The organism is Sporosarcina highlanderae, from assembly GCF_030433715.1.
GTDB lineage: Bacteria > Bacillota > Bacilli > Bacillales_A > Planococcaceae > Sporosarcina > Sporosarcina highlanderae.
Window position 1 is genome coordinate 1 of the sequence record NZ_JAROCC010000017.1, and the last position, 54,049, is coordinate 54,049.

Here is a 54,049-nt window from a genome sequence, read left to right on the forward strand (position 1 = left end):
ATAGTATTCTTTGTTTTTGCCCGTAAGGAGATCATTGACATTACCATGAAATAGAGAATTTTCCTTAACCTTCGGTTCTCCCGTTTATTAATCCGGTCCTGGTACTGGAGTTTCCCAGATTGGTGCCTTTGAATATCAATCCCCGCGTATGCATTGATCTGTTTTGGATTCTTAAAGCGTCGAATGTCACCTAACTCACCGATTATTCTTACGGCTGTTGTTTCTCCGATTCCTGGAAATGACACGAGCACTTTAAAGTCTACTCTTTCCTTTGATAATTCCACCATCTGTCTGATGATGTCCTTTTTCTGTTTCATCAGTTCCAAAATGCGCTTTGCATAGTGCTTTAAATGGTGGCAACGGACGTCTCCCGGTCTGATAGCCGAATAGGAATTCTCTGCTGCGGTGAATAATAATGCTGCTTCTTCCTCCGCTTTCTGATCAGATATATTCTTACGGGTTGCCTGTTTGATTTGGTTGTGTAAATCCTTTTTTGAAAGGTTTTGTAAACAAGCAGGATGTGGATAGAGCTGGACGATATTCAAAAACATGGCTGAGCTCTTTGAAAACACTTTTTCCAATAGTGGAAAGCTTAACTGTAAGAACGCATGTAACCGATTGTAGTGATGTCTAATTTCCTTTTCAATCTCTTCGTAGTAGCGTCCCAGCGCTCGCATCTGTTCAAAATAGTCCTCTTGTACGTATGTTTCCTGCCGGTCAGATTTGAAATGGGATTTGGCCAGTTCATGGGCATCACTGATATCCGTCTTATGACGGCGCATGGCAGCCATCTGAAGCTTAGCTTCCAATGGGTTTAGGCGCATATAAGGATAGTGTTGTGCCTGCAAAAAGCACTCAAGCCCTTTTGAATAGACGCCTGTAGCCTCGAAGACAATCTCAGGCATTTGGCCGTCTTGTTTCCTCAGTGATTCTATTCGCTCTTTTAATGATTGGAAGCCCGTTACTGTATGTTCCAATTCACCTTCAAATTGACAGCGTTGATTGTGATCATAGACAACCATTGTACTTTTTCCCATACTTACATCAAAAGCCATTACATGTTTCATCTTTCTTCCTCCTGGTGACAACTCATAGAAGTCCTTCACAGTGCCTCATCGATTCCATTTTCTTATACACGACCTCAAGGGCCCAACATACTAAACTGATTCTAATAAGGGTGTGAAGTTAGTCGGTTTCCTTATACGGATTCAAAGATCCCAGCGTCCGCACGACTTTCCTTCACTTCTACTATAAAAAAATAGTAGCACAAACCATGGCCATGGTCTGCACTACTAATGTTAGTATGTTTCCGCGGGGCGGGCGGTGAGCCTCCTCGTCCGCGACGCTACGCTTTCGCTACCTGCGGGGTCTCACCTGACCCGCTGATCCCGCAGGAAAAGCCGTAATGAAGGACGGCTTTTGCGAACAAAAGCGAAGCGTTGAGAGCATATCTTTGCACTTCGCCGCCTTCCGCTCCAATCAACGGAAATCATAAATATTTTTGTGTGGTTTTATAAATGTTTTGGGGGTGAAAGGTTAATGGAAATGATCCCTTTGATCATCGGTTTCTATTTTTCACCTATATTGGCTATTATTTTTTGTTTGAATCTTGTTGAAGTGATAAAAAAAGTAAAGAATGACCAGCCAACTTCCAGTAATTCGTTTTGGATGACAGTATCTTTTGCTCTGATTGTATGGACCATTTGTGCTTCAGTTATTATGACTGCAGCTTAAAAGAGTCGTCGTAACTATAACAAAGTGAAAAGTTGTTAAGGGGGAAGAAGTTTATAAATATTAGATTTTACTTGAATTTATATCCCGATATTTCTGTGGAGGAATGGACTTTCAAGAGCCCAAAGGAGATTTTTGAAGAAGGAAACTATATAGAGAACTATAAGTGGATTTTTGCGCACACTAAGTTGATTGAAGTGGAAGGCGGCGACTCCTTGGGGATTAGCGTGACAGGTGAGACCCCGCAGAAGCGTAGCGACGAGGAGGCTCACCGCGCGCCCCCAGGAAAGCGTCCGCCTGGAACGGAAATCAACTGTTTACTCTATACTCTAGGCAATCTTGGAAAGTTGTGTTATAATTTTGAATGAATACTCATTCATTACAAAGGGGGATTGTTATGTTTACTGACAAGGTGTTTATTGTAACTGGTGGATCGAATGGTATGGGGAAGTTCATGGCAAAGAAATTTGCTGATGAAGGTGCCGATGTCATTATTACAGGGCGCGATCTTGATCGATTGGAAGCTGCAAAACAGGAAATTGGAGAGAAAGCGCATATTTATCAAATGGATGTGCGCAATCTTGAAAATGTACAAGGTTTAGTTGAATTTGCAGATGATAAATTCGGTAAAATTGATGGTTTGGTAAATAATGCTGCTGGTAATTTCATTGTTAAAGCTGAGGATCTTTCTCCGAATGGCTGGAAATCCGTTATTGATATTGTATTGAATGGGACATTCTATTGTACAAGTGCGGTTGGAAACTATTGGATTAAGAAGGGACAGAAAGGTTCCATTCTTAATATGCTGGCGACTTATGCATGGGATGCTGGTCCAGGTATTGTCCATTCAGCCGCTGCAAAGGCTGGTGTTATGTCATTGACGCGCACACTTGCTGTTGAATGGGGAAGAAGCTATGGATTCAGAGTGAATGGCATTGCACCAGGTCCAATTGAGCGAACTGGTGGTGCAGAGCGTCTGTTTCAGTCAGAAAAAGCAGTTCAACGTACGATCAATTCAGTACCGCTTGGAAGAGTTGGGCAGCCTGAAGAAATCGCTGAATTGGCGGCATTCATCATGTCTGATAAAGCGGCATATATGAATGGTGAAATCGTAACGTTAGACGGCGGACAGTGGTTGAACCAGTATCCGTTTTAATAATTCAACATATGCTTATTATGCGCAATTGAAGGCGGATATGCGTATTTTGGAGGATTTATGAGCTTTTCAAAGGATTTATAATTATTTAGATTTATTTATGAGTGTTTACAGGGATTTATGCGTTTTTGAGATGAAATATGCATGTTTCAATTGATTTATGCGTATTGCGAAGGAACATTTATAGATGTAGCCAGTATTGTTTTCATGAATAAACACATTCTAACTTCGACACTTATAGTGGAAGGGAGAATTGGATTCAATATGGCTATTTGGATTGTTCCGTTGGCAATTGTATTTATTATCATTGGTATTATAGGATGGAGAGCTGTGAGGGTCTGGGATACTGCTGTAGTGCTTAACGAAAAGGATCAACGTGTTGCAGATGCAGTAGAAGATCATCCCTTTACGCTCAATCCTATTATATGGGTGATCGGTGTCGCGGCGTTATTTATCCTCTTTGTGATTTTCTTTTACTGGGCCTCTTCCATATAGGAAGGGGTTTCCTTTTTGTTTGCGAAACCTGTCCAGCTCCGGGCGCTTTTCTTTTGATTTCGGTGGGATGTTCACTGTCGCTTATGGTATGATAGATTTGTAGAATTGTTTTGTAGCTTGTGAACAGAAGGAGCGATATTTCTATGATTTCTCTAAATAACAGGGATTTTCTTTATGTGCCGATTGCCGATTATCTTATTCCTGCCGAAAAAGTGGCCCATGTGCAAATCGGCAATAATGCGGAACACGCCCTTCTCGTCCTTACGAAAACCGGTTATTCTGCAATACCTGTCATTGATTCAAAAAACCAACTAAAAGGACTTCTTGGAATTGGTATGATCACGGATTCCATTTTGGGGATGGAAAGAATCGAATATGAAAAGCTTGCAGACTTGAAGGTGGACCAAATCATGCAAACGGATATTCCGAACATAAAAACTACTGACAAGTTCCAAAAGGGCTTGGACCTGCTAATTAATCATACTTTTCTCTGTGTAACTGAAGAGGACGGTACTTTTGCGGGTATACTGACGAGAAGAGTCATGCTGAAGGAATTCAAGAAATACATCTACAAGAATTAATCATGTTCAATGTGTGATCATTGAAGAGAAAGGCTCCAATTGGGGCCTTTTACTGTTTTTATTTATTGTTGAAAGGAGAATTGTCGTGGATGTACATAAAAAAACAAAGCGCCCACTTGTTCTGATTTCGGTCATGCTTGCCATGTTCGTCGGTGCAGTGGAGGCAACGATCGTTTCTACTGCAATGCCTGCAATTGCAGCAGAGCTTGGTGGTTTTTCTAGATATAGTTGGATATTTTCATCATATTTGTTGATGAGTACTGTCACTGTCCTTATTTATGGAAAGTTGGCTGACATATTTGGTCGTAAACCGATCTTGTTTCTTGGAATGGCAATTTTTCTTATTGGCTCGATACTTTGTGGCTTTGCAGGATCGATGGAACAACTTATCATTTACCGATTGATCCAAGGGTTAGGAGCAGGGGCGGTCATGCCGATTGCAACGACTATTGTGGGAGATATCTACTCGACAAAGGAACGTGCTAAAATCCAAGGTTATTTATCAAGTGTTTGGGGTGTTTCTGCTGTTTCGGGTCCTGTCATTGGTGGATTGATCGTCCAGTATATGGATTGGAAGTATGTTTTCTGGGTTAATGTACCACTTGGGTTGCTTGCGGTAGCTGGCGTGTTTTTCTTTCTCCATGAACCTGTAGTTGAACGGAAAGTTGCAATTGACTTCAAAGGGGCAGCACTCCTTGCAACTTCATTGTCAGTTATCCTGTTTTGGCTTGTTGAGGGTGGGCAATCATTCGACAGGGCATCTTTATTAAGTCTTTTGCTTATAGTCTTTGGGGTTGGGTTGTTTTCATTTTTCATATGGATCGAACGGAAGGCTGCGGATCCGATGATGCCGTTCGCCATTTGGAAAAATCCAGTCATTCTTTACGCGAATCTTGTTTCATTGACTACCGGAGTCATAATGATAGGCGTTTCCTCATATTTACCAACATTTGTGACAGGGGTAATGGAACAGCCCGCCATTATTGCTGGGTTTACACTGACAGCCATGTCGATAGGATGGCCTATCGCCTCTTCGGTTGCAGGGCATCTTTTAATTAAATTCGGTACTTTTAAAGTTTCATTCGCCGGTGGGTTATCACTAATTTTGGGTGGGATTTTATTCGTATTGATGACTAGTGGATCAGGACCTTTATGGGCTGCGTTTTCAAGCTTTTTCATCGGTGTAGGAATGGGGTTGACGAGCACAGCATTCATTGTAACTATTCAGGGGACTGTTAGCCGGGAACAACGCGGTTCCGCGACTGCGGCGAATATGTTCATGCGTAATTTTGGAAACACGGTAGGAGCCGCAATTTTTGGCGCAGTGCTAAATGGTTCGTTGCTGGCGATTTTCAAACAGAAAGAACTAGATTTTGAAGTAAATGATATTAATCTTCTTTTAACTGAAGAAGCAAGGTCAACATTGTCTGTTTTCAAAATGGAAGAATTGCAATACGCACTGGATGGTTCATTACAATGGGTGTATATCGCAGTGTTAGTTTTTGCTGTAATAAGCCTGTTACTTATTTTACGGATTCCTCGAGGAGTGGTTCAATATGACGACAACTGAACTTGAAATTATCAAGGCACTATCGGAGGAGGGTAATATGCGGAAGGCGGCGGAACGGTTATTCCTTTCGCAGCCTGCGCTCTCCCAACGACTTCAGAATATTGAGAAGGAATGGGGGACATTGCTTTTCATCCGCTCCCAAAAAGGATTGGAACCTACACCAGCTGGGGAGCTTGTCATCGCATATGCAAAGGAAACAATAATTAAAAAAGAGGAAACGGCAGAAATGATTGCGTCATTAGCGGATAAAGTGCACGGAACGCTAAAAATTGCGTGTGCGTCAATAGTTGGTCAAACTTGGTTGCCTCAAGTATTGAAGGAATTTGTAGGTGCATATCCGGATGCGAAAATTTCACTGATGACAGGTTGGAGCTCAGAAATTGTGAAAGCGCTTTATGAAGGAGAAGCCCATATTGGAATTGTACGTGGACAAGTGGATTGGAAGAGTAAAAAAGAATATTTATTCAGGGATCGACTGTACCTCGTGGACCAAGAAATTACAACGATAGATGAGTTGAAAAATACAAGCAGGCCGTTCATCCAGTTTAAAAGTGATTCGAATTACTACATGGAAATTCAAAGGTGGTGGCAACGACATTTCACACAAAATCCTGGGCGTCAAATAACCGTTGACCAGATTGAGACATGTAAACAACTTGCACTGAATGGTATCGGTTATGCAATCTTACCGTCAATAACTCTATCAGGTGATGAGGATGTCAACAGGATACCCTTGCTGAATAGTGAGGAGGAATTTGAGTTGACGAGGGATACATGGCTAATCGGCTATGATTCAACGTTTGCGTTGAAACAAGTGGATGCATTCACTCAAGTTGTAAACAAATATGCTGAAAGATTAAGAAAGGAATCAGAATAGAAGGGAACTTTCCTCTATTCTCTACGTACTAATTAGGAAAGGTCGTAGAAAAATGGCGTTAGATGAGAGGGGGATTTACATATGTGGAGGAAACACCTAAGTACTATTGTTATACTAATAGTAATTTGCCTATTTTTTCCTGCTGTCCATGCAATGGCTGCGCCTGAACTTAAAGTTAAGGTGTCTGCAGGGTTTGATGGGAAAGCGAAGTATGGAAAAGGAGCACCCATTACGATTGAAATCGAAAATAGTGGAACATCGCCGTTTAATGGTGACTTAGTCGTCGATACGCAGCAATCATACGAATCTGGCGTAGGGGAAGTTTTTCCTGTGAACGTAGGGGCCGGTGAAACGAAAACGGTCACTTTCATTAATTCCAAGATGTATGATTTCAATATGTATGGTATGAATACGAAATCTATTTTCTTTTATGAAGGCGGTTGGAAAAAGGGGAAAGAGATTGCTCATAAAGGGTCTCAACAAATAACAGTCGCAATGTACCATGAGGATACAAAAATCTTAACTGCATTTACGGATAATATTGATCGGTTGTCCGCATTAAAAGGGATGCGCTTGACCAATTATCCTAATGTGCAGATGATTGATGCATCCAAGATCACATCCGTTAAACTACCGGATGTGTCCGCTGGCTGGGGACCAACTGATGTGATTATCGTAGATGAATATCCGATTGCGGATATGTCGGCAGTTGAACAAGATGCGCTTATCAACTATGTTCGTTCGGGCGGAGTCATCATTTTCGGAAATTCAGATCATCTTGCTGTGGAATCTGGTGCATTTGCTGAGTTTTTACCTCTTACACTGACAGACAAAACGACTATTGGTCCTGAAGCATTCAAAAATTGGACTGAAATTGACGGATTTGATAATGACGTTACCATCTCACAGTCAACCTTGAACACCGATGCGAAAGTAATCTATTCACATGGGCCTAATATTTTGGCAGCATCAAAGTCACTTGGAAAAGGAATGGTCGTCCAAACTGCTTTTTCATTAGGTGACGAACCTCTATCAAAAATGCATGGAACACATACTCTATGGAAAAAATTGCTTGACGCTGTCGATCAATCAATGATGGCAGGCGGTATAATGCCTTATTATAACGACCCAATGGAATCAATGCGATGGTCCATTGGAAATTCAAACGAACTTTTTCCATCTTTTAAAGTGTCCGCTCCTCTTCTTTTCGGAGTTATTCTGCTTTATATCATCATCATCATTCCGGTTTTATATCTTGTATTGAAGCGGAAAGACAAGAGAGAGCATGCTTGGTGGATTATTCCTGCGATTTCAATTGCGGTTTCCGTATTCATCTTTGCCTATGGTGCACGTGATCGTATCGGCCAGGCTCAATTACAGCAGACATCTGTTTTAGATGTAGGTACGGATGGAACATTGTCGGGTTATTTTGTGGAGTCAATATTGACAAATAAGGCAGGGGATTTTGTTTTCACTGCACCGCGCGAGACGACATTATCGACATATACTCCTTTTTCAATGGGTTCTATTTTCGGCCCTTCGCAAATGAGTACCAATGCACATAAACGCGCAATTCTTGAAAGAGATGCATCAGGGTCTAAAATGAATCTTAGGGACATTGGATACTGGGATGTTGCTACTGTATATGGCCAAACGACATTGGATATCAAAGGAAATTATGATGTGAATCTAACTGTAAAAGATAAACAGTTAACAGGAGAAATTACCAATAATTTTCCATTCCCGCTAAAAGATGTTGCAATTTGGTCGGGAAATAAGCAAATAGCCATTGGAGATTTAGGCCCCGGTGAAACAGTAAAAGTTAATGAAACATTGACAACTTCCTCGTTATTGCCTAAACGCTCAGTGAGCCAAGTGTATTCGAGCCAAATGCCTTTAAATACAGATGAATTAATGGAGTGGAGAAAACGAGGTCTAATGGTGTTTTCAGGCGATTTCATCAACAGTCAATCCAAGCCTGCAATTATTGGTTATGCGGACACACAATTAATACCTGTAAACCTTGAGGAAGTAAAGGCTTCTACGGATGCTCTAACGATGATTACACAGGCTTTTACAGCAAATATCGAATTCAGCGATAAATTTACAATCGACTCCGAAATGATGGAGATGAAGCTTACTTCGGAGAAATATAATGCGGAGCCTTATCTAACCGGTTATCCGGCGAATATGTATTATTTCGATGAAGAAAGTTATATTCAAACATGGAAAATACCGGATGAGTGGATGGAGAAAGGATTTAATTGGCAGTCAATGGATATATCGAAAATCCAACGACAATTATACAATGTCAGTATTTTAAATCAAACCACTCAAGAGTTTGAGCAATTAGAGTCTGTACGCAAGCTAACGATCGATTCGATTGTTCCTTATTTATCCAAAGACGGTGAATTAAAACTACGTATTGAATTTACAAATGGGCAACGAGGGATTGAAGCGCAAGCCCCTGAAATCAAGTTGCATGGTGAGGTGAAGAAATGATAGAGATTAAAGGTCTGACAAAGAAATATGGTCAATTCACCGCGCTTGATAATTTGAATCTTACACTCGATGAGGGAACGGTATTTGGATTTGTCGGTGCGAATGGCGCGGGTAAGTCTACGACATTTTTAATATTATCCACATTGCTTCAACCAACTTCGGGGGAAGTTCTCATTAATGGCATCAGTGTTCGGGAAAAACCATCAGAGATCCGAAAACTGATCGGTTATATGCCAGATTTCTTCGGTGTCTACGATCAGCTGAAGGCTGATGAATACTTGGACTTTTACGGGGCGAGCTATGGTATTCCAGAAGAGGAAAGGAAGAAACTTATACCACAGTTGTTAGAATTAGTGAACCTAACCCATAAAAGATATTCTTACGTAGATTTGCTGTCAAGGGGAATGAAGCAAAGATTATGCTTGGCACGAAGCTTGATACACGATCCGAAAGTACTTATTTTGGATGAACCCGCATCTGGCCTTGATCCAAGGGCACGTGTTGAAATGCGTGATATTTTAAAAACGTTAAAAGGTATGGGGAAGACAATATTAATATCTTCCCACATTCTGCCTGAACTTGCGGAAATGTGTGATGAAATTGGTGTTATTGACAATGGAAAACTGATTGCGCATGGATCAGTTGCTGATATTCAGAAAAAATTACAGGGTGAAAAAGTGATTACAGTTCGACTTGGTGACAAAACGGATGAAGCGATTTCTTTCTTTGAAGAGCAGCCGTACGTGACTACAATTGAAAGGCTCGATAGCGAGGATGGCATTTCCTTCACGTATAAGGGAAGCGAAGAGGAGCAGATAGGTATGTTGAAAAAGGCGATGTTAGAGGATTTGCCGATTGTTTCGTTCATGGAGCATGTAACAAACCTTGAAGATGTCTTCATGGAAATAACGAAGGAGGCCGCTGACTAATATGAATTTTAATAATCCGGTTCTCTTTAAGGAATTAAAACTTAGATTCCGATCATTCAAAGGTTTTAATGGCATATTATTCTTTCTGCTTGCTATGTGCGTGTTTGTGTTCGGTTATATATTCCTGACTGTCAATATGACAGGCTCTTCGTATTTCAGACCAAGTCAGAGCTTTGTGCTTTTCGCTTTTCTTTCATACATCCAGTTAGGGCTTGTGTTATTCACGGCCCCCGGATTAACAGCGGGATCGATTAGTTCTGAAAGGGAAAAACAGACGCTGCCGATCCTATTGACGACATCTCAGAGCTCGTTTCAAATAATTTCGGGTAAAATGCTTTCTTCCGTAGCTTTCCTTTTACTATTAATAGTTGCAGGGCTACCCGTTTATAGTTTGGTATTCCTGTTTGGCGGAATTTCTCCTGTGGATTTCGCCAAAGTATTCTTCTTCCTGTTCGTAACCTTGCTTGCGATAGGAAGTCTCGGTGTAATGTTCTCAACGTTAATTCGCAGAACAATTGTATCGATGATCGCAACTTATGGGTCCATGCTTTTCCTTTCGGTAGTGACTGGTTTCCTTTTAATTATTGTCATGCAGATGAAAGCATTTAACACAATGGGGACCGTTGCAACACCTTCTTATTTAGGTCAGTTTTTGGCATCGATTAATCCTGCGGTGCTTTTCGCATCATTTTTATCACCTGAGTTGAATAGAACCATTAGTGAATTGACGAAAATCGAGTTCCCGATTTGGGCTGGATATTTGATATTTTATAGCTTGATTACAGCGGCAGCTTTATTCATATCAGTGAAGAAATTACGTGTTAATATGAAGAGATTAAAATGATGAGGTGTGACAGATGGAAGGGAAAATAGCGTTACAGCGATATGTCAAGAGGGCATTAAGGTCATTACGTCTGGAACGATTGGTCTATAAGCTGCAAACTGGATTGTTTTTGTCTGCTTTGTTGTTCACACTAATCCTTTCCGCTTCCAGACTGTTCATACTGCCTCATTACTTGTTACTTGCGACTTATATTTCTTGCTCTACAATCGGAATAACAATAGTTATTTTGTTGATCAAAAATGTTCGACAAGACGAAGCAATCTGGAAGTTAGATAAGTATCTGCCTGACAACTTATTAGTGACCGCATTGGATGAGCGTGTTCAACAATCCAGCTACGCGGAGACAATCACACAAAATGCGAAAAAAAATATGAATAACGCATTTACACAATTTAAAAGACGTGAAAAAAAATATGTAAATGGCAAGATGTTAATTGGTTTTCTCTTTCTTTTTACAGCCTCAATACTGTTGGTTATGTTTCCTTCTAATGCACAACAGGAGGCAAAAGCAATTGCTCAGGAAAAAGAGATTATTGAGGAACTTAAGAAAGAAATCCAAGAGTTGGCTAAGAAAGAAAAGCTCCCCGAAGTCAAAAAGGAACTTGAGGACCTTGCTGAGAAATTAAAAGACACTGAAACAACTGAAGAAACATTAAGGGAATTAGTGAAAAAGCAGAAAGAATTCAAGTTGAAGGAACAGAGATTAGCCGAAAAGAAAACTAGTGATGGAGATGGATTAAGCGAGTCCGAAGAAGAAGAACTCGAAAAACTTAGACCGTTAGTCGACCAACTTGCTCAGCAAGCTGGAAAGACACAATCTGCATTAAATAAAATTGGTAAGGCTCCATCTTTACCAGCATTAGCTAATGCAGGGAACCAGCCGCCTACTAACAATGGTCAATCAGGATCTACCGGAAAACCTAACTCAGGCCAGCCGCAAGTAAATAGCGGAGGTCAGGGCCAACAAGGCCAAGGCCAAAGTGAAGGCCAGGGCCAAGGTGAAGGTCAGGGTCAAGGCGAAGGGCAGGGCGAAGGCGAAGGCCAAGGAGAAGGCCAGGGCGAAGGCCAAGGAGAAGGCCAGGGCCAAGGTCAAGGCCAAGGTCAAGGCCAAGGCCAAGGCCAAGGTCAAGGTCAAGGCCAAGGTCAAGGCCAAGGTCAAGGCCAAGGCCAAGGTAAAGGTCAAGGTCAAGGCCAAGGTTCGGGACAAGGAACAGGTAAGGGCGGGCGTGATATGCTCTCGATTCCTTCTGACAGAATCGGTGGCTACAATGATCCATCGGTTGTCGGGGGGGAACTTGGAGAAGGCGAGTTCATCGAAGAGAACGAACGTGAAGGTCTTGTTGAGAGAGGGACGCTTAAGCCATACCGCGAAGCAATCGGCAGCTATAAAGACGCTTACTTGAAAGGTTCGGATAAGTTGAAGCTACCCGCAGATTTACAAAGGGTTCTTTCCGATTACTTTTCGTCAATTGAATGAGATATGGATGGGAGATGTACACATGTCGTTTTCGCCAGAGCAATTTGAAGAAATGAGTAAAAAACTTACTGAAGTACGGGAGGAAATCGGTAAATTCATAGTTGGGCAACAGGAAGCAGTTGAATTTTCCTTGTACTCAATATTGGCTGATGGGCATGCTTTATTAGAAGGGTTGCCCGGACTTGGAAAGACCATGCTTATCCGAACAATTTCTGAAGTCTTGGATCTTTCCTTCTCCCGAATCCAATTCACACCTGACCTAATGCCGGCAGATATAACGGGAACCAGCATTCTTGAACGAAATGAAGAAGGAATGCAACGGTTTGTATTTAAGGAGGGCCCTATCTTCAGCCAGATGGTCCTTGCGGATGAAATCAACCGAGCAACTCCTAAAACCCAAAGTGCACTTCTTGAGGCGATGGGGGAAAAGACTGTTACCGTACTTGGAGAAACAAGAAAGATGGCCAAACCGTTTTTTGTATTGGCTACTCAGAACCCGATTGAAATGGAAGGTACTTATCCATTGCCAGAAGCCCAGATGGACCGCTTCTTATGTAAAGTTTTATTGCCTTATCCTTCAAAGGAAGAACTGAAGGAAATCATGCTAAGAACAACTGGCCCTGGTTCCATTACGATTCGAAAAGTGATGAATTCCGAAACAATCGTAGAAGCGCAGGAGATGGTAAAAGCAGTCGTTATCGCGGATGATATGATTGACTACGCAGTCGAACTCGTTTCAGCAACCCATCATAAATCAGGGGCAGGAGATGAATGGAGCCAGTATGTACAATATGGCAGCGGTCCACGAGGCTTGCAGTCCATCATACGTCTTGCAAAAGCAAGGGCGCTTATGGCAGGACGGGTACATGTGTCAATTGCCGATATTAAAACTGTCGCGAAACCAGCATTACGGCACCGTGTCCTTATCAATTATGAAGGGGAAGCGGAAGGGATCGATGTTGATAAACTGATCGATAAATTGGTGGAAGAAGTACGTCAAGGGGCATCTGTGCGATGAAGGGGGAGCTATTTCCCGATAGATTGGCCAAACGATTGGGTGCCTTGTCCATTTCAACAAAATCGAGGCGCCTTGGTCATCATAAAGGTGCTCATCGATCGAGTAAGACGGGCTCTTCCCTTGACTTTTCAGACTTTCGCGAATATCATCCTGGCGATGATTTACGGCATATCGACTGGAATGTATTTGCACGTACTGATAAGCCATTCATTAAACAGTTTTTGGATGAACAGGAAATGCGGGTACATATATTGCTTGATTCCACAAAGTCGATGAGTACGGATGGAAAATGGAATTTTGCACGTCAGATTGCGATAGGATTTGGACATATTGCTTTAAAAAGCGGTGATACGGTTTCATTTTCCACCTATAACACGAGAGAAAGTTATTTCTTTCGAAAAAAAGGTGCGTTGCATCGGGCATCCTTATCAAAATTCATATCCAAACTGGATAACCCTTCATCGACTATGGATTTTGCAGATCATGCCCTAAAACATATACCGAAAGCGGTCACTGTTCTATTAATTATTACGGATGGTCTTGAACAGCTTGATAAGTGGGAGAAGTTATTCAGGAGATTACCGGGTATTTGTAAAGATATTCGAATAGTGACTGTCCACTCCGCACAAGAAGAGATTCCCACATACGAAGGGGACGTTCGGTTAGTGGATATCGAGAATGAATCGGTCATCGAAGTTTCGATGACCAAAAGAATTGTAGAAGATTATACAGAAAAAAAACGAAAACATGAAACCCAACTAACTGCATTGGCGAATAAATACGGAATCCGACTATTACGTACTGAGACTTCTGAAGGTGTCATGGATTTATTTACGAAAAAAATGCGCCAAGTAGGTTGGTTACAATGATGGGAGGCGGCTAAGTGGGGTTCGATCAGTTAAGTAATATGTGGACTGCAGTTTTTCCGTTGGCCGTCCTTCTCTATTATTTCTTTAGGAAAAAGTATGTGACTACAACAATTTCATCCACTTTATTCTGGGAGAAGTCAATGCGGGAGACAAAGGTGTCTCCTTATTTGAAAAATTTACAGCGTAATGCATTATTCTATTTACAAATGGCGGCATTTTTGCTTTTTCTGTTCATTTTGCTTGGACCATTTTTACCGAAGGAATCCGTTCCTACTAGTCATACTGTATTCATCGTTGATACGTCAGCAAGCATGGGTGCAACAGTTGGTGAACTTTCATTATTTGAAAGCAATAAAGAAAAAATACAAGAGCTTGCTGAACAACGGGCGGGAAGCGCAATATCAATCATTACGACTGGCAAGGAACCTTCATTGTTAGTGCGTAAAGAGACAGATGAACGCGCCGTTTTGGCTGCTATCAATCAATTAGACATGCAATATGAACATGAACATATGGCACGCTCAATCGATTTCGCGAAGTCAATCGCTTTGCAAGATGGCGCGGATGTCCATATTTTTACCGACTTTTTGGATAGATCCGTATTTATGGAAAGCGAAAATGGAATCACTTGGACAGTACATACCAATGAAAAACCGTTAGCAAATATTGCAATAGAGAAGTTCGGGGCTGTAGCTACTATGAATGGAACCGAAGCGATTGTTAAACTGTCTAATCAATCTACATCCAAGCAACCTGGAAAGATGATCATAAAGAATGGAGTGACGGGTGAAACGTTGTCCGAACAGGATTTCTTTATTGATGCTGGAGCTGATTTGCTTCTTTCATTTAAGGAGTTACCAACAGTATCCGCCATTAGGGCTGTTCTACAAGTTCAAGATGATTACCCAACGGATAACGAGGCACTGATTTTGATTGGAAACGCATCATCAGAGGTTATCGTTGATAGTCAATTACATGAGCTTGTTAAGAAAGCATTTGAAGCGATAGGATTGACTGTAACAACGGGTTCCGTAAGTGAGATGGAGATGGCAAGAGATCAGGCTATTCTTGTGACAAATGATCCTTCATTTCTCCGGGAAGGGACCGAACCAATTCTATTGATGGGCAGGAATGATTCATCAACAGAACCGGTTTCTGGAATGGTGCAAACCGTAAACGACTCTTTGTTTACGATTGCATCGATTAAAGATATTTACGTGAGTGCCTTATACCCTCCGTTTGAGGGATATGCGACATTGGCGACGGTAGATGGAAAGCCTTTTATACAACGCTCTCAGCGGGGAGATATTGTTGTATTATCTGATATTGCCTTAACCGATTGGCCGTTACACCCATCTTTCCCATTATTTATTTGGAGTTCCGCTGAAATGTTAAGGTCGGGAAGCGACAATGTAGGGGCATTTATACCGAATGAACGGAAAGCGGTCTTAACAAGCGGATCAGAAGGAATCGAAATTTTTACGACTGAAGACAAATATGTTGCAAGCTATCCGGATGGCGGAAGTTTTGTTGCACCTTCGAAACCCGGGATTTATAAAATGATAGACGGCGGAACAGAGAAGTATTTTTCTGTTCAACTAGAGTTAGGTGAAAAAATCGTATCCCATGGATCGGGTTATAAACAAGGATTCGTGGAAACCGATGATGCAGGGAAAGAAGAAGGCAAAAATATGATTGGATGGCTATTCTTATTGCCTGTCCTCCTTCTTTTATTGATCGAGTGGGAGGTGCAAAGACGTCGTGGATATCCGAATTGATGAGCCATTGTGGCTTTTATTGCTTATACCTGTGGCCCTTTATATGGCATACACGTGGAAGACTTCAAAAATGCGGTTTATCGGAAAAGGGACAATTCTTTATGCCTTAAGGAGTTTATCAATACTTTGCATCGTTTTCGCACTTACTTTTCCCTATGTTTTGTTGCCGGATAATGAGGAACAGATTTTATTTGTTGTAGATAGATCGGTATCGGTAGAGGATGCCGGAGCGTCAGCCGGAAAATGGATTGCGGATAGTTTAAAGTCCCGTAACGCGAATCAATCGGTTGGAATTTATTCCTTTGCCGGGACGTTCCGAACCGATTTTCAATTAACCAATGGGGAAGCAAAGTTACCGAAATTGGAACCGATGGAATCGAGTAATGCCACCAATATCGCGAATGCGATTGATTTATCTGCGGCAGTCGCAAAATCTAATTTGGCAACGAGGATTGTTTTGTTGTCCGATGGGCTTGAAACAGAAGGTTCTATGGATGAACTATTGCCGAAATATGAGAATAGCCGTGTTCAAATTGATACGGTCGTCCTTAACAGGGTGAATAAAGCAGATGCATCCATCTTGCTATTCGAAACACCTAAAACTGCTTATGAAGGGGAAAAACAGTTATTGCGTGTAGAGGTGGAGTCATCTTCACGGAAAACGGGTCAGTTGTTGATCTATCGAAATGACGAAGAAATAATTAACGAATCTGTTTCGCTTGATGAAGGTGGTAACGTTTTTTCATTCCACATTGAGGCAAGGGGAACTGGACTTCTGAAGTATGAGGCAAAACTGATTGTACCCGATGACGGTATACTGGAAAACAATAGAATGCTTTCCATTACGATGTTAAAACAGTCCCCAAGAGTTTTAGTCGTTCAAACAGAACGTAATCAATCAGTCATACCGGCGTTGTTAGATCAAAATGCAATGGATGTTGATGTAGTGGAGGCAATGCAGTTACCAGAGAATTTATCCGGCTATTTAGGATATGGAGCTATTATATTTGATAATGTACCAGGTCATCTAATAGGCGAGCATAAAATGACAGTGATCGAACAGGCGGTCAAGAGTTTCGGAACAGGATTCATGATGGTGGGCGGCGACGAGAGCTTTGGATTAGGCGGATATTTCAAATCTCCTATTGAGCGATTATTGCCTGTGGAGATGGAAGTGAAAGGAAAAGAACAGCTTCCTTCCCTCGGATTAGTCATCGCAATGGACCGCTCTGGAAGTATGTCCGGTTCGAAAATTGTAATCGCAAGGGAAGCTGCCGCAAGAGCGGTGGAATTGCTGCGAGACGATGATACATTTGGTTTCACTGCATTTGACCATGAAATATGGGAAGTCATTCCTGTTGGACCTTTAGGGAACAAGCAAGAGAAAATTGATGAGATTTTATCTATTCCCGCTGCTGGTGGTACGGATATATTCCCATCTGTCGCAAAAGGATACGAAGATTTGGCTGATTTGAAGCTACAACGAAAACATATTATTCTATTGACGGATGGACAGTCTGGTATGCCACCTGATTATGAGGATATCATTTCAGAAGGTAAAAATAACAATGTTACATTATCGACCGTAGCAATCGGAACCGATGCAGATGGTGTTTTATTGGAAGAATTAGCTGAAATAGGCGGCGGTAGATTTTATGATGCGGTGGATGAATCGACGGTCCCGGCAATACTGACAAGGGAGACCTCAATGCTAACTCGGACGTATATTGAAGATGATCCGTTCTACGCAACATTCAGCAATGTTCCGGAGTGGACGTCTATTTTCCGAGATGGAGTTCCTCAGATGAATGCTTATATTGCAACAACTCCGAAGGGATCCTCTACAATTGTTGCTGAAAGTCAAAAAGAGGACCCAGTCATTGCGGAGTGGATGTACGGTTTAGGTCGTACAATTGCGTTTACTTCGGATTCGACAGGGAAGTGGTCAGGGGATCTGGCCAGATGGGAAGGTTATTCGGACTTTTGGAACACAGCAGTTGCAAGACTTCTGCCAACGTACGAAGAGGTCCCTTATCTGATAAACCATGAGCGCGGTGGCGCGTATACGGTAACGGACAGCTCGCGAAAAGCCGCATTCTTAGATATTGTTATTGTGGATGAAAAGGGGAATGAGCTTCCTTTCCAGTCTGAACCATTGGCCCCGGGAAAAGTGAGAGTAACATTGAAAGCAGATCCAGGGTTAGTGTTCTTCGGTGTTTCGGATGATAAAGGCGGTCTGTTTGAAGCGGGAGTATCAGTACCTTATAGTGAGGAATACAAGCCATCCGAGCCGAATGTCGCTTTACTTGAAAAAATCGCAGAGCGGACGGGCGGAGAAATTCTTGAAGATCCTGCAAAAGTATTCAGACCCCATCCGTTTAAAAGTGGGAATCAGAAGCCTATTGCAAATTGGTTGATCATGCTGTCGATGATCCTGTTTTTCATAGATATTACATTACGCCGCTTCGGTATGTTCTCCGGATTGATGGCTCGAATCGAGAAAAAACCGGTAACTGAATCGACTTCCGTTGTAGCGGAAGACCATGTATCCGAACTATTGAAAGCGAAAAGGAAAAGATAAAAAAACCTCATCTTCGGAGAATCTTTCGAAGATGAGGTTTTTTAAGTTGTCCGTGTGGATGCAAGAAGTGTTTTGTTTTTATTTGCCCAGAAGCCCGTAATTCCGAAGCAAATCAGTAAAATAAATGTGCCGACCAAAAAAGGCAAGGATATATTGAAGTCAAAAATGGAACCGGCAAGTGCTGGGCCGACCATATTGCCTAAACTCATGTAGGCATTCATCATTCCTGCAGCAAATCCTTGTTCTTCTCCCGCAAGCTTAGATACAAGTGTGTTCACCGCTGGCCGTAATAGTGATGTTGCGGTTGAGAAAATTGTAGCGACTAATAGGATTGTCCAAAAAAGATCGACTAGAAGAACTGCTGACATTGAAAAACCTGCGATAATCAGGTTTACTAAAATAACACGCATTTCCCCGTATCTTTTAAAGAGTGGGTTGATCACAAAGGTTTGTACAATAACGCCAACAAATCCGCCGACTGTAATAAGGATGGCGATTTGAGGAGGGGTATATCCGTATTTCTGGTCTACATACAATGAAATTGTTGCCTGGTAATTTGCAAGTCCGAAAGAAAAAACAAACATGATGATCAACATTACGAAATAAGGTGTTTTCGTTGACCGATACAATTGTTCGAACAGATTTTCTTTCCTGTTCTGAAGTTTATCATCTGAGATGGATGGGGCAGGGTTTGGCAAGATGAAAATGGATAAAAGTGCTGCAAATATAGCAGCTCCTGCTGCAAAGTAAAAAGGGAAAAAAAGACTAATGTTTGAAAGGAAACCGCCAATACCCGGTCCAATCATAAAGCCCAATGACATCGAAGCCCCTAAGAGGCCCATTCCTCTCCCACGTCGTTCCAATGTCGTAATATCAGCAACGAATGCCATCATTGGCGGAACGATAAACGCCGCACCAAGGCCGGAGAAAAATCTTGCCACAAACAGCATCCATAGATGTGTCGACATGCTGAACGCAAGTTGCGCTAACCCGTATATGATAAGTCCGAAGATAATGATTTTCTTTCTTCCATGCCGGTCTGACAAGCTGCCTGAGATAGGTGAAAAAATAAATTGTGCAAAGGAAAAAATTGCGATAAGGAATCCAAGTACTTGCCCGGCAGCCCCGAATGTTCCGAGAAACTTCGGCATGATAGGGATAATTAGACCGATTCCGGCCATGGCGATGAACATATTGAACATCAGTACATATAATGCCAAGTTATTAGATTGTTGTTTCTCAACCAAAAGCACACCGCCTCTCTTAACTATTTCGTGTACTTGAAATAGTTTACCACAGTCGGACTGTAAAAACACTTTGATGCTCATTGACATAAAAATGCCTCCCTCATACATAATGGGGGAGGTAATAATCTTTTATCTTAGATTCATCTTGAACTCCAAAAAGAGTTCATTGTAGACGCCTAATAATTCCAGACCTAAGTTTTTATACACTTCCAAATGACTTCTTGTCTCTTCGTCAGGATAGAAGCGTTCATCTTCGACCACTTCAGGATCCATCAACTCAAGTGCTGATAGATTTGGTGTTGAATAACCGACATAATCAGCGTTTTGAGCCGCCACTTCAGGATCAAGCATGAAATTGAGGAAGGCATGTGCACCTTCAATATTTTTAGCTGTCCGAGGAATTACAAAATTATCAAACCATAAATTAGAGCCTTCTTCAGGAACTACATAGTTGATATCATCATTTTCATACATCATATCTGCAGCCTGACCCGACCATGTCAGTGAAATGGCCGCTTCGTTATTGACCATCAGCTGTGTCACTTCATCACCGATGACTGCCTTGACATTTGGAGTTAACGCCTTCAACTTATCCGTTGCTTCACGCAGTTCATCAAGATTCGTTGAGTTCAAGGAGTATCCAAGGGAGTTTAAACTCATTCCTACTGTCTCCCTCGCACTGTCGACAAGGATAACCCTCTGCTTTAACGTTGGGTCCCATAAACTATCCCAACTCTCAAACGTCTGGCCCTCTAACAGAGTTGGGTTATAAGCAATCCCCACAGTTCCCCAGAAATAAGGGACAGAGTACTTATTCTTTGGATCGAAAGGCAAATCAAGGAAATAGGGATCGATATGTTTGATATTCGGAATTTTACTATAGTCAAGTGGTAGTAAAAGGTTCTTTTCAGCCATCATTTCTACCATATATTCAGAAGGTGCCGTAATATCATACGAAGTACCGCCTTGCTCGATTTTGCCCATCATCCCTTCATTCGAATCGAACGTTTCATAGATCACTTTGATGCCCGTCTCTTCTTCAAATTGCTTTAACAGGTCAGGATCAATATATTCTCCCCAGTTATAGACAGTAATCGTGTTTTTACCGGATGATCCACCTTCGTTTAGTTCATGATTGATGAAAATCAGAATACCCGAAACCAATAGTATTAAAATGGCTGCTTGAAAAATTGATTTCATTTCTTCACCCCCGCAAGAGGTGCTTTCATCTTCCGGTTAAGTGCGTAGTAGCCAATTACAAGAGCAACCGTCACTATAAATATGATGCCGGATAAAGCATTGATTGTCAGGCTGATTCCAGTTCTCGCCATAGAATAGATTTCAACGGACAGGGTTGAGAATCCATTTCCTGTTACAAAGAATGTAACTGCGAAATCATCCAGGGAATAAGTTAGTGCAAGGAAAAATCCAGCGAAAATCCCTGGTTGAATGAAAGGTAGGATGACCCTTGTCATAACATCCTTACGTGTTGCCCCTAAATCGCGTGCAGCATCTATTAATGTAGGATTCATCTCCGATAGTTTTGGCAAAACCATAATAACGACAATTGGAATGCTGAATGCTATATGTGATATCAAAACGGATGCAAAGCCTAATTTAACCCCAATCATTGTAAAGAGGATGAGGAATGACGCACCGATAATAACATCCGGACTTACGATAAGTATATTATTCAGCGAAAGCACTGCATTTCTCATTTTTTTATTTCTCATAAAGTTAATCGCTAACGCGCCAATAACACCGATAGTTGTTGACAGAAGAGCGGAAAGTAAAGCGATTATGATTGTATTTAATACAATAACGATCAAACGCTTATCTTCAAAAACCGCGGCATAATGCTCCCATGTGAATGATTCGAAATCCGACATTCCGCCACCTGAATTAAAGGAGTAAAATATCAAATAAAAAATAGGCGCATACAGGATGATGAAAACAATTGCCAAGTATAGTTTCGGAAGCTTACCGATTCTTTCCATTGCCTGTAGCCCCCCTTTCTTTACCCGTAGTGAATAGCATGATGATGAACATGAATAGAATCAAGAACACTGCGATCGTTGAACCCATTCCCCAGTTTTGTGTTACTAAAAATTGCTGTTCAATCGCTGTTCCTAAGGTAATAACTTTGTTTCCGGCAATTAGTCTTGTAATCATGAACAATGATAGGGCAGGGATGAAGACGACTTGTATACCAGATTTCACTCCATTTATCGTCAACGGCCAGACTACACGTTTAAACGTCGTCCAACTATTTGCACCTAAATCACGTGACGCATCTATCAATGCAGGATTCAATTTATCTAATGCGTTGAAAATCGGCAAAATCATGAACGGTATGAAAATATAGACCGAAACGAAAACGAAACTGAAATCGGTGAATAGGATTTGCTGTTTGCCGATACCTACAACTTCCAATAGTGCATTAAGCGGCCCGTACAATCCCATCAATCCAATGAACGCATATGTTTTCAATAATAGATTGATCCATGAAGGGATGATGATTAACAAAAGCCATAGCTGTTTATGCTTTGTTTTTGTTATGAAATAAGCTGTTGGATATGCTATTAACAATGAGAACAACGTAATAAGAAATGCATACCAAAACGAGCTTGTTGTCAGCTGAAGATACACGGATGTAAAGAAATTCCGATAATTAGAAAGCGTGAAGTTTCCTGTCAGATCGAAAAACGAATAGTAGACGATCAATGCAATCGGTGCAAGGACAAACAACAGGATCCACGCTGCATAAGGGACCGAGTAAATTGACCGCAGGCGATTATTCTTCATCGGCAGACGCTCCATAAGATTCAAGTCTCGCGTCATATTCCTCTTCCGATTCATTCAATCTCATGACATGTATGTCCTCCGGATTGAAATCGAGACCGATTACTGCACCCACTTCAGCCTTTTTTGTAGAATGGACAAGCCATTCATTGCCATCTTGGTCATACGTAGACAGTTCATAATGAACCCCGCGGAATAATTGTGTATCCACTGTTACATTCAATTTTCCTGTGTCGACAGTTGAAATTTCCAAATCCTCAGGACGGATGACAATATCGACTTTTTCATTCGGCTGAAGTCCCGCATCCGCGCAATCAAAACGTTTGCCTGTAAATTCCACGATATAATCCTCAATCATTCTGCCCGCGACAATATTCGATTCGCCGATGAAATCAGCGACAAAACGGTTAATCGGTTCATCATAAATATCAAGAGGCGTTCCGGATTGTTGGATGACTCCATCGTTCATAACAAAGATTTCATCAGACATGGCAAGTGCTTCTTCCTGATCATGAGTAACAAAGATGAATGTTTTGCCCAAACGCTGTTGTAATTCACGTAACTCATACTGCATTTCGGAACGAAGCTTCAAGTCAAGCGCAGATAAAGGCTCGTCTAAAAGTATAATCTCAGGGTCATTAACAATTGCTCTCGCAATCGCAACACGTTGCCGTTGGCCACCGGACATCTCAGTTATTTCACGGCTTTCATAGCCCGCTAAGTTAACGAATTTCAATGCTTCTTTGACTTTACGATCTATTTCGTCCTTCTTCACTTTTTTGATGCGTAAGCCGAATGCGATATTCTCATACACATTCAGGTGGGGGAAGAGGGCATAATCTTGGAAGACAGTATTTACTTGTCGTTCATTTGCAGGGACGTTATTGATGTTTTTTCCATTAAAGTAAATCGTTCCTTCAGTAGGTTCAATAAAGCCCGCAATTAATCGAAGAATGGTCGTCTTACCACACCCCGAAGGTCCTAATAAAGTATAAAACTTACCGCGTTCCAACTCGAATGAGACATTATCCAATACGGTTGTTTCATCACTATATTTCTTAGTGACATTTTCAAAACGGATAATAGGCTGATTTGCCATTTTTAAAATTTCCCCCTTTATAAATATGATTCTGTTGCAACAAGGAGCAACTCCGTTGGACCTTCATTTGCATTCGATACACGATGATTCTCGGATGCCTCATAATAAGCTGAATCCCCCATTGAAGCCGTGTAGGTACGTTTCCCCAGTTCAATTTCAACCTTACCGGATAATACATATATGAATGTCTCAGCGAGGGAAGGTTCGAACTGTTTAAATTCACCGTGTTTGGAAAATGTAATAAGAACTGGCTCCATTTCATTTTCATTCGAGCGGGGAACTAACCAACGGATGCTATATTTCAGCTCATCATTCACATAGGTTGTTTGATCTTCAGGTGAGTAAACAACTTTCATGTTCTTCTTTGGTTCTTCAAAAAAATCTTTCGGCGTTGTTCCTAACACCTCCAATAAGGAAAAGAGCGTTTCGATTGATGGAGAAGTAAGTTCTCGTTCTAGTTGAGATATATAGCCTTTGGTTAGGTCAGTTCTTTCTCCTAACTCTTCTTGAGTCAGTCCTTTTTTCAATCGAAGGCTTTTGATTTTACTCCCGATCTGCATGGTGGATCATCTTCCCTTCATCTCGGAGTTTAGTATTACTGTACTTTAAGTTTACTATAAACCTTTTTAATTATACAAAATACTGGTTGAAAATCAAGACGTTATTTAAATTTAATACAATCTTTCATATGCACGCATAGAATAAGCAATGGAAATCTTTTTAGCGGAGGGAAAATCCTATGAAATTACATGAACAAATGCCTGAATTGACAGGGGCAACAACTTGGTTAAATGGTAAAGTCGAAAAGTTCGATCTTGTTGGTAGAAAACCGACACTTATTCATTTTTGGTCAGTCAGCTGCAAACTATGTAAACTAACTATGCCGGACGTAAATAATTTTCGTGATCGATATAGGGGTAAACTGAATGTCATTGCCGTGCATATGCCAAGGTCGAAAGACGATATTGATGTAGACAATATTCGAGCGATTGCTGCATTACATGATATTTCTCACCCGATTTTTGTCGATAGTAAATTGAAATTGTCAGATGCATTCGATAACCAATTCGTTCCTGCATATTATGTTTTCGATAAGGGCGGTCAATTACGTCATTACCAAGCAGGGGATAGTGGTATGAAATTGCTTGAAAATCGTTTAAATCGTGTATTGGATGAGATGAGAAATTAAACGGGACTAAACAAGGCGACCTACATATGGGTCGTCTTTTATATTTAGTATCGAATTGTGATACACTTATTTCATCCATCATTCGAATTGGAGCGGGATAAAGTGAAAAAGGAATTTGTTGTTATTGGATTAGGGAGATTTGGTGGAAGTATCGTTAGGGAATTAGTGGAGCTTGGAGCGGACGTTATGGCGATAGACGTGTCGCACGAACGAGTGGAGGAGTTCGCCCAAATTGCGACTACAGCTGTTACTGCTGATACGACAGATGAATCTGCATTACGGGCACTTGGGATCCGTAATTTCGAACATGTCGTTGTTGCGATTGGGGAGAATATCCAAGCTAGTATTTTAACGACATTAATATTAAAAGAAGTCGGTATTAAAAGAATTACTGTAAAAGCGCAAAATGATTACCATGAAAAAGTATTAAGGAAAATTGGGGCGGATCAGGTTGTGCACCCAGAACGTGATATGGCTAAAAGGCTTGCAAATAATATGGTTTCCAATAATATCCTTGATTACCTTGAATTGTCGGATGAATACTCAATTGTTGAAATACGGGCAAATGAAAAAATTGCAGGTTTCACTCTAATCGACTTGGATATTCGTGCGAAATTCGGGGTGAATATCGTGGCAATTAAGCGCCAAACGCAAATATTAGTATCACCGGCAGCGATTGAGGAGATAGAACTGAATGACATTTTGATCGTCATTGGATCTGATATCGATATTCATAGGTTTGAAAAAAAAGCGCTTCATTAAATTTGTATGATAAAAAAATCCTCATGTCATTTAATGACAGAGGATTTTTTGTTTTAGACTTCCATAACGACAGGAAGGACCATTGGTCTCCGTTTCGTCTGGTCGTATAAATAAGGGGAAAGAATATCGATAATGTCGCTTTTTAAAGCTCCTGCCTCAGCAGAGGAATTGGAAAGCTTTTTATTCAATTCCTTGGACAGCAATTGCTGGGCTTCGCTGATCATAGTGCCAGACTCTCTCATATAAACAAAACCACGTGAAATGATGTCCGGCCCTGAAACGACCTTGTTGCGTTTCTTGTCCACTGTTGCAACGACAATGACCAAACCGTCTTCTGAAAGGATTTTACGATCGCGTAATACAACACTTCCAATATCACCGATTCCGCTTCCATCGATATAAATATCTCCCGATGGGATTTTACCAGCGATTCTTGCCGTGTTCTCGGTTAACGCCAAAACATCACCATTACTCATGATGAACGTGTTTTCCGGTTCAACATCACAATCAATCGCAAGATCTTTATGCATCTTCAACATGCGGTATTCCCCATGGATCGGCATGAAGAACTTCGGTTGAATTAAACGAAGCATCAATTTTTGCTCTTCTTGCGACCCGTGACCGGATGTGTGGATATTATTCAATGCACCATGAATAACTTCAGCACCAGCACGGAACAAAGCATTAATTGTTTTGTTAACGCTAAGTGTGTTTCCTGGAATTGGAGAAGACGAAAAGATTACTGTGTCACCAGGTTGAATTTGAACTTGGCGATGTGTTCCATTCGCAATCCTTGACAGGGCAGCCATAGCTTCACCTTGGCTTCCTGTACAAAGAATCATCACTTCATTGGCTGGAAGTCTGTTTAGAGATTGAGTATCAACGAACAATTCCTTAGGAGCGTTGATATATCCTAACTCACGTCCAATCGTAATTGCATTATCCATACTACGACCGAATACAGCTATCTTTCTACCATAGGTTTCGGCAGCTTCAATGACCTGTTGTAATCGATGTATATTGGATGCAAAAGTAGCGAAAATAATCCTTCCATCAACTTTCCGGAAAATTTCGTTCAAGCTGTCGCCAACTTTTCGTTCCGACATTGTAAAGTTCGGGACTTCTGCATTTGTGCTATCGGATAGAAGGCAAAGGACGCCGTCACTTCCGACTTTTGCCATCTTTGCAAGATTAGCAGGCTCGCCAACTGGTGTGAAATCGAATTTGAAATCGCCAGTGTGTACGATATTACCGGAAGGTGTTTTAACGACTACTCCGAAAGCATCGGGAATACTATGAGTTGTCCGGAAAAAAGAGCAAGATGTCTTTCTGAATTTAATGACATCCTCTTCTTTGATTTCAATCATTTTAGTTGTCCTTAGGAGGCCGTGTTCCTCAAGTTTATTGCGGAGAAGACCAAGAGCCAATTTCCCGCCATAGACCGGAACATTAACTTTCTTAAGTAAATACGGGATTCCACCGATATGATCTTCGTGACCATGTGTGATAAATAGTCCTTTGATTTTATCGATATTCCTTTCCAAATACGTATAATCAGGAATCACATAGTCAATTCCCAATAAGTCGTCTTCTGGAAATTTAATGCCTGCGTCGATTAGGATGATTTCATCTTGAAATTGTACGCAGTACGTGTTTTTGCCGATTTCACCAAGTCCGCCTAAAGCGAAAACGGCAGTTTCATTATTTTTTATCAATTTCATAATGCTTAGACCTGCTCTAACTCAAAATGAGGGGATTCTTGCTCATATTCGAGATGTGCGCCTTCAAGTAGCTGAATCAGTTCAATATTGTACTTTCGATCTTTCAATTTTTCGCGGACGGATTTTTCTGAATCGGCTTCGATGTACAATTGTTTTGTGTTTTCGCGAATAGGTACTTGTGTTGCATTTTCTTGGTAATAAACTTTGTAAATCATGGTAAGCTCTCCTTTTTTCGTTCGATTGGAATCATTCTCTTCATATTAGCATGTCAGTTGTCTAAAATAAAGAAAAGCCCACCAATTGCCTTGGCGGGCGTGAAATTATGCAATTGTCTTTTTGCCGAGTATGCCATTGAGCCGTTTCAACAGTTTGCGTTTTAGGCGCTTGTACATGGGCATATCACTCCTTGAAGACATTATACATCTATTTGAACTTTCTGTCAAGTTGTGATATGTGCCATGTTGATTAAGGGGAGCTTTACCTTAACGAAAGGATGAAAAATAGTGAGTGAATTTAAATTTAAAGGTTATGATTGGTCAGAATTGGCTGAGTGTTGGGGATTAGAGGTAAAAGAACAACCATTTTTCGCAAGTGGGACAGATGGAGAAGTGGTGAATTTGGGAACTATTCCTGAGAAGATTGAGAAAGAATATCGAATTAATAGTACCACCATGAAAGTATTGCTAACCGACGAGGAAGAAGTGCAAGCAGAGAAAATAAAACAGTTCATCTTGTCCAATCTTGATGCAGGTGGGTTTAAACACCCTCACATACGTACAGATATTCATGACTTTTTAAAAGCGCTAATAAATGAGTCGGAAAAATTGGATTATAGTACACCGGTTTACGAAGGGTTGTTGAAAATCGAAGACGACCACACATTAGCTACTTGGATTACTTATAATTTAGAGATGTTATGGACATAAAACGCAATGTATAAGAAAAAAACGAATTTTTAACGCTAAGTGGTGATAAACCTTTCCTAAGTGGTGATAAGCATGCTTTAAGTGGTGATAAACCTAATTTAAACGGTGATAAAGTGCGATTAAGCGGTGATAACCATTTTTTATGAATGGGAATGCAGTTGATTTGCGCTGCAAGTGGGCAATTTCGTTTAAAGGGAAATAGTTTTTGAAGAAATATGGAAAAGAAAAATGCTCAGAGACTTCTAAGCATTTTTTGATGGAGTATTCTATTGATTGATTTAATCTCAAGCGCTTTTATAATATTTTGGCAGACAACTTGAACATTCCCCTCGTTTAACCGATTCAATGTGTTGAATGCGTTTCTGTTGATTGGAGCGCAAGATGCCCTCCGGAAAGCGTGCCCTCCGGAGCGCAAATCAACATGGTCGATTATTCTCTTTCAAAAGGAACTGCACCAGGGATTTCCTTGAATGGTTCTTTTGGGTCGATATGATCATAAAACATAACACCGTTCAGATGATCCAATTCATGTTGAAACGCAATAGCAGGAAGGCCTTTTAATCTTAACTTGAATTCCTTTCCGTCTACATCGAAAGCCTTAATCGTAATTCTTGAATAACGAGGTACAAACCCTTCGACATCTCGATCCACCGATAAACAGCCTTCTCCGGATGTTAAATAAGTCTTTTCAACTGAATGACTAATAATCTTTGGATTGATGGCGACTATACTCAACGGTTCTTTATCTTCTTCTTCAATATGCAAAGCGAATATTCGTTTTGAAACATTAACTTGTGGTGCAGCAAGCCCTATGCCTGGGCGTAAATCGTATAATTCACACAGTACATCGTCTTGGCTATTTATAATATATTGAAGAATCTCTTCACAAAGTTTTTTTTCGTCGTCGGTCAGAGGGAAGCTTACTTCTTCCGCGACTTTTCTGAGTACGGGATGACCCTCGCGTACAATATCATTCATCAGTATCATTGGATGTTCTTCCTTTCAATTACCATGCTTTCCTCTATTATATGCTAATAGGAAAAAGTGATAAAGTAATATGTATATCCTTGAAAAGGATGAATGATAACGCTATAGTGAAACAAAGATTGGAGGAAATCGTATGAAGAATAAACTGATAGGATTTTTAGTGATCGGTGCATTGACATTATCAGGTTGTAGCATAGGTGCATCAACCGAGAAACAATTATCCGACACGCTATCTAAAATGAATGATTCAGAAACTGAATATCGAAATACGCAAAGTAAAATGACTGAGATGGAATTGACTGAGCAAAAGACTTTTGAAGAGACAATGGAATTAACGAAAGAAGATATTGATAAGCTACGATCCAACGTGACTGAGTTGGAAAAACTTATTGACGAGAGGCTTAGTCAATTAGAAAAAGAAGAAGCATCCATGAAGGAAGCGCAAGGATTCATTAAAGAACTGGATACGATTAGCGAAAAAGCCTCAGAATCTGAGAAAAGTGAGATTGGAAAGTTGAAAGCATCCATTCAAAAACGATATGATTTACATAGGTCGTTTGTAGATGAATATAAGAAACTTGCTTCTATTCAAAAGGAGTTTTACAGCATCCTATCCAAAGAGGATGTTAAATTGGAAGACTTAAGACAAAAAGTGGAAGAAGTCAACGAACAAAATGCTATTGTTAAAACTGCTATTGTCGACTTCAATGAAGCGACAAAAGAAGTCAATTCGATAAAGGACGATGTGTTTTCAAGTTTAGAAAAAGCGAAATAAAGGAAATGGGTAAAGTGGTGGCAATGGCCTCCGCTTTTTTCTTTTGTTTTTTAAGAGATCTATTATAATACAGATCGATTATTGTAGTAGTACAGAATGTTTTTTTAATATAATTCAGATAAGACGAAATGTATTACAAGCCCGTGATTTTCAACGATTGACCAATTTGCCTCTCTTCAGTATACTGAACAAGGAAGACAATTGTATCACTTAATGCAACAACAAAAAATAATACAGTTATAAAGGAGAGTTGCTGCTATGGCTGCAAAAAAAGATAAGCAGTTCAATCCGGTGGAAACGCTTCATTCTATTGAAGAACAGTTTGTAATGTTCCAAATCCTGAATGAAGAAGGCGAAATCGTCAACCAAGACGCAGAGCCGAATTTATCCGAAGAAGAACTAACAGAGTTAATGACAAGAATGGTCTATACAAGAATTTTGGATCAACGTTCTATTTCATTGAATCGTCAAGGTCGACTTGGATTCTATGCTCCTACAGCAGGTCAGGAAGCTTCACAGTTAGCATCTCACTTTGCATTGGAAAAAGAAGATTTCATCTTGCCGGGCTACCGTGATGTTCCGCAATTGCTATTCCATGGCCTTCCATTACATATGGCGTTTCTATGGTCCCGTGGACATTACGAAGGAAGTATCATTCCTGAAGGATTGAACATTTTCATCCCACAAATCATCATCGGTGCGCAATATATCCAAGCTGCAGGAGTTGCACTTGGCTTCCAAAAACGTGGCGTGAAAGCGGTTGCGATGACTTATACAGGTGATGGTGGAACTTCACAAGGTGATTTCTATGAAGGGATCAACTTTGCAGGAGCGTACCGAGTACCGGCAATCTTCGTTATTCAAAACAACCAATACGCTATCTCGACTCCGCGTGAATTGCAGACAGCTGCGAAAACGCTTGCGCAAAAAGGTGTGGCAGCAGGTATTCCAAGTATTCTTGTTGACGGGATGGACGCGCTTGCAGTATACGTTGCGACACGTGATGCAAGAGAACGAGCGATTAATGGCGAAGGTCCTACATTAATTGAAACGATGTGTTACCGTTATGGTCCACATACAATGGCTGGTGACGATCCAACAAGATACCGTACTTCTGACACGGATAACGAATGGGAAAAACGAGACCCGTTAGTGCGTTTCCGCAAATACCTTGAAGGAAAAGGCATTTGGTCAGAGGAAAAGGAAAACGAAGTGATCGAGCGCGCTAAAGAAGAAATCAAGGAAGCCATTAAAAAGGCTGATGCTGCACCAAAACAGAAAGTAAGCGATTTTATCAAAATTATGTATAAAGGCGATCTACCATATAACGTACAAGAACAACTTGATATCTATACAGAGAAGGAGTCGAAGTAACCGATGGCACAAATGACGATGATTCAAGCAATTACCGATGCAATGCGCACGGAGCTTAAAAATGATGAAAACGTCCTCGTCTTCGGTGAAGACGTTGGGGTTAATGGCGGAGTATTCCGCGCAACAGAAGGACTACAGAAAGAATTTGGCGAGGATCGGGTATTCGATACGCCACTTGCTGAGTCTGGTATCGGCGGACTTGCAATCGGTTTATCACTAACTGGGTTCCGCCCAGTAATGGAAATCCAATTCTTTGGTTTCATTTTTGAGGTGATTGACTCTGTAAGTGGTCAGTTGGCACGTCAATCTTTCCGTACAGGTGGACGTTTCAATGCTCCTGTTACAATTCGTTCCCCTTTCGGTGGCGGTGTTGCAACTCCGGAAATGCATGCTGATAGCTTAGAAGGACTTGTCGCTTCACAACCGGGATTGAAAGTTGTTATTCCATCAACTCCATATGATGCAAAAGGGCTTCTCATTTCCGCAATCAAAGATGATAATCCGGTTGTTTTCCTTGAGCATATGAAACTTTACCGTTCATTCAGACAGGAAGTGCCTGAGGGAGAATATACGATTCCACTTGGTAAGGCGGACGTAAAACGTGAAGGTAAGGATCTATCGATCATTACTTATGGCGCAATGGTGCATGAAAGCTTGAAAGCAGCTGAGGTATTGGAGAAAGAAGGATACTCGGTGGAAGTTGTTGATTTGCGCACAATTCAACCATTGGACATCGAAACGATTATTGCATCAGTTGAGAAGACGAATCGGGCAATCGTTGTTCAAGAAGCACAAAAACAAGCAGGTATAGCCGCTAATGTCGTATCTGAAATTACGGAGCGGGCAATCTTGAGCTTGGAGGCTCCGGTGTTACGAGTGGCAGCCCCAGATACAATCTATCCATTCGCACAAGGCGAAAATGCTTGGCTACCGGACGTAAACGATATTATTGAAACAGCTAAAAAAGTGTTGACATTCTAATTGGAGTGCAAGCTCTGACATTAAGAAAGGGTGAATCATGTGGCATATGAATTCCGTTTACCTGATATCGGGGAAGGAATCCACGAAGGTGAAGTTGTAAAATGGTTTGTTGCCAAAGGCGATAAAATCAATGAAGACGACACGCTTCTTGAAATCCAAAATGATAAAGCAGTTGTAGAAATTCCATCTCCTGTAACAGGCACAGTTGAAGAAATCCTTGTAGAAGAAGGTAAAGTCGCGATTGTTGGCGATGTTTTAATCCGTTTTGATGCTCCTGGATATGAAAGTTCTCATGTTGAAGAAGAGGGCAAAGAGAAGACCGAAGCGCAGGTTCAGTCGACTGCTGAAGCTGGTCAACCAATTGAAAAGGCTGAGGTAAAACAAGAGCAGCCTGAAACAAAAGCAGAAACAGCTCCGGCTGCAAAAGTACAAGCCGATGATGCACCAACACAACGTGTTATTGCAATGCCATCTGTCCGGAAATTTGCGCGTGAACAAGAAGTCGATATTCGTCAGGTACAAGGGTCGGGCAAAAATGGCCGCGTCCTAAAAGAGGATATTGAAGCATTCTTAAGCGGCGATCATCAGGATGTTGCGCAACAAGCTCAAGAAACACAAACTGTTAAAGAAGATGTATCTGAAGAAAAAGTTGCGGCACCGTCAGCACCAGTCGTACTTGAAGGAGATTTCCCGGAGACTCGTGAAAAAATGTCTGGAATCCGAAAAGCGATTGCTAAGGCGATGGTCAATTCCAAACATACGGCTCCTCACGTGACGTTATTAGATGAAATCGATGTAACTGAACTTGTAGCCCACCGGAAGAAGTTCAAGGCGATTGCAGCAGAAAAAGATATCAAATTAACTTATCTTCCTTACGTTGTAAAAGCACTTGTATCGACATTGCGTGAATTCCCTCAATTGAATACATCTCTTGATGATGAAAAAGAGGAGATCATCCAAAAGCATTACTACAACATTGGAATTGCGGCTGACACAGACCGCGGGCTTCTTGTTCCGGTTATTAAACACGCGGACCGTAAATCGGTATTCGCGATTTCTGAAGAGATTAGCACATTAGCTGAAAAAGCTCGGGTTGGTAAGTTGAGCCCTTCAGAAATGAAAGGTGCTTCTTGTTCGATCACGAATATTGGCTCTGCAGGTGGACAATGGTTCACGCCAATCATCAATCATCCAGAGGTTGCAATTTTAGGAATTGGAAGGATTTCAGAAAAACCAATTGTAAAAAATGGTGAAATTGTAGCTGCACCTATGTTAGCATTATCTTTGGTGTTCGATCATCGAGTGATTGATGGAGTTACAGGACAGCAAGCTCTTAACCACATTAAAAAATTACTCGGTAACCCAGAACTTTTATTAATGGAGGCGTAAGCAAATGGTAGTAGGAGACTTTCCAATCGAAGTGGATACACTTGTTGTAGGATCCGGCCCAGGAGGATATGTTGCAGCAATCCGTGCAGCGCAGTTGGGACAAAAAGTGACAATCGTTGAAAGAGAAAATCTTGGTGGCGTATGTCTGAACGTTGGATGCATTCCATCCAAAGCCCTTATTTCTGTAGGTCACCGTTACGCATCCGCTAAAAATTCCGATGATATGGGAGTTACGGCAACTGATGTAAAGCTTGATTTTACAAAAGCACAAGCTTTCAAAAATGGTGTGGTCAATAAATTGACTGGGGGAGTAGAAGGACTTTTAAAAGGCAATAAAGTAGATATCGTTACAGGAGAAGCTTACTTCGTTGACGCTAATACTGCAAAAGTCATGGATGACAAATCTTCGCAAACGTATAAGTTTAAAAATGCGATTATTGCTACTGGTTCACGTCCTGTTGAAATTCCATCTTTCAAATACTCGAAACGCGTCATCAATTCAACTGGGGCGCTTAACCTTGAAGAGGTACCAGGTCATCTTGTTGTCATCGGTGGTGGTTACATCGGTACTGAACTTGGTTCGGCATACGCCAACCTTGGTGCGAAGGTGACGATCATTGAAGGTGCAGATGATATTCTTGCAGGCTTTGAAAAACAAATGACTCAAATTGTGAAAAAAGGCTTGAAGAAAAAAGGCGTCGAAATAGTTGTGAAAGCTTCTGCAAAAGGCGTTGAAGAGTCCGATACTGGAGTTGTCGTGACGTACGAGGCTAAAGGCGAAGAGCAAAAAGTAGAAGCCGACTATGTTCTTGTTACTGTTGGACGTCGCCCGAACACGGATGAAATCGGCCTTGAAGAAATGGGTGTTAAATTCCTTGAGCGCGGTTTAATCGATGTGGATAAACAATGCCGTACTAGCATCTCGAACATTTACGCAATCGGTGATATCGTATCTGGCCCTCAGCTTGCACACAAAGCTTCTTATGAAGCGAAAGTTGCTGCTGAAGCGATTGCTGGCGAAAAATCAGAAGTGGATTATTTGGCTATTCCAGCTGTCTGCTTCACTGATCCTGAGCTTGCAACGGTAGGTTTGAATGAGCAACAAGCTAAAGAACAAGGTTTTGAAGTAGTTGCTGGCAAATTCCCATTTGCTGCAAACGGTCGTGCGCTTGCACTGAACGCAACTGACGGATTCGTCAAACTCGTCTCCCGTAAAGAAGACGGATTGCTTTTAGGAGCGCAAATTGTTGGTGAAAATGCATCCGACATGATTGCGGAACTTGGACTTGCGATTGAAGCTGGCATGACACTTGAAGATATCGCAATGACAATCCATGCACATCCTACGTTGGGAGAAATCTCAATGGAAGCAGCCGAAGTTGCTTTAGGTAAACCGATTCATATGATTACAAAATAATTTTAGTTTGATAGAAAACGCGTCCAGGGCAGGCATTGCCGTTGGACGCGTTTTATTCGTTTGTAGCGCTATCCGAATTCATGTTAGGATTAAATTATTCAATAAAAGGAGATGTTTCCATGAAAAAGAGAATACTATACATATCTTTACTGTCCATGTTGCTGTTGGTTGCATGCACTGACAAAGCGAATCCCGAAACATCACTTGAAAATGAAAACCCGGCAGTTTCAGAAAATGTTTCGGAAGAGGTGTCAGAGGAGGAGAGTGAAAATGAATCCGAGACTGAATTGGAAGTGGAAGAAGAGGATACAGTTCAAGCTCCACAATACGAATTGAACCCGAAGACATATTCAGTCGAACCAATCGGTGAGGCGAATCCGAAAGTTGTACTTCTGACGATAGACGACGCACCGGATAAACGGGCACTTGATATGGCGAAAACATTGAAGAGCTTAAATGCACCTGCCATTTTTTTCGTTAATGGCCACTTCATCATGACTGACGAAAAAAAGGCGATACTTAAGGAAATACACGATATGGGTTTTAGTATCGGCAACCATACAAAAACACATGCAAATTTGAAAAAAATATCTGAAGAAGAACAACGTGAAGAAATCATTTCAGTGAATAATATTGTTGAAGAAGTGACTGGTGAACGTCCAAGGTTTTTCCGTGCTCCATTCGGTGTGAACACGGATTTTAGTAGAGCCTTGGCGAAAGAGGAAGGTATGCAGTTGATGAATTGGTCATATGGATACGATTATGAAAAAGAATATATGACAAAAGAAAAGCTTGCAGATATTATGGTGAATACTGAACTTCTCAGAAATGGTTCAAATCTTTTAATGCATGATAGAGAATGGACAGCAGATGCATTGGAGGATATTGTAAACGGATTACGGGAAAAAGGGTATGAATTTGTCGATCCGAATTTGATTAAAGGAATAGAAGAAGAGCATGAATAAGTGAATGGGGGAAATGAATCATGCAATGGAAAACAAGGGTGACGGAATTATTAGGGATTGAATTTCCGATTATTCAAGGCGGCTTGGCCTATCTTGCATATTCAGAACTTGCAGCTGCGGTTTCCGAAGCAGGTGGACTTGGACAGATTACAGCGATGAGTCTTGGGTCTCCTGATGCGTTAAGGGAGGAAATCAAAAAGGTTAGGTCTTTGACGAAAAAGCCTTTCGGTGTGAACTTTGCAATCGGCCAACATGGTAGACCGTATCAACATCTCTTGGATATCGCAATAGAGGAAAAAGTAGAAGTGATATCCGTCACCGGAGGGAACCCTGCCCCTTTTTTTGAGTACTTAAAAGGCGTCGATGTCAAAAAACTTGTTTTAGTTGCTGCCAAAAGGCAAGCAATAAAAGCGGAATCCCTCGGTGCAGATGCCGTAATGGTTGTTGGTCAAGAAGGTGGAGGTCATTTGGGCCGTGATGATATTGGCACGTTTGTTTTAGTTCCTCAAGTTGTAGACGCTGTAAAAATCCCGGTTATTGCCTCAGGTGGCATCGGGGACGGCCGTGGATGGATGGCTGCTCATGCCTTGGGTGCAGAAGGGATTGAAATGGGAACGCGTTTCATCGCGACTAAGGAATGTGTCCATGCTTCCACCGCATATAAAAATGCATTGTTAAATGCAGAGGAAACAGGAACAGTCGTTATTAAACGCTCAATCGGCGCTCCTGCCCGTGCCCTTACAGGTATTTGGACTCGAGAAATATTACGTATGGAAGCCGACAATGCGGATTATGATAAGTTAAAAGACTATATTAGTGGAGAAGCAAATTGCCGATTTATCCATGACGGTGACGAGCAGCAAGGTTTCGGATGGGCTGGGCAAGTTGCCGGCTTGATTGATGATGTTCCAACAGTCGCGGAACTGATCGATCGTATGGTAAATCAAGCTGAAAAAATACGTAGAAAATGGGCTTGAGGAAAGGTGCGGAAGAAGATTGGAGTATAATTACCCACTAAGTCATCATTGGACAACCGAAGAAATTATTGATGTTGTGAATTTCTTTCAAGCTGTAGAAATGGCATATGAAAAGGATATAAAAAGGGAGAAGTTCATGAATGCATATAGGGCGTTCAAGAAAGTCGTACCTTCCATGGCTGAAGAAAAAACAATCTTTAAAGAATTTCAAGATGTCAGCGGATTCAGTAGCTACAAAATCGTCAAAGCGGCAAAAGAAGGAAATGACGGGGAATTGATTAAGGGATAATAAATTCATAAAAGGGATGCATACTACTTGCATCCCTTAGTTGTATCCTAAAATTAATTCATATACTGGATAAAGTTCATTAATTGTTTTTTCCACAAGTGACAAAAATTCTGTCTTAGAAAGTGCTGTTGCTTCAGTCTTTGACAAATGCCTGCCGATTACGAATTCAGCTTTTTTTACAGATTTTAACCTTTCCAATAAGCTCTCTATTCCATCCATCCCTAATTCATGCACATAATCCGCCTCGGGTTTCATATGGTCACCAGACACAACGAAATCCTTAGGTAAAGATAAAAATAACTTATTATCTTTACTTAGCCTTTCAGCGATCCCTTTTTTATCAGGATTTTCATAAATCACAGCCAAGACGATAAATAAATGTGTTCCCCATAATCCAACTTGAAAATGAGGTAGTGCTTTATATCCTCGCTTTGCCGGAGCGAACGCCACCCAGCTATCTTTAGGCGGATTGACAGTCCTTCTTGCGTGTCGTGCAATATGTGGATAAAACTCACCTGTTCCACGAGAGGATAAATAAGTTGAAATATGTTCACCTATTATCCCGAACTTAGGCTGAATTCTATTTTGTAGTGCAATCATTCTGTTCTCTAATCCATCAATGGAAAAAACATCAAAATCTTCATTCGTCCAAAAACTCTCTGTCAATTTAAATTCCTCCATTTCATTCTCCACGTTTATCGTACCAGAAAACGGGGAACAATCTTATACAAGAAGGCTTATAACTAACAAAAGCAAAATGGCCAGCATAAGTTAGAAGTAAGTAAATGCATCGTAAGTAAATGATAAAAAAAGGGGTGTTACGAAATGAAACAAGTCGTCCATATTATCCGAAAAGCTGAAATTGAAAAGGAATACGTGAAACTTCTGCATCTTGAGTTGGATTATGAATTAGCTACATTGTTCGATGCCATGCAAGAGAAGGATAGTAAACAGGCTGAGAAAAGCAAAGTTAGACTTGCTGAAATCCATAGTGAGTTGGAGACTTTCAATGCTTTTGCGTAATAGAAATTCATCGAACCGAATTAGGCGCCTTCACTGAAAACCCCTTTGGGTACATAACAGTGCGGGGCGCCTTTTTGTTTGCTCATTATGCTATAATGGAATAATAAGTAGTGAGATGGGGTGTATAAATGGACTGGGGAGTAATTGACCGGTATGCAAAATCCCTTATTAAAGAAGCGGGCCATAAAATAAGGGTTTCCTTTTACAAGACAATTGATGTTGAATCAAAAGCTGAGGCTAATGACTTAGTGACGAACATCGACCGCGACATCGAACAGTTTTTCATTCGTAGGATCAAGGAGGACTTTCCTAATCATCGTATTTTCGGGGAAGAGGGCTTCGGTGATGAAATCGAATCCCTTGAAGGTATTATTTGGATGCTTGACCCGATAGATGGAACTATGAATTTCGTCCACCAAAAAAGGAACTTTGCCATTTCACTCGGCATTTATAGTGACGATGTTGGAATGCTTGGATATATTTACGATGTCATGAATGATGACTTTTACCATGCTGTAAAAGGAGAAGGCGCATATTTTAATGATGAGAAACTTCCGATGCTTGAAAATACACCGATTGAAGAATCGATAATTGGTGTGAATGCCAGCTGGGTTGCGCCTAATAGAAGGATTGAACATATGCCAATTGCTGAAATGGTACATAGATGTCGCGGAACCAGATCGTATGGCTCCGCTGCAATCGAACTTGCTTATGTATCATCAGGCCGAATCGATGCTTATTTGTCTTTGCGGCTATCGCCATGGGATATTGCTGGAGGAATGATCATCGCGAAGGAGGTCGGGGCAATCGTAACAAATATGAAGGGCGAGACCCCGCATTTATTGGGGCAGGATACATTCATCGTGGCAAAACCGGGCTTGCATGAAGAAATAGTAACGAATTATATAAGGTTAAAATAAAAGGGACTATCATAAATGAAGTCCCTTTCAATAATTATAGAAGACCTTGTTCTCGCATCTTTTTCTTTGTCTTAAAACCATTGCCCATAACAAAACCTAATGCAAGAATAGCAATAATTGCAACGGGGATACTACGCATGCCTACAGCGATACCAATTCCACACATGGCAGCTATCGCAGCAAGAGAATAGATGACAAAAACCCATTTAATATTCTTCAAAATGATACATCTCCCGAATAAAATGTTTTTTAATGCCTTGCCTATGTGCTATAATAACACAGTTATACATCTGATAAAAGATAACGGAGTGAAAACATGACAAATACACGTAATGATTTACGGAATATAGCTATTATCGCCCACGTTGACCACGGAAAAACGACGCTCGTTGATCAGCTATTAAAGCAATCCGGTATTTTCCGGACGAATGAACATGTAGAAGATCGTGCCATGGACTCGAATGAGCTTGAACGTGAACGTGGAATAACGATCCTTGCCAAAAATACAGGTATTGAATATAAAGGCACTAAAATTAATATTCTTGATACGCCTGGACATGCCGACTTTGGTGGGGAAGTTGAACGTATTTTGAAAATGGTAGACGGTGTCGTGCTTGTAGTCGACTCCTTTGAAGGATGTATGCCGCAAACACGGTTCGTTTTGAAGAAAGCCTTGGAAACAAATTTGAAACCGATTGTTGTTGTAAATAAGATTGACAGAGATTTTGCGCGTCCTGAAGAAGTAGTCGACGAAGTACTTGAATTATTCATCGAGTTGGATGCGAATGATGAACAACTTGAGTTCCCGGTTGTCTATGCTTCTGGTTTCAATGGGACAGCAAGCCTTTCACCGAACCCTGCCGATCAGGAAGAGACACTTGAAGTATTGTACGACGCAATTGTTGAGCATATCCCAGCGCCGGTTGATAACCGTGAAGAGCCTTTACAGTTCCAAGTTTCTTTACTTGATTACAATGATTATGTAGGTCGTATCGGGATCGGTCGTGTATTCAGAGGGACAATGCAGGTCGGTCAACAAGTAACAGTTATAAAACGTGATGGATCGAAAAAGAATTTCCGTGTAACAAAGATGTATGGATTCCTTGGACTGAAAAGAATTGAAATCCAAGAAGCATTTGCTGGAGATCTGATTGCTATTTCAGGGATGGAGGACATTGACGTTGGTGAAACTGTTTGTCCGATTGACCATCCTGAAGCATTGCCGGCGCTTCATATTGATGAGCCGACACTACAAATGACATTCCTCGTTAATAATAGTCCTTTTGCCGGGAAAGAAGGCAAATGGGTAACAGCAAGAAAGATTGAAGAAAGATTAGAACAACAATTACAAACGGATGTCTCTTTACGTGTAGATCCGACAGATTCTCCGGATGCGTGGGTTGTTTCAGGACGTGGAGAACTACATCTATCTATACTAATTGAAAATATGCGTCGTGAAGGTTATGAACTTCAAGTATCGAAGCCTGAAGTTATCATTCGAACAATTGACGGAGTTCGTTCTGAACCTGTTGAACGTGTGCAAATTGATATCCCTGAAGAATATACTGGTGCAATTATCGAATCCCTTGGTGAGCGTAAAGGTGAAATGTTAGATATGATTAATAACGGTAATGGACAAGTCCGTCTAATCTTCCTTGTTCCAGCTAGGGGATTGATTGGTTATTCTACTGACTTCCTTACACTAACAAGAGGATATGGAATCATTAATCATACATTTGATTCTTACAAGCCGGTTGCACAAGGTCGTGTCGGTGGCCGTCGCCATGGAGTTCTTGTATCTATGGAGACCGGAACTGTAACAGGTTATGGTATAATGCAATTGGAGGATCGGGGAGTCATGTTTGTAGATGCGGGAACTGAAATCTACGCAGGAATGGTTGTCGGTGAAAACAGCCGTGACAATGACTTGACGATCAATCTTACAAAAATCAAGCATGCTACAAACGTTCGATCTGCAACAAAGGATCAAACTGTTACAACTAAGAAACCACGGATTATGTCACTTGAGGAAGCATTACAATATGTTGGAGACGATGAGTATTGTGAAGTTACACCTCAATCAATCCGCTTACGTAAAAAGATCCTTGATAAAAACGAACGTGAGCGTGCGCAAAAAAAGAAAAAACTTGGTGAATGATCTTTCACCAAGTTGATGGAAAAGGATGTGTTGAATGATGTTGGAGGATTCGCAAGTAATCGAAAGCATGTCGGGAATATCACGTTTTATTTATGAGATAATGCCGTCATTCACTTCGGCGGGCTATGTATTATTGGCCCTCGTCTTCCTCTTATCGGCACTTGTTTATAAGCTTGGTTTTGCGCGTAAAATAAAGCCGTGGCAAAATCTTGTTATATATGCATTCCTGTTTCTTGGATGTCTAATCTTGACATTCCTTGCCTTCTTCCTTCCGATTGCGGAAGGGTTGATTGTTGCGGCGCTTATTCTAATCATTTACAGGATACGTAGAATGAACGAGCATAAAGAAAACTCCACCGTTTAAACGGTGGAGTTTTTTATTTACCTAAAACTTATCTTCAGCAGAGTGTGAGCTACGATAGAACTTGAATTTACCTGAGTTGACCCGCATATTGGTAAACTCAGTTATCCGTTCGTTGCATCTATCACACATATAGGTGTTGATGGGATGATTCCTGAGTTTTTTTGCAAGGGGGATATCATCTTGTAGCTGCCCGATTTCGTCGCAAAGGACACATTTAACACGCAAATGATCAACTCCTTTTTCGTGAGAAACATTTATTTTCCTGAAACAGACTATTGTTATTCAATAGTTATGCTTCTAATTTCTTTTAACGGATTTTCTATGTTTGATCCATCTTTAAATAGTAGATGTACAGGTCCGTCTTCTTTTAATGGCTTGCCGTCTTGACTGAACTTAAAGATAAAATTCTCAGCATCGGATAGTGGAAATGTTTCTTCGTGATTGTCGGCGGATTTGAATGTGATTGTCTTCGCATCCTCATTAGGAACAGCGTTTTTCAAGAAAGGGTTCAAGAGTATCCCAAAAGTTCCTGTAACCATTTTTTGACGGTCGAATTTCTTTTCTGTTTTTAAAGTAGGAGGAAAAATAGCCCCCTCCATGATTTCTCTGGACCAATGTTTGCCCATGCTTTTTTTATATTCTTCATCTTCATCTTTCTCAATTTGGGGTGCATTAAAATAAGTAGTCAAGTCGATTTTACGATCGTCAAAGATCCATACAGTTGGATCAAGAGTAATTGTATGTTTTACATTTCCACGTACTGTTATGATTGATTCCAATGTGAATTTCCTCCTAAACGTAACTTCTCTCTATGATATAGTATACTCCTTCAAATACAATGTGGAAAGCTATTGGTTTTATCATCTGCAAAAAGGGAAACACTTGCAATTTACCTTCTCAAAAGATACAATTTATTCATAATCACCGTAGTAGGAATAAAAGGTGAATGGGGGCGTCCTCGTGGATATTGAATTGCAGGAAACCTATCAGGAAAAAGCAATGAAGCAATTGCAAGCTGATGCAGATAAAATCGCACAACTCATAAAGGTACAGATGGATCATTTGACAATGCCCCAATGTCCTCTATACGAGGAAGTTTTGGATACCCAAATGTACGGCTTATCAAGGGAGATTGATTTTGCTGTCAAGCTTGGATTGATTGAGCGTGAAAAGGGGAAAGAAATCCTCTCCTTGTTAGAAAAAGAGATGAACATTCTGCATGAGCTATATACAAAAAAATAAACAAAAGACTCAAACTCATTAATTGGTTTGAGTTTTTTATTTCATAGAGGTGGTCCGATGGGGAAATATATAAAAAGAATGATATCTAACTTCGATTATCCGTTATTCATAGTATACATAGTGCTTTGCCTCTTCGGATTAGTGATGATCTATAGTTCAAGTATGGTAGTGGCCGTTAATCGATATGGTTTTTCGCCAGACCATTTTTACGTAAAACAAATGAAAAACCTTGCAGTGTCGATTCCTGTATTTCTATTAGCATCATTCTTTCCATATCAGAACTACAAAAGAAAAAAGTTCATGATGTTTTCCATAGCTATTATGTTCCTACTGCTCGTACTTGTCCATTTCATCGGATACTCTGCAGGCGGTTCCCAAAGTTGGATCCAGGTTCCGGGTTTCGGAAACATTCAACCTTCCGAAGTCGCAAAGCTGATTATCATCATTTATTTTGCAAGTGTATTTGCAAAAAAGTATGAAGCTGGCACAATCGATTCCATTAATAAATCAATTGGACCTCCAGTTAGCATTCTTGTCTTTGCGATTGGATTGATAATGTTTGAGACGGATATCGGAACATCATTCATCATTATAATGGGTGCGTTTTCAGTAATTGCAGCAAGCGGTCTACGATTAAAGACGTTTGGTAAATTAGGCGGTTTAATTATGGCGGGGATGATAATCGTCTCAGCTGGCCTTTATTTTATTTGGGATACAGTCATGAATGACAGTCGAAAAGGTCGTATTTTATCCTTCATGAACCCTTTCGATTATGAACAAGGTTCAGGATACCAAATCGCGAATGGCTATATTGCGATTGGAACTGGGGGAGTAAAAGGTTTAGGATTAGGAAATTCCATCCAAAAGATGGGGTATTTACCAGAACCGCATACAGATGTAATCATGGCTGTCATCTCTGAAGAGATTGGTATACTTGGTACAATCATTGTAATTGGTGGGCTTGGGTTCATCGTGTTACGTGCATTGTATATTGCGATGAGCGCAAAAGACCCACAAGCCCGGATGCTTGCGGCTGGTATTGGAAGTGTCATCGGGATACAAACATTTGTGAATTTAGGTGGTTTAACCGGCTTAATCCCACTTACAGGTGTACCGCTTCCACTTATAAGTTATGGCGGAACTTCCATGATTCTGATATCTTTATCTTTAGGAATATTGATGAATGTATCAATGTTCGCAAAGTATCAAAAGAATAAATAGAAAAGGAAGTGCATTAATGGTGGAAATGAATCGTATAAAGAAAATCCTCGTTGCGAACCGCGGTGAAATTGCTATCCGCATATTTCGTGCCTGTACTGAGCTGAAAATCCCAACTGTGGGTATCTATTCTGCAGAAGATAGAGGTTCGTTCCACCGTTACAAAGCTGATGAATCTTACCTCGTCGGTGAAGGGAAAAAACCTATAGATGCTTATTTGGACATTGAAGGGATCATTAGAATAGCGAAATCTTGCGGGGCGAACGCAGTTCATCCGGGTTATGGCTTTCTTGCTGAAAACGAGGAGTTTGCTAAAAGACTGGAAGAGGAAGGGATCATTTTCATCGGTCCAACATCCAAGCATCTTGATATGTTTGGGGACAAGGTAAAAGCCAGAGAACAGGCGATTCAAGCTAATATTCCCGTTATCCCTGGAACCGACGGGCCTGTTTCCTCAGTCCATGATGTAACCGCTTTCGCAGAAACTTACGGATATCCAATCATCATTAAAGCTTCACTTGGTGGTGGGGGTAGAGGGATGCGAATCGTCACTTCTCAAGAAGAAGTAGTTGAGGCGTATGAACGTGCGAAGTCAGAAGCGAAATCAGCATTTGGCTCGGATGAAGTGTATGTGGAGAAATATATTAAGAAGCCGAAACATATAGAGGTTCAAATTTTAGCAGATGCATATGGTAATGTCGTGCATTTGTATGAACGTGATTGTTCAATTCAGCGTCGTCACCAAAAGGTTGTTGAGATTGCCCCATCAATATCATTAGATGATCAGCTCCGGCAAGATATTTGTGGTGCAGCTGTCAAATTGGCGAAAAATATTTCTTATCTTAACGCTGGAACAGTAGAATTCCTTGTAGCTGATGGCGAATTTTATTTCATAGAGGTCAATCCCCGTATTCAAGTGGAGCACACTATTACTGAAATGGTAACAGGTATTGATATCGTGCATGCCCAAATCCATATAGCGAATGGAGGAAATCTCCATGAAGGTGATTCGGCAATACCTGAACAGAACAAAATACCATTATTCGGCTATGCGATTCAATCAAGGGTGACAACAGAAGACCCTTTGAATGATTTCATGCCGGATACAGGGAAACTGATGGTCTATCGTTCTGGTGGCGGCTTTGGTGTCCGACTTGATGCAGGAAACGGCTTTCAGGGGGCGGTCATTACACCGTACTATGATTCTCTTTTAGTCAAAGTGTCGACTTGGGGAACTTCATTCAGAGATGCAGCTGCTAAGATGGATCGCAATTTACAGGAATTCCGAATTAGGGGCATTAAGACGAACATACCATTTTTAGAAAATGTAGTCCGTCATGAAAATTTCCTTACTGGAAATTACGACACCAGTTTCATAGATACGACACCTGAGCTATTCGAATTTCCAATCAGGAAAGACAGAGGAACTAAAATTCTTAATTATATTGGTAATGTTACAGTCAACGGTTTTCCTCGTATAGGGAAACAAACCAAACCTGTTTTCCATCCGGTAAGAAAACCTGCAATAGATCTATCTGTTTCACCGACTCCCGGAACAAAGCAACTATTAGATGAAAAAGGACCTGATGCTCTAATTCAATGGATAAAGGATCAAAAGGATGTTCTTCTAACAGATACGACATTTAGAGATGCACATCAATCTTTACTTGCGACCCGAGTCCGTACTTCGGATATCGTAAATATTGCTTCAGAGTCAGCACGACTTATGCCGGATCTGTTTTCTTTTGAAATGTGGGGTGGTGCAACATTCGACGTTGCTTATCGATTCCTGAAAGAAGATCCATGGGAAAGGCTAACAAAGTTACGTGAGCAAATTCCTAATGTACTTTTCCAAATGCTTTTCAGAGGAGCAAATGCAGTTGGATATACTAATTATCCGGATAATGTCATACGTGAATTCATCAAAACTTCCGCTGAATCGGGAATCGACGTTTTCCGTATTTTCGATAGCTTGAACTGGATTAAAGGGATGGAAATTGCAATTGATGCTACACGTCAAGCGGGTAAAGTCGCCGAAGCGGCACTTTGCTATACAGGGGATATTTTGGATGACTCAAGAGCTAAATACTCCGTGGATTATTATAAGAAAATGGCGAAGGAGCTTGAAGCCTCCGGTGCACATATTCTTGCATTAAAAGATATGGCTGGTCTATTGAAACCCGAAGCAGCTTACCGGCTGATTTCTGAGCTGAAGTCAACCGTCGATATTCCGATTCATCTTCACACGCATGATACAAGTGGGAATGGCATCTATATGTATGCAAAAGCTGTGGAGGCTGGCGTTGATATCGTTGATACTGCTCTTGGAGCGATGTCGGGTCTCACTTCACAACCATCTGCAAATTCACTTTATTATGCTTTGCAACATGGAAAACGCCAAGTCCGTGCAGACGTTACAGCCCTTGAATCTTTATCGTATTACTGGGAAGATGTACGGAAGTATTACCAAAACTTTGAAAGTGGCATGGTTAGCCCTCATTCTGAAGTCTATGTTCATGAAATGCCGGGTGGTCAATACTCCAATCTTCAACAACAGGCAAAAGCAGTGGGCCTCGGGGAGAGATGGGAAGAAGTTAAAGAAATGTATTCCCGTGTCAACTTATTATTTGGCGATGTTGTAAAGGTAACTCCGTCTTCAAAAGTAGTAGGTGATATGGCATTGTTCATGGTGCAAAATAACTTGGACGAGGTATCTGTCATATCCCGAGGTGAGTCAATAGATTTCCCAGAGTCTGTTATAGAGTTTTTCGAAGGGTATATCGGTCAGCCGTATGGTGGCTTCCCGGAAGAATTACAAAAAGTTATTTTAAAGGAGAGAAAGCCGATTACAGTTCGCCCTGGTGAACTATTGGAAGATGTTGAATTTGAAAGCCTTCTTTGCAAGACGGAAGAATTATTAGGTCATCCTTCAACGATGAAAGATGCACTTGCATATGCACTTTATCCAAAAGTGTTTGAAGAATATTCAACGATGAAAAAGCAATTTGGCAACATTTCTGTCATCAGCACACCGGAATTCCTATTCGGGATGCGATTGGGGCAAGAAATTGAAGTGGAGATTGAAAAAGGGAAAACTCTGATCATAAAGTTAGTATCCATAGGTGAACCGCAATCAGATGGTACCCGTGTCATTTACTTCGAAATGAACGGCCAGCCACGAGAGGTTATCATTCAGGACATCAACGTAGAAGCCGATGTCATTCGGAAACAAAAGGCAGATCCTGCAAATGCCTCCCAGATCGCTGCTACAATGCCTGGAACTGTGTTGAAGATTGCGGTCTCCAAAGGCGCAAAAGTAAGGAGAGGCGAGCATTTACTTATTACGGAAGCAATGAAGATGGAAACAACAATCCAAGCGCCATTCGATGGAGTTGTTAAAGAAATCTATGTAAATAACGGAGAATCTATTTCTACAGGGGACTTACTAATAGAACTGGAAAATTAAAACAAAAAACGCTTGTGAGTTACTCACAAGCGTTTTTGATTATTATTTTTGTTTGCTTCTTGAAACAAGAAGAACCATATAAGTCAGTAATCCAAACAACAGGATAACGAATAGTGAGTGGGCTAATGCAACATATAGGTTCAAACGCGTAAGAATAACAACAGCGCCTGCTATAACTTGCAACGTCACTAATATGAAAGCGATGATCCATCCCCAGTAGATGACCCTTTGGTTTTTATAATGCCTGATTGCGTGAATTGCAATAATCAATAGCCATATGAAAATCAATGCAGCGGCCGTCCGATGGCTCATTTGGACCCATTCCCAAAAGTTTTGTGGAAGGGAGAAGTTTCCGTTTTTACACATCGGCCAATCAGTACAGCTGAGTTCAGACTCCGTATGGCGGACAAGAGCACCAGTATATACAACGACATAAGAGTAAATTGTTACTCCAATCGTATGTATTTTTAATGGTTTGCCGATCTTCAGCGCATCCGCATCAAACTTCTTATCAACCTCAAATACAAGCAATGTGAGAAGGAGGACAGAAGCGAAAGAAATAAGAGAAATTCCAAAGTGGAGTGCAAGGATGAAATCGCCCTGTCCCCAAAGCACCTGGGCTGCTCCAATTAAAGCTTGCAAGATCAGGAAGAACAGCGCTAAAAAAGAGAGTAGTTTAGTTTCTCTAATATGACCTATCGCTTTCCATGACCAAACGGACAGTATGACAATCAATATTCCAACAGCACCCGTCACAAGTCGATGAGAGAATTCGATAAGCACTTCGGGGGTTATTTCGTCAGGAATCAATTGTCCATTGCAACCCGGCCAGTGCCTCCCGCACCCCATTCCGCTATCGGTTTTTGTGACAAGAGCACCGCCCAACAGAATTAGCAGCATACCGATTGTGGAGGCAACTCCAAACCATTTCAATAATTTATTATATCGCAAGGTAACACCTACTTTAACTAATAATGGCCATATGTATAAAAGGCTCCGCTTGTTGATAATAACGAAAAATAGTCGAAAAAACAACGTATATTGGTCAAAACTGGGTTTGGTACCGACTATTTCACAAATTGTTCATAAAAAAGACCCTTTAACTTCACAAAAGGCATGGGAAAATGATTTACTATAGATAAGGCGAAGTGAATTTATTGTAAGTATACTTTACGGTTCTATCGAAATTCGGTTTATGTATAGAAATTAGTCACGACTTTCGATATAGTAAAGTATAGCGGTTCTTGCCGATATCCTTGAAAGGAGGGTACATATGTCAAATGGTCGGGCGATTTCATCTTCCGCTGAGCCGGAAATCAGATCGACTTCCATCGTTAAAGATTTCTTAGCACTTATTAAAATCGGCATTGTCAATTCGAATCTGATCACAACGTTTACCGGACTTTTCCTCGCCTTTCAGTTCACCGGTAAGAGCTTTATCCACAACTTGGACCTGATGTTGTATGCACTTTTCGGTTCAGGGCTCATTATTGCCGGTTCGGCAGCTTTGAATAATCTTATCGATCGGGATATCGATCCCGTTATGACAAGAACAAAGTCTCGTCCAACAGTTACGGGTAGATTCAAGGCACCGGGCGTATTTGCTCTCGCTCTCACTTTCATCGTGATTGGCGAAGTGATGCTATTTGCAGCTTCACCTGTAGCGGGACTATGGGGGCTTGCGGGTGTATTCAGCTATGTTGTACTCTATTCAATGTGGTCTAAAAGAAAACATGTCAGCAATACTATCGTAGGTAGTATATCCGGAGCAATTCCCCCTTTAATCGGGTGGGCTGCAGTAGAACCTGCACTGGGTATGGGCGCATGGGCGCTATTCCTAATTATGTTTGCATGGCAGCCGCCACATTTTTATGCACTGGCAATGCGCAGAACCGAAGAGTACCGTGCTGCGGGGATACCAATGCTCCCTGTTGTAAAGGGTTTCAAGAGGACGAAAATTTCGATTCTTGCATGGGTGCTTCTATTATTCCCATTGCCATTCCTTCTTGCTGAACTTGGCATCGGATTCATAGTGCTTGGAACTGTATTGAATATCGGTTGGTTATACTTGGCGATAAAAGGATTCAAGGTAAAGGACGATATGAAATGGGCGACTTCCATGTTCATCTACTCACTGAATTACATGACAATCCTATTTGTTGCTATGATCATTTTTTCGATATTCATCTAACTGATGGAATTCTTTCTTTTTGACAGGAATTCATGATAGAGAGGTCAACAGTCCTCATTTGAACAAAACATTTTTTTTAGAAAGAGAGGTATTAGTTAGCGATGATGAAAGGACTCAAAAAGTGGCGTCTCTTTTCTCTATTGGCTGTACTAACAGTTTTCCTTGCAGGATGTGGTCAGGAAGAACTTTCAACGCTTCTGCCGGCAGGACAAGTCGGAAGAGATCAGTTCAACTTACTGCTTCTATCTTCAGGGATCATGTTACTCGTCATTATTGTAGTTGTAGCAATTTTTTTAGTGGCACTGGTACGTTTCAGACGCTCCAAATTAGGTGAAGATCATATTCCTGAACAAGTTGAAGGAAGTCACAAGCTTGAACTTGTATGGACGATCATTCCGATTCTATTGATTTTGCTACTTGCTGTTCCTACCGTTTATTACACATATAAACTTGGTGATGTGTCGGCGATGGGTGCTGTAGATGAGGACGGGAATGCTGAAAATCTCGTAGTGGATGTGACAGCTAAACTATATTGGTGGGAATTTGAATACCCGGATTTAGGTATCGTAACTGCACAGGAATTAGTTGTGCCGATGGATGAAAAGGTTTACTTCAATCTAATTGCTGCAGACGTAAAACACTCATTCTGGATTCCGGCTGTAGGCGGAAAGCTTGATACGAACGTTGAAAACGTGAACAAATTCTATCTCGTATTTGAGAAGGATTCAAAAGATCTTAAAGATGGAGTCTTCTATGGTAAGTGTGCGGAGCTTTGTGGTCCATCACACGCATTGATGGACTTTAAAGTTAAAACGATGCCTCGCGCTGAATTTGACCGATGGGTTACTGCAATGCAAGCATCAGCTGATAACCAAGTTGTAGCAAATCCAGAAGGTCAAGCTCTATTCCAACAAAGCTGTATCGGATGTCACGCAGTTTCTGGTGTAGGTGAGAGTGGAGCACAAGGACCCAACCTTGCAACATTCGGTGACCGTAATCGTGTTGCTGGATTTATGGATCACACAAAAGAAGATCTGATCGAATGGATTAAGTATCCTCAAGAATACAAGCCAGGCAATAAGATGCCTGATTTCGATGGAAAACTTTCCGACAAAGAATTGGATGCCATTGCAGAATACTTGATGGGTCTATCTGTCGAATAATAATTTGATTTTTACTCGATTTTAAGAGGAGGTAAATAAAGTGAGTTCAGTTGCTCAAAAAAAGGGTTTTGGCGCAACGCTGTGGGACTGGTTAACTACAGTCGACCATAAGAAAATCGGAATCCTTTACTTCCTTGGGGGCGGATTCTTCTTCGTTCTAGGGGGAATTGAAGCTATGCTGATTCGTTGGCAGCTTCATATTCCGAACAATGATTTCGTGAGTGCAGGCCTATTCAATGATTTGATAACAATGCACGGAACGACGATGATTTTCTTAGCAGCCATGCCTATATTATTCGGATTTATGAACGCCATCATGCCATTGCAAATCGGTGCACGTGACGTTGCGTTCCCATTCATTAACTCATTAGGATTTTGGATGTTCTTCTTCGGAGGATTATTCCTGAACATTTCTTGGTTATTCGGAGAGGTGCCTGATGCTGGATGGACATCGTACGCATCACTCTCACTTGCATCTGAGGGACATGGTGTAGATTTCTATGCAATAGGTCTACAGATTGCTGGGGGAGGTACGTTGATGGCAGGGATTAACTTCCTTGTAACAATCATCAACATGCGCGCTCCAGGTATGACATACATGCGTATGCCATTGTTCACTTGGACTACGTTTGTTGCATCTGCAATGATCTTGTTCGCATTCCCTCCATTGACAGTCGGTCTTTTCTTCTTGACGTTTGACCGTATGTTCGGAGGAAACTTCTTCAATCATGAGATGGGTGGTAATACAATCATCTGGGAGCATATTTTCTGGATTTTCGGTCACCCTGAAGTTTACATTCTAATTTTGCCTGCTTTCGGTATTTTCTCTGAGATCTTCTCGATTTTCTCCCGTAAGCGTTTGTTCGGATATCCATCCATGGTCTTCGCGACTGTGTTGATTGGTTTCCTTGGATTCATGGTATGGGCTCACCATATGTTCACTGTTGGCTTAGGGCCGACTGCGAACGCGATTTTCGCTGTTGCAACGATGGCGATTGCAGTTCCTACAGGGGTTAAAATCTTTAACTGGCTTTTGACGATGTGGGGTGGAAGCATCGTGGTTACAACTCCTATGCTTTATGCGCTTGGCTTCATTCCCTCATTCGTAATGGGTGGGGTTACAGGTATAATGCAAGGGGCTGCACCACTTGACTACCAATTGCATGATACCTACTTTATCGTTGCTCACTTCCACTACGTTATCGTTGGTGGGGTAGTACTAGCGATCTTAGCTGCAACACATCTATATTGGCCAAAAATGTTTGGTACAATGTTGAATGAAACACTTGGTAAAGTTACATTTTGGTTCTTCTTCATCGGCTTCCATATGACATTCCTTATCCAGCACTGGCTTGGATTCTGGGGAATGCCGCGTCGGGTTTGGACGTATATGGACGGCCAAGGTTGGAACCTTGCAAACCTTATTAGTACGGTTGGAGCGTTCTTAATGGCGATTGGTGTTATTGTTCTTGTTTACAATGCAATTGTAACTTCCATTAAGAATGTAAAAGTTGCAAATGATCCTTGGGGAGACGGGCGTACACTTGAGTGGGCAATCGAATCTCCACCGATATATTACAACTTCTCGGCAACACCACTTGTTCGTGGACTTGATTCAGTATGGATCGAGAAGATGGAAGGCAACGAATCAGGACTTACACCTGCTGAACCAATCAAGGATATTCATATGCCAAATGGTTCTATCATACCGTTGCTTATGTCATTTGGTTTGTTCATTGCAGGATTTGGTGCGATGTTCCGTACAGAAGAGTCATGGGGACTGCCACTACTGATTTTCGGTCTATTATGGACTTTCGTTTCAATGGCGGCTCGTTCCTTGCAAGATGACACTGGGTATTATATTAAAAAAGAAGAGATTCTCCGTGATTTGAAACGTAAAGGGGGTCAAAACTAATGGATTTGAATAAAAAATTCACCCCTGAGACGTGGCCTGAACATCCGGAAAGAGCGACACTTGAAGCGAAAAACAAATTTGTAGGTTTCTGGCTCTTTCTTGGTGGAGAGACAATCCTGTTCGCAACATTGTTTGCAACGTATGTAGCATTGAAAAACTCCGGACCAAGCGGTTTTGGATTCTCAACTCAAGGGCTTTATGAATTGCCATTAGTATTCGTCATGACGATGTTGCTATTAACATCTTCATTGACAAGTGTATTTGCGATGTACCATTTGCGTAACTACAACTTTAAGAAAATGCAATTATGGCTTGCCGTTACTGCATTTTTAGGACTTGGTTTCCTCATGCTTGAAGTATATGAGTTCTCGCATTATGTAGGTTTAGGGTTCACTTTCGGCAATAGTGCCTTCAGTTCGGCGTTCTATACGCTTGTTGGTACTCACGGGTTCCACGTAGCTGTTGGTCTTGTCTGGATCACATTGTTGATTTTCCGTAATGCGAAACGTGGTTTAAACCTATACAACGCTACGAAGTACTATACATTTTCATTGTACTGGCACTTCATTGACGTTGTTTGGGTATTCATCTTCACTGTAGTCTACTTGATGGGAGTGGTAGGTTAAGATGGCAGACATCCAAGTTTACAAACGTACACCGGCTGAACAACAACTTGCGCAAAGACGTGCAAAGAAGTCCATGCGTGACCAGGTAATGATGTTTTCCCTTATGATTTTCCTTACACTTGTTTCATTCTCAATGGTTGTTGCGTTTGAGGCAGAGGTAGCTGGATTTTCTAAGTTCTTCATCATTCCGACAATCATGTTATTTGCTGCAGTACAAGTCGGTTTGCAACTTTACTATTTCATGCATATGAGTGAAAAAGGGCATGGCATTCCTCAAATGTTCATGTTTACAGGAGCGCTATTGGGCTTCCTGATCCCTTTAACATTCGTAACAATCGTTTGGTGGTAATCGATTAAGAAAAAGCCTGTGGATTAATTCGAGGCCACTGAAAAACTTACGTTTTTAAATGTACAAGGCACTCTAAAATCTAAAAAGGCACCATTTCGTTCTTTCT

The 54,049-nt window shown here is 41.1% G+C and carries 52 protein-coding genes; 37 read left to right on the plus strand and 15 right to left on the minus strand.

What is annotated here, in order from left to right; translation table 11 throughout:
* The coding region (locus P5G49_RS15910; RefSeq protein ID WP_301245403.1) for an IS110 family RNA-guided transposase at positions 1–1,067 on the minus strand (1,067 nt) is incomplete at its 3' end.
* A 472-nt stretch (positions 1,068–1,539) separates the two neighbouring features.
* Between P5G49_RS15910 and P5G49_RS15915 the strand changes: the two genes are divergently transcribed.
* The 14 genes from P5G49_RS15915 to P5G49_RS15980 all read left to right on the plus strand — a co-directional run bounded on the left by P5G49_RS15915 (position 1,540) and on the right by P5G49_RS15980 (position 18,408).
* The gene (locus tag P5G49_RS15915) at positions 1,540–1,734 is read left to right on the plus strand and encodes a hypothetical protein (protein ID WP_301245405.1); all 195 of its coding nucleotides are present in this window, start codon (positions 1,540–1,542) and stop codon (positions 1,732–1,734) included.
* A gap of 394 nt (positions 1,735–2,128) precedes the next feature.
* Positions 2,129–2,887, plus strand: coding sequence for a 2,4-dienoyl-CoA reductase (fadH, locus tag P5G49_RS15920; RefSeq protein ID WP_301245407.1), 759 nt, complete (start codon positions 2,129–2,131; stop codon positions 2,885–2,887).
* Positions 2,888–3,031: 144 nt separating this feature from the next.
* Complete coding sequence (locus P5G49_RS15925) at positions 3,032–3,382, plus strand: hypothetical protein (protein WP_301245409.1); 351 nt, start codon at positions 3,032–3,034, stop codon at positions 3,380–3,382.
* A gap of 143 nt (positions 3,383–3,525) precedes the next feature.
* Complete coding sequence (cbpB, locus tag P5G49_RS15930) at positions 3,526–3,963, plus strand: cyclic-di-AMP-binding protein CbpB (RefSeq protein WP_301245411.1); 438 nt, start codon at positions 3,526–3,528, stop codon at positions 3,961–3,963.
* 133 nt (positions 3,964–4,096) lie between these two features.
* Positions 4,097–5,533, plus strand: coding sequence for an MDR family MFS transporter (locus tag P5G49_RS15935; RefSeq protein WP_301245486.1), 1,437 nt, complete (start codon positions 4,097–4,099; stop codon positions 5,531–5,533).
* A complete protein-coding gene (ccpC, locus tag P5G49_RS15940) occupies positions 5,520–6,410 on the plus strand; it encodes a transcriptional regulator CcpC (RefSeq protein ID WP_301245413.1) in 891 nt (296 codons plus the stop codon). Before P5G49_RS15935 ends, ccpC begins: the two co-directional genes overlap by 14 nt.
* 81 nt (positions 6,411–6,491) lie before the next feature.
* The gene (locus tag P5G49_RS15945) at positions 6,492–8,912 is read left to right on the plus strand and encodes a hypothetical protein (RefSeq protein WP_301245415.1); all 2,421 of its coding nucleotides are present in this window, start codon (positions 6,492–6,494) and stop codon (positions 8,910–8,912) included.
* Positions 8,909–9,841, plus strand: a complete 933-nt coding sequence (locus tag P5G49_RS15950) for an ABC transporter ATP-binding protein (RefSeq protein ID WP_301245417.1) — start codon at positions 8,909–8,911, stop codon at positions 9,839–9,841. Before P5G49_RS15945 ends, P5G49_RS15950 begins: the two co-directional genes overlap by 4 nt.
* Before the next feature lies 1 nt (position 9,842).
* Positions 9,843–10,685 carry an ABC transporter permease gene (locus tag P5G49_RS15955; protein ID WP_301245419.1) on the plus strand — a complete coding sequence of 281 codons (843 nt, stop codon included), beginning with the start codon at positions 9,843–9,845 and terminating at the stop codon, positions 10,683–10,685.
* Positions 10,686–10,698: 13 nt separating this feature from the next.
* Entirely contained in the window at positions 10,699–12,162 is a 1,464-nt protein-coding gene (locus P5G49_RS15960) for a hypothetical protein (RefSeq protein WP_301245421.1), read from the plus strand.
* A 22-nt stretch (positions 12,163–12,184) separates the two neighbouring features.
* On the plus strand, positions 12,185–13,180 hold the full coding sequence (locus tag P5G49_RS15965; RefSeq protein WP_301245423.1) for an AAA family ATPase: 996 nt from the start codon (positions 12,185–12,187) through the stop codon (positions 13,178–13,180).
* The gene (locus tag P5G49_RS15970) at positions 13,177–14,049 is read left to right on the plus strand and encodes a DUF58 domain-containing protein (RefSeq protein WP_301245425.1); all 873 of its coding nucleotides are present in this window, start codon (positions 13,177–13,179) and stop codon (positions 14,047–14,049) included. Before P5G49_RS15965 ends, P5G49_RS15970 begins: the two co-directional genes overlap by 4 nt.
* A 14-nt stretch (positions 14,050–14,063) precedes the next feature.
* Positions 14,064–15,827, plus strand: a complete 1,764-nt coding sequence (locus P5G49_RS15975) for a vWA domain-containing protein (protein WP_301245427.1) — start codon at positions 14,064–14,066, stop codon at positions 15,825–15,827.
* Positions 15,811–18,408: a VWA domain-containing protein gene (locus tag P5G49_RS15980; protein WP_301245429.1), complete on the plus strand. Its 2,598-nt coding sequence runs from the start codon at positions 15,811–15,813 to the stop codon at positions 18,406–18,408. Before P5G49_RS15975 ends, P5G49_RS15980 begins: the two co-directional genes overlap by 17 nt.
* Before the next feature lie 41 nt (positions 18,409–18,449).
* Here the strand turns inward: P5G49_RS15980 and P5G49_RS15985 are convergent, their stop codons facing one another.
* The 6 genes from P5G49_RS15985 to P5G49_RS16010 form a co-directional block, all read right to left on the minus strand.
* On the minus strand, positions 18,450–19,610 hold the full coding sequence (locus P5G49_RS15985) for an MFS transporter (protein WP_363322192.1): 1,161 nt from the start codon (positions 19,608–19,610) through the stop codon (positions 18,450–18,452).
* 174 nt (positions 19,611–19,784) lie between these two features.
* Entirely contained in the window at positions 19,785–20,855 is a 1,071-nt protein-coding gene (locus P5G49_RS15990) for an ABC transporter substrate-binding protein (protein WP_301245431.1), read from the minus strand.
* Entirely contained in the window at positions 20,852–21,652 is an 801-nt protein-coding gene (locus P5G49_RS15995; protein ID WP_301245433.1) for an ABC transporter permease, read from the minus strand. Before P5G49_RS15995 ends, P5G49_RS15990 begins: the two co-directional genes overlap by 4 nt.
* Positions 21,636–22,460 carry an ABC transporter permease gene (locus P5G49_RS16000; RefSeq protein WP_301245434.1) on the minus strand — a complete coding sequence of 275 codons (825 nt, stop codon included), beginning with the start codon at positions 22,458–22,460 and terminating at the stop codon, positions 21,636–21,638. Before P5G49_RS16000 ends, P5G49_RS15995 begins: the two co-directional genes overlap by 17 nt.
* A complete protein-coding gene (locus P5G49_RS16005) occupies positions 22,450–23,556 on the minus strand; it encodes an ABC transporter ATP-binding protein (protein ID WP_301245435.1) in 1,107 nt (368 codons plus the stop codon). The genes P5G49_RS16000 and P5G49_RS16005 overlap by 11 nt, the downstream gene beginning before the upstream one ends.
* Positions 23,557–23,573: 17 nt before the next feature.
* The gene (locus P5G49_RS16010; RefSeq protein ID WP_301245436.1) at positions 23,574–24,116 is read right to left on the minus strand and encodes a helix-turn-helix domain-containing protein; all 543 of its coding nucleotides are present in this window, start codon (positions 24,114–24,116) and stop codon (positions 23,574–23,576) included.
* 179 nt (positions 24,117–24,295) lie between these two features.
* Between P5G49_RS16010 and P5G49_RS16015 the strand changes: the two genes are divergently transcribed.
* Together P5G49_RS16015 and P5G49_RS16020 are read left to right on the plus strand one after the other, a co-directional pair.
* A complete protein-coding gene (locus tag P5G49_RS16015; RefSeq protein ID WP_301245437.1) occupies positions 24,296–24,745 on the plus strand; it encodes a TlpA family protein disulfide reductase in 450 nt (149 codons plus the stop codon).
* Positions 24,746–24,847: 102 nt separating this feature from the next.
* Positions 24,848–25,507 (plus strand): potassium channel family protein, encoded by a 660-nt coding sequence (locus P5G49_RS16020; RefSeq protein WP_301245438.1) that lies wholly within the window; start codon positions 24,848–24,850, stop codon positions 25,505–25,507.
* 53 nt (positions 25,508–25,560) lie between these two features.
* Here the strand turns inward: P5G49_RS16020 and rnjA are convergent, their stop codons facing one another.
* Positions 25,561–27,228, minus strand: a complete 1,668-nt coding sequence (rnjA, locus tag P5G49_RS16025) for a ribonuclease J1 (protein WP_301245440.1) — start codon at positions 27,226–27,228, stop codon at positions 25,561–25,563.
* 5 nt (positions 27,229–27,233) lie between these two features.
* Positions 27,234–27,443, minus strand: coding sequence for a DNA-dependent RNA polymerase subunit epsilon (locus P5G49_RS16030; protein ID WP_301245442.1), 210 nt, complete (start codon positions 27,441–27,443; stop codon positions 27,234–27,236).
* 288 nt (positions 27,444–27,731) lie between these two features.
* Between P5G49_RS16030 and P5G49_RS16035 the strand changes: the two genes are divergently transcribed.
* Positions 27,732–28,154, plus strand: coding sequence for a hypothetical protein (locus P5G49_RS16035; RefSeq protein ID WP_301245444.1), 423 nt, complete (start codon positions 27,732–27,734; stop codon positions 28,152–28,154).
* A 429-nt stretch (positions 28,155–28,583) separates the two neighbouring features.
* On the opposite strand, the gene def is transcribed toward P5G49_RS16035, so the two are convergent.
* Positions 28,584–29,141: a peptide deformylase gene (gene def / locus P5G49_RS16040; RefSeq protein ID WP_301245446.1), complete on the minus strand. Its 558-nt coding sequence runs from the start codon at positions 29,139–29,141 to the stop codon at positions 28,584–28,586.
* Positions 29,142–29,274: 133 nt separating this feature from the next.
* On the opposite strand from def, the gene P5G49_RS16045 reads away from it, so the two are divergent.
* The 8 genes from P5G49_RS16045 (at position 29,275) to P5G49_RS16080 (ending at position 37,308) form a co-directional block, all read left to right on the plus strand.
* Positions 29,275–29,916 carry a YkyA family protein gene (locus P5G49_RS16045; protein WP_301245447.1) on the plus strand — a complete coding sequence of 214 codons (642 nt, stop codon included), beginning with the start codon at positions 29,275–29,277 and terminating at the stop codon, positions 29,914–29,916.
* Positions 29,917–30,174: 258 nt separating this feature from the next.
* Positions 30,175–31,290, plus strand: coding sequence for a pyruvate dehydrogenase (acetyl-transferring) E1 component subunit alpha (gene pdhA, locus P5G49_RS16050; protein ID WP_301245448.1), 1,116 nt, complete (start codon positions 30,175–30,177; stop codon positions 31,288–31,290).
* Between the two features lie 3 nt (positions 31,291–31,293).
* The gene (locus P5G49_RS16055) at positions 31,294–32,271 is read left to right on the plus strand and encodes an alpha-ketoacid dehydrogenase subunit beta (RefSeq protein WP_301245450.1); all 978 of its coding nucleotides are present in this window, start codon (positions 31,294–31,296) and stop codon (positions 32,269–32,271) included.
* Positions 32,272–32,310: 39 nt separating this feature from the next.
* Positions 32,311–33,660: a dihydrolipoamide acetyltransferase family protein gene (locus P5G49_RS16060; RefSeq protein ID WP_301245452.1), complete on the plus strand. Its 1,350-nt coding sequence runs from the start codon at positions 32,311–32,313 to the stop codon at positions 33,658–33,660.
* A 4-nt stretch (positions 33,661–33,664) separates the two neighbouring features.
* Positions 33,665–35,077: a dihydrolipoyl dehydrogenase gene (gene lpdA, locus P5G49_RS16065; RefSeq protein WP_301245454.1), complete on the plus strand. Its 1,413-nt coding sequence runs from the start codon at positions 33,665–33,667 to the stop codon at positions 35,075–35,077.
* Between the two features lie 119 nt (positions 35,078–35,196).
* On the plus strand, positions 35,197–36,042 hold the full coding sequence (locus P5G49_RS16070) for a polysaccharide deacetylase family protein (protein ID WP_301245456.1): 846 nt from the start codon (positions 35,197–35,199) through the stop codon (positions 36,040–36,042).
* Positions 36,043–36,062: 20 nt separating this feature from the next.
* Entirely contained in the window at positions 36,063–37,019 is a 957-nt protein-coding gene (locus P5G49_RS16075; RefSeq protein ID WP_301245458.1) for an NAD(P)H-dependent flavin oxidoreductase, read from the plus strand.
* Between the two features lie 19 nt (positions 37,020–37,038).
* The gene (locus P5G49_RS16080; protein ID WP_301245459.1) at positions 37,039–37,308 is read left to right on the plus strand and encodes a UPF0223 family protein; all 270 of its coding nucleotides are present in this window, start codon (positions 37,039–37,041) and stop codon (positions 37,306–37,308) included.
* A 36-nt stretch (positions 37,309–37,344) separates the two neighbouring features.
* On the opposite strand, the gene P5G49_RS16085 is transcribed toward P5G49_RS16080, so the two are convergent.
* The gene (locus P5G49_RS16085; RefSeq protein ID WP_301245460.1) at positions 37,345–37,989 is read right to left on the minus strand and encodes a YktB family protein; all 645 of its coding nucleotides are present in this window, start codon (positions 37,987–37,989) and stop codon (positions 37,345–37,347) included.
* Between the two features lie 144 nt (positions 37,990–38,133).
* Here P5G49_RS16085 and P5G49_RS16090 point away from each other — a divergent pair, with 144 nt between their 5' ends.
* Both P5G49_RS16090 and P5G49_RS16095 read left to right on the plus strand, forming a co-directional pair.
* On the plus strand, positions 38,134–38,331 hold the full coding sequence (locus P5G49_RS16090) for a hypothetical protein (RefSeq protein ID WP_301245461.1): 198 nt from the start codon (positions 38,134–38,136) through the stop codon (positions 38,329–38,331).
* Between the two features lie 128 nt (positions 38,332–38,459).
* A complete protein-coding gene (locus P5G49_RS16095) occupies positions 38,460–39,251 on the plus strand; it encodes an inositol monophosphatase family protein (RefSeq protein WP_301245463.1) in 792 nt (263 codons plus the stop codon).
* A gap of 34 nt (positions 39,252–39,285) precedes the next feature.
* On the opposite strand, the gene P5G49_RS16100 is transcribed toward P5G49_RS16095, so the two are convergent.
* On the minus strand, positions 39,286–39,471 hold the full coding sequence (locus tag P5G49_RS16100) for a YlaF family protein (protein WP_301245464.1): 186 nt from the start codon (positions 39,469–39,471) through the stop codon (positions 39,286–39,288).
* A gap of 96 nt (positions 39,472–39,567) precedes the next feature.
* Between P5G49_RS16100 and typA the strand changes: the two genes are divergently transcribed.
* On the plus strand, positions 39,568–41,409 hold the full coding sequence (gene typA / locus P5G49_RS16105; RefSeq protein WP_301245465.1) for a translational GTPase TypA: 1,842 nt from the start codon (positions 39,568–39,570) through the stop codon (positions 41,407–41,409).
* Between the two features lie 37 nt (positions 41,410–41,446).
* Positions 41,447–41,773 (plus strand): YlaH-like family protein, encoded by a 327-nt coding sequence (locus P5G49_RS16110; protein WP_301245490.1) that lies wholly within the window; start codon positions 41,447–41,449, stop codon positions 41,771–41,773.
* A 21-nt stretch (positions 41,774–41,794) separates the two neighbouring features.
* On the opposite strand, the gene P5G49_RS16115 is transcribed toward P5G49_RS16110, so the two are convergent.
* Entirely contained in the window at positions 41,795–41,998 is a 204-nt protein-coding gene (locus P5G49_RS16115; RefSeq protein WP_301245466.1) for a YlaI family protein, read from the minus strand.
* A 53-nt stretch (positions 41,999–42,051) separates the two neighbouring features.
* Positions 42,052–42,552 carry a peptidyl-prolyl cis-trans isomerase gene (locus tag P5G49_RS16120; RefSeq protein ID WP_301245468.1) on the minus strand — a complete coding sequence of 167 codons (501 nt, stop codon included), beginning with the start codon at positions 42,550–42,552 and terminating at the stop codon, positions 42,052–42,054.
* A 181-nt stretch (positions 42,553–42,733) separates the two neighbouring features.
* On the opposite strand from P5G49_RS16120, the gene P5G49_RS16125 reads away from it, so the two are divergent.
* From P5G49_RS16125 to pyc, 3 genes are read left to right on the plus strand one after another with little or no spacing between them, the layout of a single operon-like run.
* Entirely contained in the window at positions 42,734–43,015 is a 282-nt protein-coding gene (locus P5G49_RS16125; protein WP_301245470.1) for an Fpa/YlaN family protein, read from the plus strand.
* A 57-nt stretch (positions 43,016–43,072) separates the two neighbouring features.
* Positions 43,073–44,236: an FtsW/RodA/SpoVE family cell cycle protein gene (locus tag P5G49_RS16130; RefSeq protein ID WP_301245472.1), complete on the plus strand. Its 1,164-nt coding sequence runs from the start codon at positions 43,073–43,075 to the stop codon at positions 44,234–44,236.
* Positions 44,237–44,261: 25 nt separating this feature from the next.
* Positions 44,262–47,699 carry a pyruvate carboxylase gene (pyc, locus tag P5G49_RS16135; protein ID WP_301245492.1) on the plus strand — a complete coding sequence of 1,146 codons (3,438 nt, stop codon included), beginning with the start codon at positions 44,262–44,264 and terminating at the stop codon, positions 47,697–47,699.
* 42 nt (positions 47,700–47,741) lie between these two features.
* Here pyc and P5G49_RS16140 read toward each other — a convergent pair whose 3' ends face one another.
* Positions 47,742–48,650 carry a COX15/CtaA family protein gene (locus tag P5G49_RS16140; RefSeq protein WP_301245474.1) on the minus strand — a complete coding sequence of 303 codons (909 nt, stop codon included), beginning with the start codon at positions 48,648–48,650 and terminating at the stop codon, positions 47,742–47,744.
* Between the two features lie 322 nt (positions 48,651–48,972).
* Here P5G49_RS16140 and cyoE point away from each other — a divergent pair, with 322 nt between their 5' ends.
* From cyoE to P5G49_RS16165, 5 genes are all read left to right on the plus strand, one after another.
* Positions 48,973–49,890 (plus strand): heme o synthase, encoded by a 918-nt coding sequence (gene cyoE / locus P5G49_RS16145; RefSeq protein WP_301245476.1) that lies wholly within the window; start codon positions 48,973–48,975, stop codon positions 49,888–49,890.
* A 101-nt stretch (positions 49,891–49,991) separates the two neighbouring features.
* On the plus strand, positions 49,992–51,053 hold the full coding sequence (gene coxB, locus P5G49_RS16150; protein ID WP_301245478.1) for a cytochrome c oxidase subunit II: 1,062 nt from the start codon (positions 49,992–49,994) through the stop codon (positions 51,051–51,053).
* A 40-nt stretch (positions 51,054–51,093) separates the two neighbouring features.
* The gene (locus tag P5G49_RS16155; RefSeq protein WP_301245480.1) at positions 51,094–52,968 is read left to right on the plus strand and encodes a cytochrome c oxidase subunit I; all 1,875 of its coding nucleotides are present in this window, start codon (positions 51,094–51,096) and stop codon (positions 52,966–52,968) included.
* Positions 52,968–53,594, plus strand: coding sequence for a cytochrome (ubi)quinol oxidase subunit III (locus P5G49_RS16160; protein ID WP_301245482.1), 627 nt, complete (start codon positions 52,968–52,970; stop codon positions 53,592–53,594). The genes P5G49_RS16155 and P5G49_RS16160 overlap by 1 nt, the downstream gene beginning before the upstream one ends.
* A 1-nt stretch (position 53,595) precedes the next feature.
* The gene (locus tag P5G49_RS16165) at positions 53,596–53,943 is read left to right on the plus strand and encodes a cytochrome C oxidase subunit IV family protein (protein WP_301245484.1); all 348 of its coding nucleotides are present in this window, start codon (positions 53,596–53,598) and stop codon (positions 53,941–53,943) included.
* Positions 53,944–54,049 lie beyond the last annotated feature (106 nt).

What these genes read in the sequence shown, in the direction of transcription:
- P5G49_RS16085 (WP_301245460.1), bottom strand. Translation starts at nt 37,989, where the DNA reads ATGGAGGAATTTAAATTGACAGAGAGTTTTTGGACGAATGAAGATTTT.
- P5G49_RS15995 (WP_301245433.1), bottom strand. Translation starts at nt 21,652, where the DNA reads ATGGAAAGAATCGGTAAGCTTCCGAAACTATACTTGGCAATTGTTTTC.
- P5G49_RS16015 (WP_301245437.1), top strand. Translation starts at nt 24,296, where the DNA reads ATGAAATTACATGAACAAATGCCTGAATTGACAGGGGCAACAACTTGG.
- P5G49_RS15985 (WP_363322192.1), bottom strand. Translation starts at nt 19,610, where the DNA reads ATGTTCAATATGTTCATCGCCATGGCCGGAATCGGTCTAATTATCCCT.
- P5G49_RS15935 (WP_301245486.1), top strand. Translation starts at nt 4,097, where the DNA reads ATGCTTGCCATGTTCGTCGGTGCAGTGGAGGCAACGATCGTTTCTACT.
- P5G49_RS15990 (WP_301245431.1), bottom strand. Translation starts at nt 20,855, where the DNA reads ATGAAATCAATTTTTCAAGCAGCCATTTTAATACTATTGGTTTCGGGT.
- P5G49_RS15955 (WP_301245419.1), top strand. Translation starts at nt 9,843, where the DNA reads ATGAATTTTAATAATCCGGTTCTCTTTAAGGAATTAAAACTTAGATTC.
- cbpB (WP_301245411.1), top strand. Translation starts at nt 3,526, where the DNA reads ATGATTTCTCTAAATAACAGGGATTTTCTTTATGTGCCGATTGCCGAT.
- P5G49_RS16005 (WP_301245435.1), bottom strand. Translation starts at nt 23,556, where the DNA reads ATGGCAAATCAGCCTATTATCCGTTTTGAAAATGTCACTAAGAAATAT.
- fadH (WP_301245407.1), top strand. Translation starts at nt 2,129, where the DNA reads ATGTTTACTGACAAGGTGTTTATTGTAACTGGTGGATCGAATGGTATG.
- P5G49_RS16000 (WP_301245434.1), bottom strand. Translation starts at nt 22,460, where the DNA reads ATGAAGAATAATCGCCTGCGGTCAATTTACTCGGTCCCTTATGCAGCG.
- def (WP_301245446.1), bottom strand. Translation starts at nt 29,141, where the DNA reads ATGATACTGATGAATGATATTGTACGCGAGGGTCATCCCGTACTCAGA.
- P5G49_RS15915 (WP_301245405.1), top strand. Translation starts at nt 1,540, where the DNA reads ATGGAAATGATCCCTTTGATCATCGGTTTCTATTTTTCACCTATATTG.
- P5G49_RS16110 (WP_301245490.1), top strand. Translation starts at nt 41,447, where the DNA reads ATGTTGGAGGATTCGCAAGTAATCGAAAGCATGTCGGGAATATCACGT.
- typA (WP_301245465.1), top strand. Translation starts at nt 39,568, where the DNA reads ATGACAAATACACGTAATGATTTACGGAATATAGCTATTATCGCCCAC.
- P5G49_RS16045 (WP_301245447.1), top strand. Translation starts at nt 29,275, where the DNA reads ATGAAGAATAAACTGATAGGATTTTTAGTGATCGGTGCATTGACATTA.
- P5G49_RS16075 (WP_301245458.1), top strand. Translation starts at nt 36,063, where the DNA reads ATGCAATGGAAAACAAGGGTGACGGAATTATTAGGGATTGAATTTCCG.
- lpdA (WP_301245454.1), top strand. Translation starts at nt 33,665, where the DNA reads ATGGTAGTAGGAGACTTTCCAATCGAAGTGGATACACTTGTTGTAGGA.
- P5G49_RS16130 (WP_301245472.1), top strand. Translation starts at nt 43,073, where the DNA reads ATGGGGAAATATATAAAAAGAATGATATCTAACTTCGATTATCCGTTA.
- P5G49_RS15965 (WP_301245423.1), top strand. Translation starts at nt 12,185, where the DNA reads ATGTCGTTTTCGCCAGAGCAATTTGAAGAAATGAGTAAAAAACTTACT.
- P5G49_RS15925 (WP_301245409.1), top strand. Translation starts at nt 3,032, where the DNA reads ATGTTTCAATTGATTTATGCGTATTGCGAAGGAACATTTATAGATGTA.
- pyc (WP_301245492.1), top strand. Translation starts at nt 44,262, where the DNA reads ATGAATCGTATAAAGAAAATCCTCGTTGCGAACCGCGGTGAAATTGCT.
- rnjA (WP_301245440.1), bottom strand. Translation starts at nt 27,228, where the DNA reads ATGAAATTGATAAAAAATAATGAAACTGCCGTTTTCGCTTTAGGCGGA.
- ccpC (WP_301245413.1), top strand. Translation starts at nt 5,520, where the DNA reads ATGACGACAACTGAACTTGAAATTATCAAGGCACTATCGGAGGAGGGT.
- P5G49_RS16010 (WP_301245436.1), bottom strand. Translation starts at nt 24,116, where the DNA reads ATGCAGATCGGGAGTAAAATCAAAAGCCTTCGATTGAAAAAAGGACTG.
- P5G49_RS16090 (WP_301245461.1), top strand. Translation starts at nt 38,134, where the DNA reads ATGAAACAAGTCGTCCATATTATCCGAAAAGCTGAAATTGAAAAGGAA.
- cyoE (WP_301245476.1), top strand. Translation starts at nt 48,973, where the DNA reads ATGTCAAATGGTCGGGCGATTTCATCTTCCGCTGAGCCGGAAATCAGA.
- coxB (WP_301245478.1), top strand. Translation starts at nt 49,992, where the DNA reads ATGATGAAAGGACTCAAAAAGTGGCGTCTCTTTTCTCTATTGGCTGTA.
- P5G49_RS16055 (WP_301245450.1), top strand. Translation starts at nt 31,294, where the DNA reads ATGGCACAAATGACGATGATTCAAGCAATTACCGATGCAATGCGCACG.
- P5G49_RS16160 (WP_301245482.1), top strand. Translation starts at nt 52,968, where the DNA reads ATGGATTTGAATAAAAAATTCACCCCTGAGACGTGGCCTGAACATCCG.
- P5G49_RS16030 (WP_301245442.1), bottom strand. Translation starts at nt 27,443, where the DNA reads ATGATTTACAAAGTTTATTACCAAGAAAATGCAACACAAGTACCTATT.
- P5G49_RS15945 (WP_301245415.1), top strand. Translation starts at nt 6,492, where the DNA reads ATGTGGAGGAAACACCTAAGTACTATTGTTATACTAATAGTAATTTGC.
- P5G49_RS15950 (WP_301245417.1), top strand. Translation starts at nt 8,909, where the DNA reads ATGATAGAGATTAAAGGTCTGACAAAGAAATATGGTCAATTCACCGCG.
- P5G49_RS16095 (WP_301245463.1), top strand. Translation starts at nt 38,460, where the DNA reads ATGGACTGGGGAGTAATTGACCGGTATGCAAAATCCCTTATTAAAGAA.
- P5G49_RS15960 (WP_301245421.1), top strand. Translation starts at nt 10,699, where the DNA reads ATGGAAGGGAAAATAGCGTTACAGCGATATGTCAAGAGGGCATTAAGG.
- P5G49_RS16165 (WP_301245484.1), top strand. Translation starts at nt 53,596, where the DNA reads ATGGCAGACATCCAAGTTTACAAACGTACACCGGCTGAACAACAACTT.
- P5G49_RS15970 (WP_301245425.1), top strand. Translation starts at nt 13,177, where the DNA reads ATGAAGGGGGAGCTATTTCCCGATAGATTGGCCAAACGATTGGGTGCC.
- P5G49_RS16070 (WP_301245456.1), top strand. Translation starts at nt 35,197, where the DNA reads ATGAAAAAGAGAATACTATACATATCTTTACTGTCCATGTTGCTGTTG.
- pdhA (WP_301245448.1), top strand. Translation starts at nt 30,175, where the DNA reads ATGGCTGCAAAAAAAGATAAGCAGTTCAATCCGGTGGAAACGCTTCAT.